This is a genomic window from Alteromonas antoniana (genome assembly GCF_019249295.1).
In the GTDB taxonomy this organism is placed as follows: Bacteria; Pseudomonadota; Gammaproteobacteria; order Enterobacterales; family Alteromonadaceae; genus Alteromonas; species Alteromonas antoniana.
Map to the genome: position 1 here is coordinate 1 of NZ_JAESDH010000030.1, position 51677 is coordinate 51677.

Sequence of the window (51677 nt, forward strand, 5' to 3'; positions counted from 1 at the left end):
AGAGTACCACCAACAGGCAGTTGATCTCTTCTCACCGTTTAACCATGAGTGGTGCACTTATTATCTGAATTCGGGGCCACGTCACGGTGACAGACAATGGATTTGTTCGTCGTTCCTTTGGGCTTAGCGGCTTTTACACTCAGCGTCTTTGACTGAAATGAACCTGCTAACTGAAGTAAGGCGTGTTGCTCTTGAATGCCGCAATATTGGAAATGGTGACGTCGGCTGGCGTATCTATGGCATCGAATTTACCACTGGCAAATAACACCATTTCTCCGAAAAGTGCGCGTTCAGCCAGTTTGGTAGCATACAGGCGAATATCATTAAAACTGATACCTGCGATACATTCAGCCAGTCGGGTGTTGCGGTTAAACTCAAGATCCTTGGTACCCAGACTCACCCACAATCGTTGAGACTTCATCGACAATGACAAGTCCCTTTCTTCCAGCTGTTTGAGCAGGTTTTGTTGAATGCTTGACCAGTAATACTGATAAAACTCTATTTCGTTAAGTTGCTGGAACAGAAACCCTGTCATGGCGTTTAAGAGCGCTTCGGGCCCGTGTGTAGGGCTTTGCACATAAAAAGAAATGCCCGGGTGCTGATTATGCGGCACATAGCCGGTGCCCACGACGTATCCGAGCTGTTGCTCTGTTCGCAGCGCATTGAAAAACGGTGCTGCGAGCATCTGTTCTAACACCATGCACATCGCAATATCATTAAGGCTGGCGCTGGGTGCCTGCAAGTATAATACGACAGCAGCATCATCATGCTCGCACTGCACCTGATGATACAGAGATCTTCCTATTGGTAACTGCGACACGGCACGGGACAGGGGGTTGCCAGACGTATTGGAACAGCGAGAAGACACGATATCAGCAAAAGCGCGGGCATCATCGGCGGACCAGTTGCCATGCATAAACCCTTCGACATAATAGCTGCTGAAAGACGCGTCGCGAATAGTATTCACATTGGCAAACTGGCAAGATTCCACGGCTTTCAGTAATTCGACCGGCGCTTGTGTGTTGCGCTGAACTAATACGCTTAAGCGGGAAAACAGCCGGTTAGTCGGCTTATTCAGAAGTGAGTTCTGTAGGGCCTGTTGCTGAGCGCGCTTACTGCGCTCAAACGCATCGGGCGTCATTGAAAACGCCATCACAGCGTCAAGAAGCTGTTCGGCCAGTAGCATCTGTTGATTCGTGAAGCCGCGGGTATGTAAAGTCAGACCGGCCTGATGCCCGTAAATGCGGTAGTTCAGACCGGCAATTTCTGCACGGTAATATTTTGCTTGCAGATACTCATCTAATGCTCCCAGCCATATTCGTTTTGCCGCAACGGCCTGCAAGTCATGTGAGAAAGAAGCCATGTCAAAAGAGAGATAAATGTCGCCTTTCGGACTGTGGAAATGATGGTCCTGGGCGAACCAAAAATTAAAACCCTGCGCAGACGCGATAACATGGGGGGTATCCTGGCCGTGCTCGGGTAATACAAGATGATATTCATCACCAAGATAAGGATTGGCGTCGGGGAGATAAACTTCTGCTGGCGGTTCATGCCTGCTTGCCAGTGTTTCAAGCAGTGCAGGCGACAACTTTTCTACTTTATATTCAGCGTCGTAAAACTGACAGCTGCGGTCGGTTTCAACGTCCTGAGAGATAATCTTTATCCGCATGTTATCAGGACGGAAGTATGACAGCGCCTCTTCCAGCAGGGGTTTGTCAAAACTGTCGATAGTGCTACGTAGTCTGACGATATCTTTAGGCGTAAACGAAAATAAATGTTGTGCATAATCGCAGGCAAGGTTTAGCGGTCGTACATTCTCTTCATACTGCAGGGCCAGTGTAGCGAGTCTGGCTTTCTCCTGATACCGCCAGGGTTCCTCCAGAGACTGGCGGACTAAAATAAGCGTATCGAACAGGGTTTTCAGCACCTCCTCATAATGCTGAATGCCTGACTCAGTTAACTGAAAGCTCACATTGAAGTCTTTAAAATGCTCCCCTTCAATACCTGAGCCTGCGATAAGGTTCGTTACCCAGTTTTTCGACTTTAAAAACGACAGCAGACTGCCTTCGCCCTCATCGCCCAGAAGGTGACTGATATAGTTTAGCGGTTTTGTTTTGTAATCGTTGTGAAGCCCGGGGAGCGCGAATGTCACAATCATTCGCCTTGCAGCTTGCAGCGGACGGATTCGGATTTCCACACCCAGTTGGTCTGCTTCGTACAGTACCGGCCAGTCCTGGTGCGCCTCTTCTCCAGAGGGAAACTGCCCGAATGCAGGTTGGATAAGATTCAAAGCGTCATCCGCCGGCAACGGCGAAATGACGCACAGCGTCATGTTACTGGCACAATAGTACTGACGGTGAAATTGCTGCAACATACTGTGCAGTTCATTAATATGCAGCTGGTTGAAAATTTCTGCATTGCCTACCGAAAACTGGCTAAACGGGTGATCGGGGTTGCAGGTTTCTTTGTGGATCTGATACAGCCGACGTAAATCATCTTTTCGCTTAAATTTAAATTCTGCATCGATAGAGCGAACTTCGTTTTTGATGACGTCTTTGTCTATCAGCGGGCGACGAAGCATATCCGCAAATGCGGGGATAATGCCTGGCAGTGATGCGGTATGGCAATGAAAGTGATAGTTGGCGTATTCTGTGCCGGTCCACGCATTGATATTACCGCCGTGCTTACTAACCAGATCGTTTATTTCGTTCGGGGCAGGAAGGTGCCGGCTCCCCATAAACAGAATATGCTCTAACAGATGTGCCAGCCCCTGACAGTGCTTCGGGTCATAAAAGTGACCGGCTTTGACGGCCATGGAAACGTAGCTGGTAGGAGAATCCTGCTGCTGGCAGAACATGACGCGCAATCCGTTTTGCAGGGTGACAAATTGCGCGTTTTCAAAATCGGGTGATGTCGTCAAAATGCTCTCAATATTTACGAAGTGTGCATTTCAGGAAAAATCGAACAACATATATCCCTGATACTTACGATAATCCGGCCTTATACTGAATATGCGTACGTTAAAACTAGGCGCAGGCATATCGGTCTGCTATCGTTACCGTGTCTGAATTTATAGTATGCGTAATGTTATGTCAGGTCAAAGTAGCAGTGACGACATTTTTGTTTTTATTATGCGCCATGGTGAGGCGGAGTCTCTGCGTCTGGACGATAAAAGCAGGCAGTTAACCGATGCTGGTCGAACGCAGGTTTCCCGTGCCGCGTCGTGGTTGCAGGAAAGCTGGTGTCGCGATGGCAAGGTGGATATTGCGCTTGTCAGTCCGTATCGGCGCGCGCGGCAAACCTACGATATGCTTTCGCTGGATATTCACGCGTCGAAAATGGAAATATTCGAAGATATTACGCCAGATGGCGATGCACAGAGCGTGCACGACTATCTTGACGCCAGACTTGCAATGTCAAAAGCCCGGGACCAGAATCTCAAGCGTATTTTGCTGGTTAGCCACATGCCGCTGGTCAGTTATCTGGTCGATGCGATGTGTGACTCCTATACTACCAGTCTCTTTGCAACCGCATCAGTCGCGGTAATTCGATATAACGTACATACTCATAAAGGCATTCTGGAAGCGCATTACCAGGGCCGCTAAGCTTTTCTCAGCCTCATTCCGACAATGGTGCCCTCCCATTACCACACTTGGCGTGAGGCAAAAAAACTTGCCGTTTTTTCAAATTTACTGCTATAGAAGTTGCGATACTGTCCGATACAAAGAGAGTAATTTCTGTTCTTGTGAACCGGGATTAGGCATTGAGAGGCCAGGCTGTTAATCGGATCATGTGAGTTATTCTGCACGCTTTTTGTGTGCTTTCACGTCGTCTGAGTTTCGTATTTCCTTTCACTATACTGTTGTGCATGCATCTGGCTTTGCCGGTTGCCATAGCAGCGCCGAACACGGTTTACAAAACGTTTAATTTAACGTGCTTCGGAGGCATCGCAGGGCGATGACGACTAAATCAATACCAGAACTGCTTAAACGTTCACTCGAGTCTCACCTCGAGGAAGCAGATCTGCGTGATGATGAGGAAATGCGGGCACTAATGGAAAAGCTGAACAACCTTTCCTCAAAAGTTGCCGCTGCCAAGGCGCAGGTTTTGGCCAGAAGGGCAGCTAAGAAATAGCTGTCGCCCATTAGTCCGACGACGGTTCTGGCGATTCCCGATAAAACTCCGGCAATATTCTTACCGTTTTTATCATGTTCTCTGAAATGTCCACAATTTCCACCGGATATCCTGCCAAACGCACACTAACCTTGTTCTCCGGGATTTCTTCTAAGTATTCCAGGATCAGGCCATTGAGTGTTTTAGGGCCCTCAGTCGGGAGCTTCCAATCCATTTCTTTGTTCAGGTCGCGCACGTTGGCACTGCCATCCACCAGTACACTGCCATCTTGCTGTACGTGAGCTTCTTTGCTGTGGTCAGGCACCATACTGGTAGTAAAATCACCGATGATCTCTTCCAGAATATCTTCCAGTGTCACCAGTCCCATGATATCGCCGTATTCATCCACGACCAGGGCAATCCTTTCTTTCTCTGCCTGGAACTTGTACATCAGGGTATGCAGCGGGGTAGACTCAGGAGTAAAGTAAATTTCACGTACCGCTCTGAGCAGACTGGATTTGGTGAACTGATCTTTGGATAACAAGCGTAAGGCATCACGCACATGCACAAAGCCGACGGCGTCATCAATGCTGTCGCGATAAAGCAGTACCCGGGTATGCTGCGCATGGGTCAGCTGCTTCTGAATTTTTTTCCAGTCATCATTAATATCAATCGCCACAATTTCAGCTCGCGGCACCATGATGTCCTCAGCCGTGACGCTTTCCAGGTCGAGAATACCTACCAGCATGTCCTGGTGCTTTTTCGGGATCATGGCGCCTGCTTCGTACACCACTGTACGCAACTCTTCGCGACTGAGAGAATCGTCGTTACCGTGCAGAGGACTTATCCGCAGCAGCGATAAGATACCGTTGGTGATTCCATTTATGAATGCTACCAGCGGGTACAGGATCGTCAGCAAGGGCAGCAAAATCACTGAGCTTGGAAACGCGACCTTTTCCGGATAAAGCGCAGCCAGAGTTTTGGGGGTGACCTCGGCAAAAATAAGCAGAATAAATGTCAGCCCGAAGGTGGTAGCGAAGAAGCCCCAGTATGCACCGAATAGCCGAAAGCAAATTACCGTAGCGATGGAGGATGCGGCGATGTTGACCAGGTTATTGCCAATCAGGATCAGGCCGATTAGACGGTCTGGGCGGTCCAGTAGCTTTTGTACGCGATTCGCGGCACGGTTGCCTTCGCCCTGCAGGTGTTTCAGGCGATATCGGTTTATCGACATCATGCCCGTTTCAGAACTGGAAAAATAAGCAGAAAGTAAGATGAGTACGCCTAATGCAATAAAGAGCGTACTGGTAGATATGTCGTCCAACTAAAAGGTCCCTGTACCGGTAAGATTCACAATGTAGTAATTCGAGCCCGGGGTTTCAAGGGAAATCTGGTTTTTAGTGTGTTATTCGAATTCGTAACTCGTTAGGGAGCCCTACCTGCTAAAGAAGAATTTCTCGTACGAAGCGACTACCAAAGTAAGCCAGCGACAGCAGCAGCACGCCCAGTATCGTCATTGCAATCACCTGCTTGCCTCGCCAGCCGCGGATCCTCTGACCAATTAACAACACGACGTAAACTGCAAGCGCAGCTAACGATAAAATGGTTTTATGGGCATACAGCGAGCTGAACATATTTTCCAGAAAAACGAAGCCACTGATTAGCGATACCACCAGAAATAATGTACCGGCCAGAAGCAGTTTGAAAAGAATACCTTCAACCAGCATCAGCGGGGGCAGCGATGAGTGCAGTAAAGACGCGCCTTTCTGTTTAAGTTTATGCGTGATGTATGACATCTGAATCGCATACAAGAATGCGATAACCAACAGTCCGTATGCCACCAGAGATAGCGTAATATGTATTACCAGTCCGGGTTCCAGTTCGATGTGCATAATATAGGAAACCGGAATAAACCTCGCAGCGAGCACGGTAAGCCCGGCAAAGCCGTAGACCACGGGCAGTAAAATGGTGTTGGGTAACACACTGGCTGACAGCAGCATGGAGACGGTAATTAACCACGATACCAGCGATAACACATTGGTAATGCTCATATTCTGACCGGGTGCGATCATAATCGCGCCGCTGAGAAACCCAACGTGGGCAAGCACAGCGATTATCGCCATGATAGTCGCCAGTCGCTGGTTCGGCCCCTCTTTATGGACGAACCTGCCCATCAATACGAATGCAGCCAGAAAATAAAGGCCAGCTGCTATCATGGCAAACATCGTGTTCATAGAATTCCTGTGGGTGTCGTGACAGGTGTGTCTGTCTTAAGCCGGTATTGATACTGTAAGTCCATGATAAATTCAACCCGCACGTTGTTTTTCGCGAAAACGTATCCATCTTTTCACTAGTGAATATGCGACTAAGTCTGCAGTCGCTCAAGCTCACTACCAAGTGACAAATCATGGCGGTCTTTTGCAGGTCTTACGGTTTAAGTCAAAAAAGACCCAGGATGCGTCGTTGCTTTATCGTTCTTTGGAGAGCATTTGCCACACTTACTTTCAGGTGATTTTTCTGCGCTGGCCTGCAACAGGTAGGGGTAAACAGGCGACAAGCAATCCTCGTTTGTACAAATGCCGTTTTGATTTACGTTCAATGGTACGTTAGCCAGCGAATTTACGATACAATAGCGCACAATACGTTCAAAAATTGACAGAAGCTTTTTCTATTATGTTTGAAAATTTATCTGAACGCCTCGGCCAGACGTTACGCAACGTCAGCGGAAAAGGGCGGTTAACAGAAGACAATATTAAAGACACCTTGCGTGAAGTGCGCATGGCGCTGCTGGAAGCGGATGTAGCGTTGCCAGTGGTAAAGTCGTTCGTAGCACAGGTCAAAGAGCGGGCCGTGGGAACCGAGGTAACCAAAAGCCTCAAGCCGGGTCAGGTCTTTATCAAAATTGTTCAGTCTGAGCTAGAGTCCGTAATGGGCGAGGCGAATGAAAAGCTGGACCTGTCAACGCAACCTCCGGCTGTCATTCTTATGGCGGGCCTGCAGGGTGCGGGTAAAACCACCAGTGTGGGTAAACTGGCAAAGTACCTGACCGAACGAGAAAAGAAAAAAGTTATGGTCGTGAGTGCGGATGTCTATCGTCCTGCGGCTATTAAGCAACTTGAAACCCTGGCCAGCGAAGTCAATGTTGGCTTCCATCCTTCCACGGAATTTCAGAAGCCGGTAGACATTGTAAACGGCGCTATCGATGCGGCGAAAAAGCAATTTTATGATGTGTTACTGGTAGATACCGCCGGCCGCCTGCATGTCGATAATGACATGATGGAAGAGATTCAGGCATTGCACGGTGCGGTTAAACCAATTGAAACACTGTTTGTGGTTGATGCGATGACCGGGCAGGATGCTGCAAACACAGCAAAAGCCTTCAATGACGCACTGCCTCTGACGGGTGTGATCCTGACGAAGGCCGACGGCGACGCTCGTGGTGGTGCCGCACTTTCTGTTCGCCATATTACCGGTAAGCCCATTAAGTTTATCGGGATGGGCGAAAAAGTGGATGCCCTTGAACCTTTCCACCCGGAAAGAATTGCATCACGCATTCTGGGCATGGGTGACGTACTCAGTCTGATTGAGGAAGTCGAGCGCAAAGTTGATAAAAACAAAGCCCAGCAACTGGCGAAAAAGGTTCAGAAAGGCAAAGGGTTCGACCTTCAGGACTTCAAAGACCAACTTGAGCAGATGAAAAACATGGGCGGCATGATGGGCATGCTGGACAAGCTGCCTGGTATGGGCGGCATGACCGATAAAATTAAAGATCAGGCCAACGACAAACAGTTCGTGCAGATGGAAGCGATAATCAATTCTATGACCCCGGGCGAGCGTGCGCGGCCGGACATTATTAAAGGGTCGAGAAAACGCAGAATAGCGGCAGGGTCTGGTACCCAGATTCAGGACGTAAACCGGCTGTTAAAGCAATTTACGCAAATGCAGAAAATGATGAAAAAGATGTCTGGCGGTGGCATGAAGAAGATGATGCGCCAGATGAAAGGGATGATGCCGCCAGGTGGCGGCGGTCCCGGTGGCCCGGGCGGTATGGGAGGGATGTTCCCTCCGCGCTGATCCGCAGGCAAGTGCTTTTGTTAAAGAAAAGGTCGCTATCAGGGCGGCCTTTTTTGCATTCACGGCGTTCGGCACCCTGTTTAACATTGCGTCCTTTCTCTGCGCTTGAAGCAAAGTTGCTATCCTCTTTGCTTTAGCTATAGTGATTAAAGGCAGTCCGTTTCCCATTTTTGAAAGGAACGACGGTTAAATGAAGTGTAGTTTTTTTTCGTTTTTCTTTTTTAGTCTGGCCTCCTTGCCGTCACTGGCACAGACTGATGAGCGCTTTACTATTCACTGGGCTATTAATCCTTCGCCTCCATTCCATATTGTTGATGGAGCTCTCAAAGGACAGGGAATTTGCGATGTGCTAATTGATGAACTCAAGCAGTACATGCCGGACGTTAATCATACCGTATCGCAGTTGCCCCACAGTCGTATACGCATGCACTCAGAGCAAAAAGAGAATTTGTGTTTTCCATGCATGATTAAGCGAGAGAGCAGTCCGGTCTGGATTTATTCAAATATTACAGTAGTGCATCCCCCTCTGGGGATCATCGGTGATCGTAAACGGCTTGCGCCTTTTGCTGATGAGCAGGCGCGTATTTCACTGGCAAAACTGGCGGCTGATAAGACGCTCCGTTTTGGTCGCCCTGCGGCCAGGGCTTACCCTCCCGTCTTACAGACAATCGTTGATGAAAACAGTGAAAATCCGTTGTTCTTTAAGCTAAGCGGACAAACCGCAACGGTGCGGATTTTAGAGCAGATAGTGATGAACCGTTTAGATTACACCCTCGAATACCCTACTATCCTGCGCTATTACCGCTTGTCTCAGTCTTCCAGAGATCTGCAGTATTATCCCACGACCGAGCTAGGCAATAACCCGGTACCGGGCGCTATTGGATGTACGAAAAGTGACTGGGGCGAGCGTGCAATAACGCTGATAAACAAGGGGCTGGAAAACGTGCTTGTCGATGAGGATTACGTTAACCAGCAGGCATTTTGGAAACGTCTCGATGAAAACCCTGGCACCTTGGTGAAGGATGGAGAACAGCCAAACAATACGCCTTGACATCATCATAATGATGGCATCATTATGAGTGCAATCTTCATCAGGGACTACGCCAAAAATGATTGATGTCACACGGGAAAGGGATGCGTTACCGCATGCTCAGCGAGAGCGTCTCGCATTTATCGATTTCAGTTTACAATATTTCGGACACGTCAGCAGACAGGAGCTGATAGACAGATTTGCTACAGGACTGGCTGCCAGCACCCGGGATTTTTCAGCTTATAAGTCCCTTGCGCCTGATAACCTGACACTCGACCATCACGCCAAACGCTACCGACGTAACCCTGCATTTAAAGCCGTATTCTCGCACAACCCGGAAGTCATATTAAACAGCCTGAGTATGGGGTTCGGTGACGGGATTGCCACCGCAGTAACACCATCATCTCATTGTGTAAATGCGGTAAACCTCATTCATCCCAAAGCGGAAATCATTGCGGGTCTGACCCGGGCCATTCACAACCGGTACCCGATCAACGTCCATTACGTAAGCGTGACATCAGGTGGCAAATACCGCCTCATTGTGCCACACGCCATTGTGAACAACGGGCACCGCTGGCACGTGCGTGCGTTTGATGTGGAAACTGGCACCTTCCGGGATTTTGTGTGCACCCGATTTACAGACATTGAACCGGTATCGCGGGAACTGGCACATAAAGAGCTGGCAGAGCAGGATAGCGCCTGGCAGCGAACTGTTTCACTTACCCTCATTCCACACCCATCACTCTCGCACAGTGAAGCCATTGAGCTGGACTATGGCATGGAAAAGGGGCGTAAGTCTTTGTCTGTGCGTGCTGCTCTGGCGGCGTATCTGTTACGGTACTGGCAGGTCGACTGCTCAAGGGGGGCGAAGATCACGGGGCAGGGATGTCAGTTGGCGTTGCAAAACCTTGATGCGCTTGAGCAAATCGAGAATGCCCATCTTGCGCCGGGAACCAGTCGCTAAAAGTCGGTGGCGAAATAATGCGCAGTCGACACGCCAATGCCTGCTTAAAGGCCCGCCATGACTGTGCAAAATCACCAATTCATAATACACTGGCCGGCTACGCAAACGCGGGCAGGCAAGCGATGCCGAGAATCAATAACTTACAATAAATGCCCCGTGGTGTCGCGTTCTCAGGCTCATGCAGAGGGCGACATTTAACCAGTATTAACCGACACAGGATTTATATGGCCGGCTTAAAACGCATTATTTTAATCGACACCCACTTGCCGGGCGTGGTCGAACTGAAGCTGGATGGACATACCAATATTTGCGGTACCAATGCATCAGGTAAAACGACCCTTCAGCGCCTAATTCCGGTTTTTTACGGTGAGTACCCAAGCCGGGTTGTACCCGCTACCCGCGACAGTTTCGAGCGCTGGTATCTGCCACGGCAATCCAGTTTTATCATTTACGAATATACCCGCGCCGAAGGCGATCTCTGTCAGGCGGTACTGACTTCCAACGGGACTGGTGTTAACTATCGTTTAGTTGGTAAGCCGTTCGACATTGACGATTACCTGTTCAAACAGAAAAGCGGTAAATTCAGCAGTACCAGTAGTGCAGAACTCGCCCGTGCGATGAAACGGAACAATGTGCTGGTAACCAGTTTGCTGACGACAAAAGATTTTCGTGCCGTGATGCAGAACGATCAGGGCGTGCTAAACCAGAGCAGTAATGCGCGGGAGTTGCTCGGCTACGCAAAAGTATTCAGCTTGTGTACGCCCAGCCAGCATATGCGTCATATCGAAAAGCTGGCGAAAGCGGTGCATTCGAAAGAAGGCAAGATGGAAACCATCAAGGCCATGATCGCTGCCATTCTGGAAGAAGATGGCGTGCAGCCGCCAACGTCGAGTCTTAGCCGCAATCGTGTGGACGACTGGATCCGTGAATGTCATCTCATCAAGCAGTTTGATCAGATTCGCCCTGAGTTTTCCAAGCTGGAACAGGCGGACATGGCGCTGACCACTTCAGAGCAAACCCTCGGCGGCCTGAAAAAGCAATTCGAACTGGATAAAACGCAACTCTCAGTCAAAACAGAGACGTTAGGTAATGAGCTGGAGGAGAACCAGTTTCAGCGCAAACAAAATGAACTGTTGTGGCACGACAGCCGTGATGAACTGAACCAGATCGTGTCATCTGCGCGCGCAGACGTTGACAAGTACACCAGTGAGCTGGATGCCGTTGAACGTGAATTCGACAACTGGCAGCAGCAGAATATTGAACAGCTTAAAGACGATGTCGCCAACCTGCCGCAGTGGCAAAACGAACTGGAAATGACGTCCAGTCGTTACCAATTGCTTACCGAAAAGCACCAGGACATCGAGTCGGCATTTAACCGCCGTATGGCTGAACTGGGCGAGAAGCTTAGCCTGACGCTGGAGCAATTGTCAGCCTCACGGCAGGAAGCGGCTGACAAACGCAGCGAACAGCAACAGAAAGAGCGTGATGCTCTGCAAACTATTCGTGATGATTTTTCACAGCAGATCCAAGAGCTTAATGCCACGCATCAATCGCAATTGAGTGATCTGAAAGTCACCGAAGCCGAACTGAAAGCGTCGCTGGCAAACGCCGGTTACAACGAATTTGAGCAATCGCAGCTTGATCTGCTGGATGCCACAATCAAAGAAGCGTCTGTGACAGAAGATGCCGCTCGCACGGAATATCGCCAGGCTCAGCAACGTCACAGCAAAGCGGTACAGGTAAGGCAGGAAGCCTCGACTGCGCTGGATAAAGCGCGTCAGGTGTATCAGCGCGAAGAAAAGGCGGTGGATAAGGTCAAAGCGTTACTTTATCCGGGGCAGGGCTCGTTACTGGAATTCTTGCGTGCCAATGTTGATGACTGGGAGTCCAGTCTGGGTAAGGTGCTGCGCCCGGAACTGCTGGAGCGCACAGACCTCACCCCCACCACGGGCGAGGGCGACAGCTTTTATGGCCTCAGCTTAGCACTTTCTGCTATCGATACACCGGATTATGCGCATACCGAACAGTCTCTGAAGCAGTCATTATCTGACGCTGAAGAGGCCCTGGCTCAGGCGCTGGCAGCACAGAATGAATGCGAGACAACGCTGGCAAAAGCCAATGAAGATGTGCGCAATGCTGAGTTGGCAATGACGCAAAAAGACAACGCCGTGAAAAGTGCCGAAGCCAGCCGCAAGCGTGCACAGCAGGACAGAGACAGCGTGCTCAGCGAATATCAGGCGGCCTTGTCTTCACGCAAGCAGAAAGCGAAATCTCGTCTGGAAGCAAACCAGCAGGCGCAAAAACAGTGTAAGGCGCAGTTTGAGCTTGACCGCGATGACATGAAAGACCAGCAACGTGAATCAGAAACTGAACACAGCTTCCACTGGCAACAGCTCATCGCCGATACCGATGCCCGGATATCTCAGCTTGATGCTGATATGAAAAAAGCCCGCGACGCTGCTGCAAAAGATCGCAAAGAGATGGAGCAGTGGCTGGAAGACGAGCTGAACAACCGTGGCGTAGATGTTGACGAAATTGGTCAGCTTAAAAAACGCATCAAGGTACTCAAAGACGATATTTATAAGACAGAATCGCAGCGTCACAAAGTCAGCGACTATGCGCGATGGTATGAAACCGTTTTCAACGGTCACAAAGTTACCTGGCAAAACGCCTTAGCGAAGGCGCGTAAAGCGCTTGGTGAAGCCGAACGTTCACTGGCGCAAAAGCAGTCGGCGTATAAAGAAGCCCGTGAAAAACTGAAAGACCAGCAGGTGGCACTGGAGTCTTCTCTGAAAACCGCAAGCGAACAGCTCGATCAGGTACAGTCTTTAAGTAAAGCCCTTGCGAAACTGAACCTGCGGGTGAAAGACGACAATGACGCTAAGTTCGAAGATGCGAGTATTTCTCAGCGATTGTCTGAAGCGCAGAGTCTGCTGCAGGAGCGCGAGAATCTGTTAAGCGATGTGCGCGCTTATGTGGAGCGCTTTGATCAGCTTATCGCCGCGCAGGCTGGTACCGGCTTATCAGATACCTGGGAGCGTGCCCGTGAAGAGTGTGCGGTTATTAATGCCCATGGTGTCAAAGGCATTGACCACCGTCGCATGGTATCGCACCTGTCACAGTTGCTGAATGTGATCGTGCCGCAGAAATTGCAGGGCTTGCGTGAGCAGGGCCGGATTTTTGGCGCGGACCTGAACCAGTATTACTTTGTACTGGCCGATATTGATAAGCGTATTGTGTCGCAAAGCCGTCGTATCACCAAAGAAGTCGATGGCGAGCTGTTTCTGGATGGGGTGTCTGATTCCGCAGTTAAAATTCGTTCACGCATAAGTGAGCTGGAGTTCTGGCCAGAGCTGGAGCAATTCCGCAAACATTACGAAGCCTGGATGGAAGGTGGTGCTAACGAACTGCCTGATGAAGATTATGGTCTGAGCATGCGTAAAGTACTGGATATTCTGGGGCGTGCGGCGTTAAGTGGCGGGATCAGCAAGCTGCTGGATATCGAACTTCACCTGCGTGAAGGCAACAGTGATCTGGTCATACGGACCGATCGTCAACTCAATGAGTCTTCCAGTCACGGTATGGCATACCTGATTTTGTGTAAATTCCTGCTGGCATTTACCCGCCTGCTGCGTGGTGAAACTGATGCCACAATTCACTGGCCAATTGACGAGTTGGGTACGCTACACCAGAGCAATGTGAAGAAGATTTTCGACGCCTGTCAAAACAACAATATCAGTGTGGTAGGGGCGTTCCCGAACCCAGAATCAGAAGTACTGACACTTTTCGAAAACCGTTATCTGATAGACAAGGTGACCCGCAAACTGCAGGTAGTGCAACCTAAAGCCAGTATTATTGCTGAGCGCTTAAAAGCACGTCGTGGACAAGAGGAGGCTTCAGCATGATGACGGAACAAGGCCGTGTGGTCAGCAAACTTTTGCAGGGTGACTTCATTTGTCAGGTCAGCGATGAAGACGCCTGGCGTTTTCTGAAAAGCCGGGATAATGCACAGCAGCTCGAGCCCCATTTAAACCTGTTAAACCGTACACTGGCAACTACGGCTGATGGCGATGTATTTTTTGCCGCGTATCTCACGTTAGGCGATAGCGAGCGCAAAATTCTGATGCAACAGTTTCAGGAGACGGCATCCAGCCTGGTGCCGCTGGTCGAGTGGTTATTGCTCGTGCAGCAGGCCAGCGAGTCAGATTTACCGGTAACGATGGGTAACGCTATCCGCCTCAATGAGTTGCAAAGCACCATAGAGGATACGCCTGCGTACGCTGAACAGCTGGAAAAAATTTCCCGCTACCGTTTGTTCGGCTCAACCAGTGTGAATCTTGATGGGCAGCTAAAACAAGTATTTAAACGCTTAACCGACTTAGGGTATCTGCTTAAGCCAAACCCGGAAAAGCAGATTTATCTGGCAACCGGCAAAGTTGAACATTTGTATGAGATGATTCGCTTTATTGATGAAACCGAGTCGTTGTCGTTGTCTGAGCAGGCAGAGGCGGCCATTCAGCAGGGTAGCCTGCTATGAGTCAGGTGCTTATTCAGGCTGGCACCAAGCTGCTAAACGCGCTTGGTCGTCATAGTGAACTGATAATGCAGGCTTATGTGAATGGTACGGTAAACGAGCGCGATCACAGCCCCAAGGTACTTGAGCAACTGGTGCAGCTGGGCGTGTTATGGCGACCGGATCCGCAAAGCGAACTGAGACTCAAAGGCGCAGTGCGTACTCTGCTGGAGGGCAGTTTACAGGATGAGCGGAACCGTACCATCAATGCCAATATAGGTGCTGCGCTTGCAAGTTTAAAAACCCTTGCCGAGCACTACAAAGAAGCGCTGCACTACGGACGCTACAGCGAATCTGCTGCACACATGTCGGATTTAACCGAACATGTATATCAACTGGCGGAATCGCTGAGCAACAGCGTACGGGTGATGTTTAGCCGTATCAACAATGAATTCGGCTACGTGTCATCGGTTGAAGCTAAAATCCGGGAAAATGAGCTTGCGCAGGGGCAGGTTACCGAGCTGCTGTATCAGCTTGAGTGCTTCCGATTTGATGAGCTCAGTGAGATTGCCGGCAGTAACCGCGAGCTGCGACATTTACTGGTGGTATCGCTACAACAAAGTTTCTCGCGGGCTGCGCAGGAACTGTCGGTAGCTCAGGCCCGTTTACTGGATCTGCTGGGGCGTTTCCGTGAGTTTCAGGGGCGTACACGTCTGCTCAAAGGGTATTTGCTTCACATGGAGCAGCAGCCTGATTTCGTGCCGGGAAATTATCCCAACCTGACAAATGTACCGGTTTTATTTAATCAGGCGGCAGGCATGCTCAGTCCTGCTGCAGTGGATGTGAACAACGTCAGCCAGGAAGCTGAACTGCAGGAAATTGTGGCGTCGTTAACCCACGTGCATCGCCGCAAGCAGCAGACAGAAGAATCATCGTCCTCGCAGGATATTGATGTGTCAGAACAGGATACTGTGTCGCTGGAAAGTGATCCGCTGCAGCAGGCAGTCGATGATTATTTCTGTGATGTTATTGACACTGGTCAGCCGCAGTCGGCGTTAACTTACTATGCTGCCCGTGCAATGGAATTTGATCCCGAGGTATGGATTTATCAGGTCATTGGTAATTATCAGTCTCTGGATGATGCAGACAAGCAGTTTTTCGCACTGGATCCACACGGACAGGAAGATGCGGTGTTTAACGGCAACTTCTACATTAACGACATCACCCTGGGGCTACGCTAGAGCCTGTTTATTTTTGTTCAGTATTTATGTTGGATGCTAAAACGCCCTACTACAAGGCAGAAGCTGCGTGGTTTGGCAATCCAAATAAGCGGCTGATTACGCAGTAGTAGGGCGTTTTAGCTCCAACCCTGTGGGCAGTGGCCAGTTTTGCGCCATACGGCCCACAAATTCACTTATTTAGGCCCACTAAACTTCGCTCATTTGCGATTGTCTGGCACAAAACTGGCCGTCTGCATAAGCACTGAACAAAGATAAACAGGCTCTAGGAACAAGATGGCAGCGCCGTAAGTGCCTGACGACAGTGGTCTTGCTGATAACCAGTTACAGTCACTGGGTGAGGTCTTCTGCTGCCTTTATTATTCGCACCGCCGGAAAATCCAGTCCTTTTTGCGTACAGAGCACTATCTGGATCTACGCCGCACTTTTGCCCAGCAAATTGCTGCGCTTGCCAATTTTAGCCAGCTTTCCCTTTTTATTTTTCATAACAACATCTTCATGAACGGCAATCTGTCGTCGTCTGAATCGTTGTGATTGACGTGAAAGTGCAACTGATTGTTTTCCCGATGACTTCTGAAAATACGGGAATCTATATAGCAAAATAGTCTGTAAAAAGGGCTTGGGAATCAAGGTAAGAGGGCTATAATTAACAATTAATTAACGCGGGTGAACTTATTTTTCGAACTTGCGTAATACGCTTGTCACCGATTGAGATTAAGGTGACAGAAATGTAGTTTCCTGGCCAGTCAGGAGAGCAGGTCAGTAGTAGTAGCGTTGACGCGTACAGCGCATAAGGAGAACCTCTCATGTTTAATACCCCGAAGCAGTCTTTCAATGAGGCACTAATCAGAATGGCGGTGTTACTTTATCAGGTCGATGGTATGGTGACATTGTCCGAACAGGATTATCTTGAAGACATCATGGAATCACTTGATTGGCAAAGTCCAATCAGCCGTGATGCCTATTTTAACGATGCGATATACCAGACCCGCAAAGCACTGGATACCGGTGATGCTCAGGCCTATCTTAAAGCGATGAAGCAGGACTTATTGTTTGATGCAGATAAGGCAATGGAAGTGGCCATGGCAATTACCGGTGTAGATGGTGAGCGCTGTGAGGAAGAAACCGAACTGCTGTCATTGCTAACGCATAAGCTACTGGCAAAAGCGCTGGTCAGTGGTATGCATAATACGAGTGGACCGGCGTCTGTAGGGGCATAGTCAACGCACAGACTTTCTTATTTTTCATCACGCATGGTAAATTCTCTACACGAATAGTGTAATGGGAATGCCATGCGTAGTTTGTGTGTCTTTGTGGTTTTGTTGTTGCTGAGTGCATGCCAGCAGGTACAGTCTCCGCGTTTCGAGCGGGCGACGTCAATGCCACCTTATCAACTCAATAGCTTTTCAGAATACCAGCAGGCCACTCATCAGTGGTTGTCCACACACAGAATGCCGGTAACAGAAAACGCCTCGTGGGAAGTGACGCTGAATACGCCGTTTTCATGTGGTGAAACCAGCACAGTCGGTGTGTTGTTGGTGCATGGTCTGGGTGACTCTCCGTACTTTTTTCACGATATCGCCCGAGATCTGTGTGCCAGCGGATATCAGGTGAGAACCATCCTGTTACCCGGTCATGGCTCTAAGCCCGGAGACATGCTGAACGCTGAGTTTTCGCTGTGGGAAAACGCCACTGCGCATCATGTATCATTGTTTGCTGAGGAGGTGGAGACGCTATTTCTCGGTGGGTTTTCTACCGGGGCCAATCTGGTCACGCTGGCAGCGCACTCCCGAAACGATATTGCAGGTCTGCTGTTGTTCTCTCCCGCCTATGAATCGAATATTTTCGCAACCCGTCTGGCCCCTTATATCACCGGCATTTACCCCTGGCCGAACCTCGAACCAGAAGACAACCCCACGCGTTATAACTCTGTCGCCATGACCGGTTTTGCGGCTTATCAGCGCAGTGTCGAAGCGCTGTCTGATGCGTTTGAAGAGCGTGCGCTTTCACTACCGGTATTTATGGTTGTGGCAGAGCAGGACAGTGTGGTCGATGTGCAACGTGTGGCAACCTATTTTCACGAGGGCTTTCATACCGCAACGAAAACGCTGATGTGGCTTGGTGAAGCGGTGCCCGATTATCCTCATGTTACCGGTTATACGATGCAGCTACCTGAGCAAAGAATAGGTGCATCTTCGCATATGGCGGTACTGTTTAGTCCAGGTAATGTACTGTATGGAACCAAGGGCCGGTTGCGAATTTGTGACAACGGCCAGTCAGATGAGAAAACCCGGGCCTGCGAAAATGGTGAGCCAGTTTGGTTTGGCCCCTGGGGGCTTACAGAAGAAGGGAAGGTGTATGCAAGGCTCACCTATAACCCTTACTATAACACCATGATGACAAAATTAACGGACTTTATGGCAGAGGCCCAACGCCACTAATAAAACATCGCGATTACTTTGCGTGAGAGCAGCGCTTACACTATTTTTGCCGCTCTTCTTCGCGCAGGGTGAGGACTTCATAGCCCTCCTTTGTCACCGCCACGGTATGTTCCCATTGCGAAGATAGCTTTTTATCGCGGGTGATCACAGTCCAGCCATCTTTTTTAAGTTTCGTCTTATGCGTTCCCTGATTTATCATCGGCTCGATGGTAAACACCATGCCCTCTTTCAGGATCAGGCCTTCCCCCTTGCTGCCGTAGTGAAGCACTTCGGGCGCCTCGTGCATATTCCTGCCAATCCCGTGGCCACAATAATCGCGCACTACACTGTATCCATGTTGCTTGGCAAGGCGGGAGATAGCATAACCAACATCACCCAGTGTGGCTCCAGGTTTAACAGCGCGGATCCCTGCCCACATGCAGTCATAGCTGGTGATGACTAACTGACTTGCAAGTGGAGATAGTTTACCAATCCGGTACATTTTACTGCTATCAGCAATGTATCCGTTTTTCTCCAGCGTGATATCAATATTGACAATATCGCCGGCTTTAAGTTTAGTGAACGCGCTGGGAACCCCGTGACAAACTACCTCGTTAACCGATGAATTAAGCACATACTGGTAACCGTATTGACCCTTGCTGGCAGGGCGGGCTGATAGACTGTTTACGATATAGTCCTCTACAAAACTGTCTATCTCAAGTGTGGTTATGCCTTCGCTGACAATGTTATCCAGTGCAGCAAATACAGACGCGAGTAACTGACCGGATTGGCGCATTAGCGCAATCTCATCCGCTGTTTTAATAATGACGTTACTCACTGACTAACCTTACGGAGGTAACGTTTTTATTTTGCATCTCCCTCTGAAGAATTTGCTCGTAAGTCAGCGTCGGGTTCTGTTCTGCGAGCCGCCCTATCTTCATCCAGAATTCAGCCTGAGAGTTAATCGAGCGCTCCATGACTGCACTGTTTTTTCTGACTTCCTCATGAAGTTCATTCGAAATTTTTACAATGCCCATACTATGTTTTGATATAAAGTGCTATGAAATGTAGCATAATGCATATTAAGTGGTAATGCCAGATATCTGAAGAAAAAGGGGGGCATCAGCGCAGGAAGTGCACTTTCAGAGAGTTTGATAGTAAAGAGCTGATAACAATGGCAAACGTGCTGTTAACGAACTAAAAGCAGTACTACGAGTGAGCGTCACTAACGACATGTTGGTGACAACAATAAGTTACATTGGCGGGGATTTCAGAAATGTAATTGTATTTGCCTTCTATATAGTGTCGCCGTTTTGGGCTCCGGGCTACAGAGAACGGCAGCGCCGGAGCATTACTTACAAGAAGGCTTGGCAGGCTAATTGTCGTTACTGAATTGCCGTACCGCGTCCGGCACTTTTTAGATCCGCCAGCCAGCGGGATGTGTCAGCATTCACGACATCTTTGTTAATGGTGTAGCCAATCAGTTTTGTGAGCTGTTTATTCATATTGTTACGCAATTTACCCAGAAAGCCGGATTCAGCAATGATGTCGATGTGATAAATTTTTTCTCCACACCGTTTGTTATCCAGCCAGTCGGCAATGGTGGAGGCAAAACGTTCGGCTTCGGTTTCCGATGCATCTTTTCTGCTCATGGTATCGACGCCCTGTACCGCCCCACTGGGAGAGGAAATTGCTCCGGGCCTGTCAGTGACCAGGCTGGCATCGGTAGCGCGACCATCATCATTCGACAAGGTGGTGACGGGTTCTAACTGAGACGCGCCGTCCTTCTCAAGAAAAATTTTCGCTTCAGCCTGATTGGCAACGACCAAATAAGATTTACCTAACATGTCGGCTCCTTTTTCTATTGGGTATGGTTTATAAGCATAGCCTGCAGAAAAAGTTTTGCGTCATTGAGAAGTTTAATATGCCGTGCCCGCTGAGCATGGTGCTGTCTTTACGAGTCGCGTACAGTGAATATGGTAAAGAGCAATAAAAAAGCCCGGCTAACCGGGCTTTTCAGTAGTATGCGTTTGTAATTTAACAGCAGTAGCTATCGGGTTCACCAGCATTAGCCGTGATGGTGTTCAGCCTGCTCCATTTCCCGCTCCAGACGCTGACTTTCGTCTGCACGAGGTTTGGTAAACCGTGCCAGCGCCAGATACAGCACTGGTGTCAGGTAAAGCGTAAATACGACCGCAATGCCAAGGCCTCCGAAAACGACCCAGCCAATTGCGTTTCGTGATTCTGCACCTGCGCCGGATGACAGGATAAGCGGTAATCCACCCAGGATGGTTGATACCAGCGTCATCATAATGGGGCGCAGACGAACTTTACCCGCTTCGACGATGGCGTCGTAAACGCTGTATCCTTTGTCCCGCAACTGGTCGGCAAACTCAATCAGTAAGATAGCGTTCTTCGCCAGCAACCCTATCAGCATGACCAGGCCGATTTGCGAATACACGTTAATGGTGGTGCCGGTTAAAAACAGAGCATAAACAGCAGCCGCGATCCCAAAGGGCACGGTCAGCATCACAACCACTGCACTGTTAACACTTTCAAACTGAGCGGCAAGTACCAGCAACACGATGATAAAAGCCAGCACATAGGTCATCATGACCTGGTTTGAGGTTTCCTCAAAGGTTTGCGCTTCACCCAGAAATACCAGGCCAATGCCATCCGGCAGGCTTTCACCGGCAAGACTTCTTATCGTTTCTACCGCATCGCTGAGCGCGACCTCTTCAGGTAGCTCCATTTCGAGTTTTATCGCGCGTCGTTGAGCCTGACGCTCCAGCTCAGCCGCTACACCTTCTTCACTGATGTAGGCCACACTCGACAGTGGTACCAGGTTGCCGTCCACAGATTTCACATAAAGATCGGTTAAATCTGAAGGCGCACTCTGACTGCGGTTATTGGTTTGCAGCATGATCGGGATGGCCTGATCACCCACGTTCAAATCGGCAACATCAAACCCGTTCACGGCGGCGCGCAACGTACTGGAGATATCATTTAGCGGCACGCCAAGTTCTTCCGCCCGGCGACGATCGATATTCACTCTTAGCTGTGGTTGCGTTGGCTCGTAGCTGATCCTTGGTCGACCAAGCTCTGGAAGGGCCTCTTCAATTTTCAGCGCAAAATCCTGTGACACGTCAAAAATACGTTCGTAGGTGTCACCGGTCAGCGCCAGCTCCAGTCCGCCCCCCTGGCCGCGCAGGTTAAGGCTGTTGCCACCGAAAGCGTTACCCGGCGCTCCGGGAATAGATTGTAATGGGGGACGAATTTCTTCTACGACTTCCTGCAGTGATTTGTCGCGTTCATCCCAGTGCTTTAAAGGCGCGGTAATGAAAACAATATTTGGATCCCACTGACCAACAACGGTATAAATCGAATCGATGGTGCCGTTATCGACATAGGGCATCAGTAATGCCTCCATTTTCTCTGCCTGACGGTCCATAAAGTTCAGACCAGCACCATCCGGGCCGCGGGCAAAAATACGTATGGTTCCCCGGTCCTCGCTGGGCAGCAACTCGTTGTCGATGTTCTGAGCGGTAAAGTATGCGCCAACCGCAGCCAGAATACTTCCCAGTACAATTAACCAGCTGTATTTTAATGCCCAGGCCAGCGAGCGCTGGTAAGCGCTAAGACATTTATAACCAGCCGCGCCAAGTGTTTTGCCAAAGAAATCACGTTTTCCTTCGCCCGGTTTTTTCAGCGGAAGTCTGGCGGTAAGTGCGGGGACCAGTGACAGCGCCACGAATGAAGAAATGATGACTGCGCCGGCAAGGACGCCACCAAATTCACGGAACAGCCTGCCTGCCGTGGAAGGTAAGAAAGCAATAGGAATAAAAACAGAGGCCAGGACCGCGGTAGTGGCAACCACAGCAAAAAACACTTCCCGGGTACCAATTACAGCGGCAGCTCGGGCGCCTAAACCCATCGCGCGACGGCGCTGGATATTTTCTGATACCACAATGGCATCATCCACAATCATGCCGGTTGCCAGTACCAGTGCCAGAAGTGTCAGGATATTGATAGAAAAACCCAGGGCCCAGATGATAGCCAGTGCACCGGCGAGTGACACCGGGATGGACAGGGCAGGGACAATGGTGGCGCGCCATGAGCCGATAAATACCAGCAGAGTAAACACTACCAGCAGTACGGTGAGGCTAAGCGATATCACCACTTCCTGAACGGAATCGCGGATAAACTCTGCATCATCGGACGTCACGACGATATCCATGTCAGTGAAACGTTTGTCGAGATCTCTGACCATCGACAACACTTCATCGGATATCTCAATCGTATTGGAGCTGGCCTGACGAATGACGCCAAGACCGATAACCGGTTTACCGTCTAACCTGACCACGCTGGTGGTATCGGCGGGGCCAAAATACACGCTGGCGACATCACCAATGCGAATATCGCCGGCAACCACAATTTGCTGCACGTCTTCAGCAGTGACTGACGTAGCATCAGCGCGCACAATCAGTGCCTGATCAGAAGACTGAATGCTGCCGGCAGGCACATCAAAGGGCGCAAGACGGAGCACCTCTGCAATGTCGGTCATAGAGAGTCCGAAACTGGTCAGTCGTAGCGGATCGACAGATACGCGCAACACCCGTTCTCTGTCGCCGCTCAGATTGACATCGGCCACGCCGGGAATACTCAGAAATAGCGGAGCCAAATCGGTATCGACCCGTTCAGTGAGCGTTTCCATATCCAGAGTCGAGCTGGACACAGCCAGACTAACGACTGCCTGAGCATCATTATCAGCGCGTATAATAGCAAGTTGTTCGACATCATCAGGGAGCTGGCGTTGAACACGGCTGACCGACTCTCGCGTTTCATTCGCAGCATCTTCTAGGTTTATGCCCGGTCTGAATTCCACACGCACACGTGCTGAATTCTCTTCGCTCTGCGCATAAATGTTTTTCACGCCACTTACCCTGGCCACAGCCCCTTCGAGGCGACTGGTAACTTCTGCATCCACAGTCTCGGGGGACGCGCCGGGATAATTCGCGGTAACCGTAACCGTCGGCGTATCTACATCGGGTAGTTCACGAACTTCAAGGCCGTAAAGGGCAGAGAGTCCGGCAATCGCAATCAGTAAGTTCAGAACAACGATCAGAACCGGGCGACGAATCGCCAGTGAAGGGAGATCGCTGGTAGCCGGTGTTTGATTACTCATCACCTACGCCTCTCGCCAGTTCCGTCGTGATTTCCTGTCCATTGCGCAAACGCTGGATCCCTTCGGCAATCAGCATATCACCGTCCTGCAGGTCGCCGGTTACTAAAATAGTGCCGCGAAGACGTTGATGCACGTTCACGTCGACACGCTTTGCCTTGCCGTTTTCAGCTTTCCACAAGTAAGCGCCGGTGGCTCCCCAGAGCAGTGACGCTTCCGGAATGGCGGCAAAACGGTCGCCATTAATTGAGAGGTTTACTCTGAAGCTCATGCCGGGACGGTAGCTGTCCTGGGTGTTGTCCAGAATGGCGCGGGCGCGTAAGGTTCTGTCATTTTCGTTAATACGCGAGTCAAGTTGTGCGATTTCAGCTTTAAGCGTGGTATCGCGGTTTGTCCAGGGTTCCAGTGTGACATCAGGCGCATTCATTAATACGGGGAGAGAGGCTTCCGGTGCGCGGAAATTCACATACAACTTACTGCGGTCGTCAAGGGTGGTTACCGCTGTAGTCGTGGTAATCCGGTCACCTACCTCTACGTCAGTCAGTCCAACCACACCATCAAAAGGTGCCACTATATAGCGGTCTTCCAGATCAGCTTGGGCATCTTCTACTGTTACCTTCGCAAGATCGCGCGTCGTTTGCGCAATATCCAGTTCGCTTTGCGGAACGGCGCCACGATCAAGACTTTCCAGCAGACGTTTGTAAGTACGCTCGGCGTCTTTTAACTGCAGCTTTGCTCGCTCCAGCGCCACTTTTTGTTTGCGATCATCAAGACGAACCAGCACTTTCCCTGCCTCGACCTGTTGGCCGGGTACAAAATTCACTTCCAGAACTTCATCAGAAACCGCCGAATACAACACAACAGAACGGACCGCTTCAGCGGTTCCAACGGCTTCTACTTTTTTAATTTCATTTTGAAAACGTACAGGCTCAGTGACCACCAGTTTCGCTTGGTTGTCGCCAAAAAACTGGGCGTGAGAGAGTGAACTAAAGCCGGACAGGGCGGCAACAAATACTACTGCCGCCAAATGGCGGCACGTCTTTAATTTCATTGTGATATCCGTAAAAATGGTTAGTACGTCAGAATGGAAGACCGCTTAATTCTTGTTCTCGGCGGTACTGACCATGAGTGACACAATTTGTCATACTTTTTATTATACGCATGGCACCACAGACAGGTCAGCTTAACAACTGCAGCTCGGCGTATTCCCGATACAGTGCATCGTGTTTCAGTAGCTCGTCGTGGTTACCGGTACCGGTTATCGCACCCTCTTTCATGACGATGATGCGGTCAGCATGCTGAACGGTGGCCAGGCGATGCGCGATAACTATCGTTGTGCGCCCGCGCATCAACTTATCCAGAGCTTCCTGAACCCGTCTTTCACTGGCTGCGTCCAAAGCCGATGTCGCTTCGTCCAGCAGTAACACAGGGCGATCCGCCAGTATCGCTCTGGCTATCGCAATGCGTTGACGCTGTCCCCCGGATAATCGCACGCCGCGTTCGCCCAGCTCGGTTAAGTAGCGGTCAGGAAGCTGGTCGATAAACTCATGGGCGAACGCGGCTTTTGCAGCACGCTTCACATCCTCTTCAGAGGCCAGGGGGGAGCCATAGCGGATATTTTCCAGCACTGTGGTGGCGAAAACCACTGGCTCCTGAGTCACGATGGCGATCTGTTGTCGCAGCGATGCCAGGGTACAATCGGCAATTGATTTATCGTCTATCAGGATCTGCCCGCGTTGAGGGTGATAAAAACGCATCAGCAGGTGGAATAGGGTAGACTTGCCGGCGCCGCTGGGGCCTACCAGTGCAACCGTTTCACCGGGAGCAATGGTAAATGATAAATCGTGAAACAGAGCCGGCGAGTCCGCGTAAGCAAAATGAATGTGCTCAAAGCACAGTGACGGCGGCTTATCGCTGTGTGATGGCAACACGTGAGACCCTTCCTGGATATCAGAGCGACTGTTAAGCAGCTGAATTAGCCGTTCACTGGCGCCTACGCCACGCTGCACCTCCCCAATGACTTCAGAAATGGTCGCGACACTGCCGCCTGCCATAACCGCGTAAAACAGAAACGCCGACAACTCGCCCATTGTCATCACGCCGTCGAAAACCTGTCTGGCGCCAATCCAGGCGATAACAATGATTGCACTGAGGCTTAGTGCCATGATGGTGCCAATCAGCAATGAACGATAGTGAATGCGACGCTTTGCGGTATCCATTGCCGCCTCGACACGCGAGGAGAACGCATTCGATTCAAAGGTTTCAGCTGTGTAAGCCTGCACGGTGCGGATCTCATGCAAACTCTGGTCAACATTGGCACCAATATCAGCCACTTTGTCCTGCGAAAGCCTGGCATAATGACGCACCTGTGGGGCAAGCAGGCGGATGGGTAACAGCACTGCCGGTACTGCCAGCAATACGCAAAGTGTTAGCAACGGACTGGTGATTGCCATTAACACCAGCGCACCAATAAATGTGATTACAGAACGGATAGCCATAGACAAACTCATACCAATCACGGTCTGTAATACTGTGGTGTCGCTGGTAAATCGGGATATGACTTCGCCAGTACGGGTTCTGGAGTAAAAGTCCGGCGCCAGCGTAAGTAAATGCCCAAATACATGCTGACGAATATCAGCACTGACACGTTCACCCAGCCACGTCATCAGATAAAAGCGGCAGTAGGTAGCCGCACTGGCCAGCAAACAGATAGCCAGTACACCGGCCACGGCGGTATTCAACGTATCCGGGTTGTTCGCCATAAAGCCGCTGTCGACCGCAAAGCGCACCCCCTGACCCAGCAACAACCATGCGCCGGCGGCAATCAGCAGTGCCACAACGGCGCCGAACACCCGCATTCGGTAAGGCGATAAATAACTGGTCAGCCAGCGTATTACCGCGGGAGTGGAAACCTGTGGTTGTTTGAGTGCCAAAACAGCATGTCCTTCTGATTGTTGCGTTATAAGGTTCGTCGAAGAGTTTACGGTAAGGCGTACAGGAAAGATTGCTATTTGCGATTATAGCGCGGCCTTACACGTTTAATTATCTGGCGTAGCTCCGAAGCAACCTTGAGAAAAAAAGCATAAGTAAAAGGTTATCAGCACATTGCCGTACCAAGACGTTGAAAAGGGCTGTCGTCTGCTAACGCCATGGTGTTCGCTGCGTGAGCACATTAATGACACACCAAATAAGGTTTTGCTGGCCCGAAAAGCGTAACCTCTATTTCTGTCACCACAGATTGTTTCGTGAACAATGACGTGTACAGCAAATCGTATCCTGCATACAGGCTTTGTTGTTGATTCTGCTTGCAATCACCTGTCATTTCCGTATAATTCCGCGGCCTTTCTCCTCGCGCTCATTTTTTGTTCGCAAGCAGAAAGGTAAGTTAACGGTAACGCTACAACGAGTTTGAGGCATTTATGGTTACTATTCGTTTACAGCGTGGTGGCGCGAAAAAGCGTCCTTTTTATCAACTAGTGGTGGCTGATAGCCGTCGTGCAAGAAACGGTCGTTTCATTGAAAACGTTGGTTTCTTCAACCCTACAGCACAAGGTCAGGCAGAACGTCTGCGTGTAGACCTTGAGCGCATTGAGCACTGGGTTGGCCATGGCGCGACGCTTTCTGAGCGCGTATCTAGCTTGGTAAAAGAAGCTAAAAAAGCAGCTGCATAAGCAGCGTGCAACTGGTGGGTATAGATGAGTCAAGCGTCTGACAAAGTAGTAATTGGCAAAATTGGCGCGCCGTATGGCGTAAAAGGTTGGGTCAAGATCAACAGCTATACCGAAACACCGGAAGGTATTTTCGACTATCAGCCCTGGAATCTCAGTGATGATAACGAGTACCAGATTGATCAATGGCGACCAAATGGTAAGAACCTGGTAGCAAAAATCACAGGTGTTGAGTCCAGAGATGATGCAGAGCGTATCAAAAATCTGGATATCTGTATTGATGCAGACCAGTTACCTGATTTAGGTGATGAAGGGTTTTACTGGCGGGAGCTCACCGGCATGCAAGTGGTAACTACGCAAGGTTACGACTTGGGTGTGGTGAAAGAGGTATTTAATACAGGCGCCAATGACGTACTTCAGGTACGGGCAAATGTGAAAGATGCTTTTGGTCAGAAAGAAAGATTAATACCGTTTGTGTTCGACGATGTTGTGCAATCGGTAGATAAAGAAGGCAAGGTCATTACAGTTGACTGGGATCCGGGGTTCTAAGTGACCGCGGAAAAATGGTTTGGCATTGTCAGCCTGTTTCCGGAAATGTTTGCACCGTTTACCCAGCAGGGCGTAACGGGGCGGGCAGTGAAAGCAGGTTTGCTCGGTGTAGATACATTTAACCCACGCGACTTTACCCATGACCGCCATCGCACGGTTGACGATCGTCCTTACGGGGGCGGCCCCGGCATGCTGATGATGGTTAAGCCTTTAACAGACGCCATATCCGCAGCCAAACAGGTTGGCGGTGAAAATAGTAAGGTGATTTATCTGTCACCACAGGGTAAGCCCCTGGACCAGGCAGGCGTTAAGCGTTTGTCAGAGATTGACCGCACAATTTTAATTTGCGGACGTTATGAAGGAATCGATGAACGCGTAATCGATGCCCATGTAGATGAAGAAGTCTCCATTGGTGATTATGTGTTAAGCGGCGGTGAGCTACCGGCAATGGTCCTTATGGACGCAGTTGCCAGATTGGTACCCGGTGTACTGGGTCACAAAGCTTCTGCAGTTGAAGATTCTTTTACTGACGGACTTCTGGATTGTCCGCATTATACGCGGCCGGAGGTTCTCGAGGGTCAGGCGGTTCCTGAGGTGTTATTAAGCGGTGATCACGAGAAAATCAGGCAGTGGCGACACATGCAATCGCTGGGAAGAACCTGGCAGCGTCGCCCTGAGTTATTAAACCACCTAGCTCTGACTGAGGAGCAACAGCGGTTACTTGAATTATTCAAGTCACAGTTGCGGCAAGATGACAGTTAACTAGATGAGAGGAAATGATGAGCAAAGTCAGTCAAGATATCATCAAAAAAATTGAACAAGCACAGTTAAAAACTGATGTTCCTGCGTTCGGCCCAGGTGACACAGTGAGTGTTAAAGTTCGCGTTACCGAAGGTGACAAAGAGCGTCTTCAGGCATATGAAGGTGTTGTTATCGCTAAGCGTAACCGTGGTCTTCACTCGTCTTTTACAGTTCGTAAGATCTCTAGCGGCGAAGGCGTTGAGCGTGTTTTCCAAACACACAGCCCGGCCATCTCTTCTATTGAAGTGAAACGTCGTGGTGCGGTTCGTCGTGCTAAGCTTTACTATCTTCGTGAGCGTTCAGGTAAATCTGCACGTATCAAAGAAAAGCTTAACTAAGATTACTAATACTTGCGTTACCGTTAACTTCGAAAGCCCGCTTCCAGCGGGCTTTTTTGTGTCTTCTGATACTTATTCTTGCACATCTGCATCTTAAGGAATACAAGAACTCTGCAAGCAGACTGGCAACTGCTAGTTACCCAATCCGCACTGCCGCGTCTATTCGTTGTCAATCTGAAGCGGACAAGAAAAAGGCGAATGGCACAAATCACTATGCAATACCGATCTTACCAACGACATTAACCGAATAAAGAGAGTAACTACCCCACTTAGGAAGTACGCAGGGATGTCGTCTGAATATTTTCATTTTCTGAATATAATGGGTGCTGCATTTTTTGCAGTCTCGGGCACGCTGATGGGCCATGAAAAAAATATCAATGGCTTTGGCATTGTTGTGGTTGCCTCAATGACAGCATTGGGCGGTGGTACCGTACGTGACTTGTTGCTGAATACAACGATTTTCTGGGTCGCAAGTCCTGATTACCTCTACGCGACATACGGGGCGATAATCACTACCGTACTATTTATTCGCTACCTGCCTTCGATTTCTAACTATTATTTTTTACTGGTAGATGCCATAGGGCTTGCCATATTCAATATTGTTGGCATAGAAAAGGCGTTAATAGAAGGAACAAGTATGCTGGTTGCCATTACCATGGGAATGACAACCGGGATTTTTGGTGGCCTGATGCGAGATGTGATTTGTCGGGAAGTGCCGCTGGTGATGCGAGGCGATCTCTACGCTACTGCATGCTTATCCGGAGGGCTGGTTTATGCGGTGCTGTTTGCTGTTGATGTGTCCTATGTCTGGTGCGTGGTAGGCGCTATCGCCACAACGGTGCTGTTACGCTTTGGTGCGTTGCACTGGGGCTGGCGACCCAACCTGTTTAAAAAAGGGCGCATTCTCTGACACCCTGCAACCACCATTCATAATGACCAGCTTGATACTATGACCTTCAGTTGCACTGGCAGCCGACCGTAGCGCTGTAAGCCGATCATATGGCCGTCACTAGCAAAACCCTTACCTCTGCTTAAAAGATGTACGTTTCCGTCTATGCTTTAGTCATTGTCATCATGAAAACCTTGGGGAATAGGTTATATCAAGGTAATATGCACTAAAGCTTGCTCCTTCATTCCATTGTTGGTAAAAAGTCAATCAAGTTATAAAATTTAATTGCTTTAGCGGTGTAAATAAATAATTACACTTCGTTGCCCTGTTACTTTCACCGCATTAAAGCCAGCCAAAGATAAGAGATATCATGATCAAGGACACCGTAAACAATGTTCATATCAGCGCTGAAGATGTGCTGGTTACGCCTGAAAGTTTGAGCCAGGAACTCCCAGTATCAGATAAGGCGCTGGAAGCCATTTCACAAGCCAGAAAAACCATTTCCGATATTATCCACCGCCGTGATCACCGCATGCTGGTAGTGTGTGGCCCATGTTCGATTCACGACATCGATGCAGCGAAAGAATATGCGTTGCGTCTCAAAGAGCTGCATGAGTCCTGTAAAGATACCTTATTTATCGTTATGCGGGTGTACTTTGAAAAGCCGCGCACAACAACCGGCTGGAAGGGATTAATTAACGATCCGCATATTGACGGCACGTTCGATATTGAAACCGGCTTGCGAAAAGCCCGCGAGTTGCTGATTTGGCTGGCTGAGCTGGAGTTGCCGGTTGCGACTGAAGCGCTGGACCCTATTAGTCCGCAATATCTTGCCGAGCTGTTCAGTTGGAGTGCCATCGGTGCGCGTACTTCAGAGTCGCAAACTCACCGCGAAATGGCCAGCGGACTGTCTATGCCGGTAGGGTTCAAAAACGGCACTGACGGCAGTCTTGGCATTGCTATCAATGCGCTTAAATCAGCCGCATCAGGTCACCGGTTTATGGGCATCAATAAGCAGGGGCAAGTAAGTATTATTGCAACCAGTGGTAACCCTGACGGTCATATTATTTTGCGCGGCGGTAAACAGCCAAATTACGATTCGGTGTGTGTGTCTGAGTGCGAACTGGAACTGCAGGACGCGAACCTTACCGCAGGCCTGGTTGTAGACTGCAGTCATGCCAACTCAAGCAAAGACTATCGCCGCCAGCCATTGGTCGCGCAGAATGTTGTGAATCAAATCCTTGAGGGGAACCAGTCCATTATCGGCATCATGCTTGAAAGCCACCTGAATTCAGGTAACCAGAATGCGGATGGCAAATCGCCTGCCGAGCTGGAATACGGTATTTCCATCACCGATGGCTGTATTGACTGGCAAACCACCGAAAATCTGATTACCCAGACCAGAGACAAATTGATTACTGTGTTACCCTTACGTCAAAATAAACGTTTTGATGTTGCCTGATATCAACACGACTACAGGGAAACATTGCGATCATGACGGACTCGTCGCAGCGCCTGGCTGAATTACGGTCAGACATTGATGAGCTGGATGCCCAGCTCATTGACATTCTGGCTAAACGTTCCACTCTCACCAGTCAGGTGGGGGAAATTAAAGCCGAAACCGGAATGCCGGTTTACGTACCCGAGCGTGAAGTTGCATTAATCGATAAACTTCGCGCTTTAGCTGTAGAGGCTGATATTTCGCCGGATTTGGCTGAAGATTTAATGCGCAGGATCATGCGCGATTCCTACCACACCCAGAACAATCGTTATCAGGGAGTCAACCCGAAAACGGGGAGCGTGGTTGTCATCGGCGGCCGGGGGGCATTGGGGCGTGTATTTGTTAGTCTGTTCGAAAGAAGCGATTATGACGTTGCTGTCATAGAAAAAGATGACTGGCAGTCAGGCCACGCAGAAGAGACGCTTTCGAAAGCCGCCCTGGTGATTGTAGCCGTACCTATAACCCTTACTGAAACCGTTATCTCTCAGTTAACCGCATTACCAGAAAACTGTGTGTTGGCTGATATTACCAGTATTAAATCTAAGCCTTTGCAGGCAATGCTTGATGCGCACCCTGGCCCGGTTGTCGGACTTCACCCGATGTTTGGACCGGATGCCCCAGGCATGATTAAGCAGGTGGTCGTGGTGTGCCACGGCAGAGCACCTGATGCCTATCAATGGCTTATTGATCAGATGCGTATCTGGGGCGCGACAATCCATGAGAGTAGCGCTCAAGAACATGACCAGGCGATGGCTTATATTCAGGTAATGCGCCACTTTAATACTTTCGTTTACGGTGCGCATTTAAAAGGGGAAAACCCGGATTTAGATACATTAACCGTATTTAGCTCGCCCATTTATCGTCTTGAGCTGGCGATGGTAGGCAGACTTTTTGCGCAGGCGCCTGAACTTTACGCAGATATCATCTTCAATAATCCAGATAACGTGGCACTGCTCAGGCGCTTTCACGAGCGCTTTGGTCTGGCGCTCGATGTACTGGAGCGCGGTGACAAAAAAGCGTTTATCAAACAGTTTCTGGAAATTGGTGGCTGGTTCGGGGACTACGCAAAAATGTGTCTGGTCGACAGTAAACAGCTGTTGCTTAAAGCGGATGACGGTCAAATGCTGCGAAAATAAACCCTCGTATGTATGTTTATCTCCGAATTAGACTAAAGTGTGCTTTTATCTCTGAAGAAATCCCGTAATCTGCAGATAATAATGTTCCCCGGGGGACTTTCAGGACAATCAGGACATGACACTTAAAAGCCGCCTTCTACTCGCTATTATTCCGTTAGTAGCACTTTCCGTTATCATTGTTGCTGCGGTGTCATATCGCGTAGGCGTGGGTGAGTCTACAGCAGCGCTGGAAGCCGCGAGCCTGGATAAGCTGACAATCGAAAATGTGCAGACACGGGAAGCAATAACTGAATATGTAGACTTTATTTCCGCACAGGTCAGTAACTTTTCATCCTCTTCGGTAATAAAAAATGCGACGGAAGCGTTTATCCCCGCTTTTCGTGCTTATGATTTGCAACGTGATCCTCTCACATCCAGACAGCAGCAGTCGCTTAGCAGCTATTACACGCAGGATTTTGCATCACTGTATAAAAAGCGAAATGCGCAGCCATACCGTGATCCCGGTTCTTTGCTATCACCGCTCTCAAAGGGTAGCCAACGATTGCAGTACGATTTTATCATAGGTTCTGATTTTCCTATCGGCGAAAAAGATAAGTTAACCGATTTACCAAATCAGACCGACTATGCTGTGGCGCACCGTCGTTACCATAAAGAGATAAGAGACTTTCTTAATCAGTTTGGTTATTACGACATTTTCATCGCCGACATCAACACAGGCAACATTGTTTACAGTGTCTTTAAAGAGCTGGATTTTGCGACCAGTCTGAAGACCGGACCTTATGCTGATATCGGAATTGGACAGGCTTTCAAAGAGGCCGCTGCGCTGACTGACCCTGGCGCTGTGGTGGTTAGTGAACTGGATACTTACGTGCCGTCTTATAATGCGATGGCTGGGTTTCTGGCCTCGCCGATTGAAATTAATGGGAAGCGGGAAGCCATACTGATATTTCAAATGCCGCTGGACAAAGTCAGTCAGATCCTTACGCACAATTATGAGTGGAAGGACCGCGGCTTTGGTGACTCCGGAGAAACGTATCTGGTTTCTCCGGAAGGGGTTTTGGTTAACGAAAGTCGCTTTTTTGTTGAGGACAAAAATGGTTATTTTGCTGCGTTGTCCGAAAAGTATCCTGAAGTGGTCGATACCATTCGCGATGCCGGCACATCGGTAGGTATTCAGCCGGTACAAACCGAAGCCGCACGTAAAGCGCTGTCTGGTGAGTCCGGCTTTATGCGGTTAAATGATTACCGTGATGTATCGGTTTACTCTTACTTTGCGCCTGTGGAAATTGGTGGGGCTACGTATGCGCTGCTTGCTGAAATCGATGTAGATGAAGCACTCGCGCCAGCACAACAGTTAGGTGAGAAGCTGTTAGTTTCGACGCTTGTTGAGACCTCGGTAGTCTTAGTTGTCGCAGCACTGATCGCGTTATGGCTGGCTCGTCGTCTGGTTCGTCCTCTGGACAGAGTGGGAGAGGCATGCAGCGATCTTGCACAGGGGGATGGTGACTTGACGATACAGCTGGAGCCTTCCCGCATTCCTGAGATAAACCGGATCATCCTGCCGCTAAATCAGTTTCTGTCTCAGGTGCGCGACATCGTGGCCACGGTTAAAGACAATGCAGATTCACTGGCTTCAGCTTCGGAAGAACTGAGTGCCATCACAGAGCAAAGTACTAAAACCACATCGCAGCAGCGTGATGAGACACACATTGCGGCAAGTGCGGTTGAGGAGTTGTCTACGTCTATTGAAGATGTGGCGCGGTCCACGGTGGATACCCGCGATAGCGGTTTAAAGGCGCTGGCCAGCCTGAAGGAAAATATGGAGAGGGCGGACCTCGCTGCTAAGAACATCAAGCTACTGGTTCAGTTGATCCGCGATTCCAGCGAGGTCATAGTGTCGCTTAAAGACGAAGTCAGTCAAATTACCGCCGTACTCAATGTCATCACCAGTATCGCTGATCAGACTAACCTGCTGGCACTGAATGCGGCTATCGAGGCAGCCCGTGCCGGTGAGGCTGGCAGAGGTTTCTCGGTGGTTGCTGATGAAGTCCGGGCACTGGCCACCCGCTCACAGGAAAATACGGTGGAAATCGAAAACATCGTGGGAAATATGACGGCATCTTCAGAAAAGTCTGTGGTTGCAATGGAGAAAGCCGCGACTGCAGCGGATGGAGGTATTCATCTGGTAGACCTTGTTACCACTGCCATGAACGAGCTCTCTGAAACCATTGTACGGGTGCAGGAGCTTGCAGATACTGTTGCAGCGGCGGCAGAGGAACAGCACGTAACCTCCAAAAGTGTCAGCCAGAATGTCAGTCGTATTTCAGAAATGTCATCGGATATCGATTTCGGCGCCCGCCATAGCAGCGAGTCTGCCGCCGAACTGGCCAGGATTGCGGTGGAAACCAAAGATATGGTGGCGCGATTTAAAGTGTAGTGAAACTGCTAGCCTGATGGCATTATTGATAAGTCAATAAAGCAGAGCAATGCCATCAATGAAGTCAATTCGTATTCCGCTGACGAATCTATATGCAAAGGGCGGATTCTCAGCCAGGATGTCGGTAGGTGGAAGTAAAACGCCGGTAAATGTCATTCTGGATACCGGCAGTAGCGTACTGGCGGTCAGAGAGTCCTGCTACCAGAGAACTGAGGATCCACACTTCACAGCCACTTCTTATGTGCAGTGTGTTGAGTATGGCAGTGGTGGCTGGTATGGACCTGTCGTGAAAACCCGTGTCACGGTGGGCATGCCGGGACACCGTGCAATACTGAATGACGTCGAGATTGCGATTGCCTCTGAAGCTGGCGCAACAAGCTTTCTGGATGCAGACGGTATATTGGGGCTGGCATTTTCGCCTCTAGACACAGCATTTGATGTGTCCCAGTTGCTCCTGAGTGAGGGCGTACAGCCCCCGGACAGCTACCCCTACGTTCTGCAGCAGCCAGACCAGACAGTCTCATCATATTCACAGACGCTGCGTGCCTTACCCAAGGCCGCTATCACACCCTATTTCACGCAACTGGAAGAATCAGGGGCGGTCATGGATCAGTTTGCACTGCTCACACATCGCTCCAGTATATTCCACACCGAAAAGCACCAGACTGTCGAGGCGTTGACATGCCATCACCTGAATCATGGCTTGTGTGTATTGGGAAAGCCATTTGAACATACAGAACTCTACTGCAACCCAGTGTATACCGTGCCGGTGCTGCACGATAAATATTACAACGTAAATGTATATGGCGTTCGGGTAGGTGAGTTACCGGAAATTGCAGTGCCAGCGCTGGATGAGGCACACAAAGCCAGTTATGTCAGCAATGGCATTGTCGATAGTGGCGCTTCAATGGTGGTCATGCCTGCACCGGTAATGCACGCCGTTAAGAAGGCGCTTTATTCCTACAATCCCGCTTTTCAGTCTTTGCTGGACGTATTTGGTAATTATTCCGGTAAAGAAGTCGGCGTACCGCTTGATAAACTTGACCTCGCGACCTGGCCAGACATTCATCTCATTCTGACAGGGCAGGGTGGGGAGCCGGTTACTGTTACGCTAAAACCGGATACGTACTGGCAAATTCATGCGCCAGCCCCAAACCAGGCAACCTTCAAGCTATGCAGCCTTGCCGGCTGGCCAAATCAAGTGATAATTGGGCTTCCATTGCTGAATAACTATTACACCATTTTCGACAGGCAAGACGGTAAAAATGGGAGCGTACATTTTGCACGAAAAGTGGATATTCCAGGTCATATCATCAAGGCAATAAGACTGGCTTTGCACGAGTGATGCTGTTTTATTCTCAAAAATCGTTATTGGTACTCAGATAATATAACCTGAACTAACCGTTTCAGTGATAAGAGGCGGTGATTAAACACTACCGTTATTACTTGAAAAACGAGTTACGTTATGGAAAAGAAAGGAAGTTTTGTTGCTGTTGGAGTAGGAATGACGCTCGGAGCGCATATTTGCCCGTTATCCAGAAGTTATATTGAACACGCTGACATCGTGTTCTGCAGTCTCTCAGACAGCTATGTTGAAGAGTGGGTAATGACAATGAACAGTGAGGTCCGAAGCCTTCAGTCATTTTACGCCGTAGGCAAAGATCGCCGGGATACCTACAAAGAAATGGTTGCGGCGATGATGACAGAAGTTCGGGCAGGTAAAAACGTGGTGGGGGCGTTTTACGGCCATCCCGGTGTGTTTGCCCTGGCCCCTCATAAGGTGATAGCAATTGCCCGGGATGAAGGCTTCCAGGCACATATGGAGCCTGGCATATCTGCAGAAGATTGCCTGTACGCTGACATGGGGCTGGATCCGGGTACAAATGGATGCATTCATTACGAAGCCAATCAGTTTCTGATGAATAAAAAGTGTCTGGACACCAGCGCACTGCTGATACTCTGGCAAGTAGGTATGGTCGGCGATCGCAGGCATCAGGAGTTTGAATCGCATAAAAAGTATCGACATTTGCTGATGCAATCGTTGATGGCGTTTTATCCAGCAGATCACAGGGTAGCGCTTTACGAGGCCGCCGTGCTGCCCATCGACGAGGTGCGAATTGAGTGGCTTCCATTGAAAAATGTAGGCGATGCGAAAATTCACCAACACACTACCATGGTGATCCCGCCTGGATCTGAAAAACAAACAGACACAGCTTTTTTGACTAAATTAAATGAATTAGACAGTCTCTGACAAAAGAGCAGTGCACCTCACTTTTGACATGGTGAAGTGTAAGGTGCCCTTAGGAAATGGCTGAAATGAGGTGTTGCGTGCTGAATAAATGTTACCTGAGTCAGAGGCTCAGGTTCAGATTGCTCGATGAGGGTGACAAAGGACAATATATTGCTTTGTATCAGTCGCCAAAAGTGATGCGTAATATTGCTCCACCGTTAAGCGACGAGGATGTTGAAACCGCTTTTACAACAACGCTGAAACTGAATAAAGCAAAAGGAATCAAACAGAAAGTCTGGGCGGTCCACGAACGGCAAGACAACGGGTTTTGTGGTATCGGTATGGCCAAGTGGAAAAATCAAAGCGATGATGTTGAACTCGGATTGATGCTGGTACCTGAATGTAACGGAAAAGATTTTGGTACCGAAGCCGTGGGTAAAATCATTGACATCGTACAAGCCGACTACCACATCACTGATTTTCAGGCCAATTTTCAGAGCCATCACCGACCAGTAAGAAAAATACTTACCAACCTTGGCTTTGCTTTTGAAGAGCCAGAAATCATCGGTGGTCAAAAAATGGTAAAAGCCATCTTAAGAGACACTGAAAGCCAGAGCCACAAGCGACGTATTCTCAATATCTCTGCTCCGATAGGCTGATTTTTGTTAACTTAGCCCTGGTTAAATGGTAATCTTTTTTTTCGCTTCGAAAGTGTATTTCCCACAATATCGATAAAATAAGAAGGTAAAAATGACAGCGATACAGCTTTTAGAGAAATTGGGTGCGGATGCCGCTTTTCAGGGACATAAGCAACTTGTTGCCAATGTCATTGGTGATGCGCTTGAAGAAAACCACAAACAGTGGTGCATTATGTTCCCGGAAAAAGAAGGTGACGACACCGACGAAGGTGAACAGAAAGACAAGGAAGATAAGCCTGAGATTGCGCGCCACTAAATATGTTAGCAAAATCGGTCATAGTCTATTTGATTGGCGCTGTTCTTAGCGCCAGTGTTTTCGCAAAATCTGACATTGACGATAAACTGAAATACGCAGACAGTATAAAAACCAAGTCACCCCAGGAATTCTCTGTAATACTCAGCGAAATTAGTGCGCAACGACAGCAACTGGATACGTCCGATTACTATTACCTCATGCTACTTGAGGGGTTTCACTTAGGATTCAATCGAAAGCCTGCTGAAGCACTTGAAAAATACCGGGCAATTATTCAGCAAAGTTCTGACTCTGATTTAAAAGCGCGCGCCCTTTCTGCTTCTATCAATATCCACGCTATTACAAGAAACATCGCTCAGGGCTACAAAGACGTTCAATCGTTATACGAGATAACGCCTGAAGTGTCAGAGGCGGTCCAACTCGAATCGCTGATGATATTATCGATATTTTTTAATCAGGTTGATGACTATGAAGCAGCCTTGAAAAATGCTTCAGCGGTTCTGGAAAAAAGCCAGCAAAAACGCTTCCAGTGTTTCGGCATGGTAATGAAAATGGAGGCAATGCTTAATCTCGGACAATTAGATCTGCAATCGCCGTTTGACCAGACACTGGAAAATTGCAGAGAAGTAGGCGAGATGATTCCTGCCTCCAGAGTCATTCTGCATAAGGCAACAGCACTTTCCGATAACGATGAGCTTTCCGCTGCTCTGCGATTATTAGAAAGTAATGAAACGATGTTTATCAATACCGGTTACGCGGTTGGTTTGTCTGATTACTATGCAAACATTTCCGGAATGTATCTCACATATGGTCGTCTGAGCGACGCGTTGGAGGCAGCGCAACAAGCGGTATCATTAACTGAGAATACGGGGCTGACAAAACCCAGAGCCGTTGCTCTTGATGTGATTTCCAAAGTTTATGAACAACAAGGTGAGTTTGATCAGGCTTTAGCATTTTTTAAACGAGCTTCTGAAACAGAGAAAGCGTTGCTTGATGAAACCAAAGCCCGACAGCTTGCTATTCAGCAGGCAAAAAACGAGGCGCTGGAAAGAGAAATACATATAAAACTGTTGGATAAAGAAAACTCTCTGCTAAAGACAGAAGCTGCACTTAGCACTAAAGAGCTAGAAAACAGCCGTCTGGTAATCGTTGTGCTGCTGATGTTGGGCGCGCTGGTTATCGTGTGGTTGTTAGTTAACCGTAAAATGCACAAAGAACTTCGCCGCCAGGCAAGAACTGACAAGCTGACGGGGATCTTAAATCGTCATTACTTTACCGAGCTGGCAGAATCCAATCTGCGCTATCATCAGAAAACCAGTCAGACGCTGGCACTGGTGATATTTGACCTGGATTTGTTTAAACGAATTAATGATACCTATGGGCATGTAACAGGCGACTGGGCATTGGTAGAGGTGACCCGTGTTATCAAAAGCGCCTGCCGTAAGCAGGACATTTTAGGGCGAATGGGGGGAGAAGAGTTTGCGATATTGCTTCCCGGCTGCACGGTAGAGAAGGCCGAATCGCTGACAGAGAGTTTTCGCCGCGCGGTTGAGGCAATAGACACATCACACACCGGTTCTGACTTTACCATTACTGCCAGCTTTGGACTGACCGATACCAATCAGTGTGGCTATAAATTTGATCAACTTTATGCCTGTGCCGATGAGGCGTTGTATCGCAGTAAGCATGAGGGCCGCAACCAGGTATATCGTTACGACCCGTCATTTAAAGAGAGTCCGGCATTTCTTAGCACAGATCCTATCGGGACTTAATTGGTTAGAGCACTCGCCGCTGCCACCTTGGTCGGGCTGATTTCTTCACTTGGATAGCAGCCCAGCACCTTGACGTAGCGGGTGATGCTTCTGAGTGAATCCAGTGCATTCTGCACCGGTCCATCCTGCACGTTGCCTTCCACATCAATGTAAAACATTTCTTCCCAGGGGTTGCCCGGAATGGGCCGTGATTCCAGTTTTGTCATGTTAATGCTGTTCTCACGCAGCACTAACAGCGCCTCAACCAGCGCGCCTGGTTTTTGCACCGTTGACATAACCAGCGTGGTTTTGGCCGGAACCTGAAGTGGCACCACAACCGGGTCGCGCGCGACAACAATAAAGCGGGAATGGTTTTCTTTCTGGTTTGCCAGGTTGGACTTGATGGCCAGCAATCCATAAAGGTTGCCGCCCGCTTCGCTGCCGATGGCTGCCACATCATCACGTTGTAATTCACTCACTTTCAGCATGGCTGATGATGTGCTGTCCATGGTTTTTACTTCAATGCTGCCCAGCTCGGCTAAGAAATGGCTGCACTGAGTAAACACCTGAGGATGGGCGTATACCGTTTTGATTTTGCTGATACTGGTTTCTTTTGATACCAGAAGAGTGTGACGAATGGGGTGGGTAAGCTCTCCGATTATGCTTAATTGCGTATGTTGGAGCTGGTCGTATACTTCGTTGATACTGCCTGACGTGGTGTTCTCTATGGGCAATACGGCGTAATCGGCTTCAGTATGCTCGACTTTTTGAATGATTTCACTGAAGCTCTGGCAGCCGATTTCGAGCAGTTCGCCCGGGCGGCGCGAGAAATACTTTTGTGTTGCCAGGTACGAGTATGAGCCTTTATCACCTAAAAATGCCACGCGGTTCAGCGGCAAGGCGCTGCCTGGGTTCGCACGTTCTGCCAGCATCGCCTGCTGGTTAAGTACCGAGTCTTCAATGATCACATGAAAGAGCTGCGTGACATAGTGCGCATCCAGTCCGGCTTTCTGCCCTTCCTTAATAAGCCGGATAAGCAGTTGTTCTTCACGCTTAATATCGCGTACCGGAATATGATGCTTGATCTTGGTTTCAGCAACCTCGTTAGTCAGTTTTCTTCTCTCTGCCAGCAGTGACAGTAGCTCGCTGTCCAGTTCGGTTATACGCTCTCGGATCGGCGCTAGGGCATTGTCAGACATAATGTTTCGGCTCTCCTTCATGGCAAAAAAAAACCTCCCGGTGGGAGGTTTTTTGCACACGACACAGCCTCCCTTACGTTAAGGACATAAACGCAAAAAAGAAAATGACTGTGTGTGTAATATACGTTTTCATAAGCCCGACTTTATGCCCGATAATGGCCTCTGTCAACTGATTTTTACACGCCTTCGTAGTTAGTTGCGGGCTCTGGTATTTTCAAAGTGCATGCATTGTGCTAGCTGGTCATATGCAGTTGAGGAAAGAGATAAAAAAGGGCAGAAGTGAGTTGTCACTTTCTGCCGCAAATGAATCCTGAACGGAAATAAAGCCAGTGATCTGACTGGCTGCTTCGGGCAACCGCCCCGATAATTACTCTCCTAACAACGCGGCCAGCATCGTGCGCACTTCATTGGGTTCAAACGGTTTGTCACACAGTGCATTAACGCCGGTTTGCTGGATGTTTGCCATATGCGCACTGTCTGCAGATTCTGACGTCACCATGATAATAGGAATATGCGTGGTTTCCGGGTTGAACCGGATAAACTCTGACAACTCGCGACCGTCCATCTCCGGCATGTTGTAGTCAGTGACAACCAGATCAAAGGCTTCATCTTTGATAAATGTAAGCGCCATGGCACCATTTTCAGCCTCTTTGATGCGCTTGAGACCCATTCCTTCCAGCACGCGTCTGATATGATTTCGCGCCAGCTTGCTGTCATCCACCAGCAATACGCGCACGTCCTGTACATCGAATAAATCCAGGTCGAGCTCGTCGTGGTTGATCAAGTCCAGACTGGCATTCAGCGCCCGTGATAAATGGAGAGGCTCAAATGGCTTCGGCAGGATTGCTGCGACACCAGCTTGTTTGAACTCTTCCAGCTTTGCCAGCCTGTTTTCGCTGGATACCAGCATAAAGGGAATGCTGGCAAAATCCGGTGATTCCTTAACGTATTTTAACAAATCCAGAGCGGTACCGTCTTCAAAGTACATCGCGCTGACAATCAGGTCAGCACTGTGCGAGCGCAGTGCGGCTTTGGCTTCAGCTACTGTGCTGACAGGATCTATCTCTTTTACTTTTTCTTTCAGCAGCAGCGTGGTGATTATTTTTCGTTGCGTATCGGAGGGTTCGATAAGCACAATATGTAGATCGGAAATCGACAGCTTTTCCATTTCAGGACTCTTCTTTTTTCAACATGATTAGGGGCAGGGCTTAACCACCTGCGATTTTAACGGTAAAGCCGGCATCTTGCAGCAGGGTACGCAGTTTTTCACGATCGTCAGTTTGTACTTCAATCGTGCCATTTTTTACCGCACCACCGCAGCCACACTTTTGCTTGAGGGTTTTACACAGTGTTTTTAATTCAGCGGGCTCTTTGTCCAGCCCTTCGACGATTGAAACGCCTTTTCCTTTTCGGCCTTTGGTTTCACGATGGATGCGCACAATCCCGTCTTTATTCACCGAGCGTGTTGACTGTGCTTTCGCCTGTTCAATTTTGCCGCCGTCAGTACTGTAAACCAGATTTGAGTTTTGCATAAGGTTGAATTGTTTCCTAAGGTCTCCGGAACCACTTCCGCTATTAAAAATCTAGACTAATATACTAGAAGAAAGACATTGAAATTGACACTGCTCTGAGCACACACTACGCCTGATAGTCAAAACAGCCTGATTTTATAATAAATTTTCATCAGCCACAGTGAAAGCGTCAGGGCACACAGCAGTTATCGGAGAAAGCGGATGAGTATTGGGACTAAGGTAACCGATGAGGGTAAGCGACTGATAATCAAACTTGATGAGAAGTTTGATTTTGGAAAAGTGCAGGATTTCCGTCTGGCCTATCTGGATTTATCGGAAGACATAAACCATATCGAAGTCGATTTGAGCGACACAGAATACATGGACAGTTCTGCCCTGGGCATGTTGTTGAATATGCAAAAATCACTGAATGAACGTCAATTCAGCTATAGCATCACGCACTGTCGTCCCCAGGTAGCCAGGATCCTGAAAATATCCCGTTTTGATAAAAAGTTTGAAATCAGCTGAGACACGCAATAATGCGTATTCTGATTGTTGATGACGAACCCCTGAATCGCTTTATGCTCAAACACATGCTTGAGCAACAGGGCTATACCGATTGCTATGAAGCTGAAAACGGCGAGCAGGCCCTCGACATTGCCAGAGAGATTGACCCCGATCTTGTTCTGTTAGATGTCATGATGCCGGGGCTAAGCGGTTACGAGGTTGCGCCGCGTTTAAAAGAAATGGCCGGTGAAGCCTACCTACCAATCATTTTTATCACGTCTCTGGAGGATCAGGAAAGCCTGGTTCGTTGCCTGGAAGTGGGTGGGGATGACTTTGCTTCCAAGCCTTTCGATAAGGTCATTCTGGCTGCAAAAATTCGTGCACATGGCCGTATTCGCACGCTAAGTAAACACGTAGAGCAGCAAAACCAGGAACTGCGTTTTCACCAGGCCAATGTTGAGCACCAGCACGACATCGTCGAACACATTTTCAGTAATGCCGTGGTCAATCGCAAAGATGTCGAGCAGTATTTCGACTTTAAGGTATCTCCTGCGGAAGACTTCAATGGTGACGTCTTTCTGTGCGAGAGCAGCCCGAAAGGGGGAATGTATTTTCTGGTTGGCGACTTCACCGGACACGGACTGGCCTCGGCAATAGGGGCATTGCCGGTTACCCGGGCTTTTCAGGCGATGGCGAGAAAGGGGCTGTCGGTGGCGGAAATGGCGATCACGCTGAATAATGCATTACTGAATCTTCTCCCCACAGACATGTTTTTTGCTGCCGCTATCGTTGAAGTTTCTACCGAGGGTAACCGATTTACTATCTGGAACGGCGGCCTACCGCCGATGCTGTTGAAAAGTGCGGATGGCAGACTGGTGCGGCGTTTTGCTCCGCGACATATGGCTTTGGGGATCCTCGAAGAGAACGAGTTTGAAAGCCACTGCGATATTTACGAGGCCGCTGAAGGCGAACAATTGATGGCCTATTCTGACGGTATTATGGAAATCACCGACAGCCAGGGCCGGATGCTTGATGAGGAAGGCGTGACGGAATGGTTTCTCGCCGCTAAGGATGTTACCGCTGCATCACTCTATGACAGAGCCTTGCAATATCTTAAAGGTGAGAAGCCGGCTGATGATATCACGGTGGTTATTTTCACCTGCCAGTCTTTGCTAAGCCTTCGTGATGAATCACTTATTAGTCAGTTTCCGTTTACTGTCACCAGCACACTTCAGCCACACGCGCTCAGGCAGGAGACCGTGCTTGAGCCGTTACTGGAGATGCTTAACAGCCAGTCGGGCCTGGGCTGGATCCGCTCAGACCTGTTTACCGTTCTGACGGAACTGATGAATAACGCCATCGAGCATGGGCTACTGAAAATTGACTCTTCTCTTAAATCCTCCCCTGAAGGGTTTGTTGAGTATTATATGAAACGCGAGTCGGGCCTTGCTGAGCTTGAAACAGGGCACATTACCGTCTCTGTAGAGTACAAGCCGCATCAGCGGGAACTCTATGTCAGCGTGGAAGACTCTGGTGACGGGTTTGAGTACGAAAACATACCGGACGATGATATTAACAACGCCTTTGGCAGAGGGATCATGCTGTTGCGCGAACTTTGCCAGACTGTGTGGCATGAAAACGGCGGGCGCAAAACCTGTGTTACGATGACGCTTTAATGCTCTGGCAATCGTTGAATGGTTTTGCTTTGTTTTCAACTTCCAATGAAAGACTATCTGACTCACTTATACATCATCGGCTAACCTGACCTGCCAACTGTCGCAGAGGACAACGCTAACGAAACCAGTCAGAACCTCTGATGTCTGCTGTCATCTCGGGGCAGAACGTATGATTTAGTGCATTTGTCGCACAACGAACGATAAGGGCTAATCCAAAAACCTAAGAACAGGCTATCAATCGGTAACAACGGATAACGGACAGTAATACTATGCTGAGAAAAGTACTCGATTTACTCAAGGCGCCAGAGCAGGACGCGCAACCCGCATTAACTACCGAACTGGCTACCGCCGCATTATTAAGTGAAATTATTCGTGCAGACCGGCATGCCGATGAACGCGAGCTCAACGCGTATCGCGCTATGCTGGACGCGCGTTTCAGCTTAACCGACGAACAGATTGACGCCTTAATGGAGGACGGTCGTGAGACGGCAGAAGAAGCAGTAGATATGGTGCAGTTTACTCAGGTATTAAATGAACGGTGTGATAACGAGGAAAAGCGCGCTATCCTAAAGAGCCTTTGGGAAGTCGCATATGCGGACAAAGAAATTGCCCCGATTGAGGAGCATACGATTCGTCGAATAGCAGATTTGCTGCATATGCCTCACAGTCAGTTTATTAAAACCAAGCTGGACGTCACGAGTACCTGATAACAGGGGCGTGCACAGGGCCAGCCATAATTACAACAATAATAGGTTCGTAGCCTGTGTTTCGATCAATAAAAAGTCCGCTGGGCATCATCGTTTCCAGCGCAGTGTTTTTTGCCACAGCTATGGTGCTGTGGCTCGCTATTTCTGAGCATGAAGATTTATATCACAAAGCCGTTCGCGGTAATGTCAACGCACTGGCAACCAATTTGACGGATGATCTGGCCGTTGTGCTGGAAGGCGAAAATATAAATTACACAGAGCTTAGTGTTGTGCTTGCGCAGCTTGAAGCGTATGACAACATCATCAGCGCCGGTGTGTATGACGATGACGGCGCATTACTGTCTCAGGTAGACGGCAAGGCGGTAGATAGAGCAACGTCGCCCGTCACTGAAAAAGCCCTGGATGCCCAGACACCCGCCGGTTTCTTTACCGAAAATAATGATCTGGTAAGTATTCATTATATTGGTGAGCCGGCAATGCTGAAAGGCTATTTAAAGGTGGTCACCGATGTCTCTAGGCCAGTAACACGGAGCAAACGCGCGTTGCTGTTCCAGGCGATGCCACTGGTATTTGTTATTTTGCTGGTCACAATCGGGATCAGTTTGTATTTTCTCAGCCGCCTTCTCAGGCCCTTGTATTCGCTGTCTCGCTTCACCCAACAGGTCAATGAGACCAAAGATTATGCCCTGCGCTATGAAACCGGCCATAAAAATGAAATCAGTAAGCTGGGAAACAGTATCAATAACCTGCTGGAAATGATTGAAGTCGAGCTTACCATCAATTACGAGCAGAACCAGACGCTCATCGAACAGCAACAAACCATGACCCGACTGGCAAACTACGACAGTTTAACCGGGTTACCAAACCGTCAGTTTGTCATGGATAACCTGCGCCTTGAACTGGCAAGGGCCCGTCGCGCGGATGAAGATTTAGTCCTGATGTTTTTCGACCTTGACGGTTTCAAGGGAATTAATGACTCGCTGGGCCATGAAACCGGCGACTTAATTCTGATAGAGGTAGCCGATCGGGTTACCACGATGTTGCGGGAAGGCGACCTGGTAGCCAGGCTGGGGGGCGATGAATTTATCATTTTACCCGACCGTGATACCTCCAGAGCCAGCATTGAGAATATGGCCAACAGGGTGATTACCGCATTCTCCGAACCTTTTCAGTTGCGCGGCCTGGCACTCACCGTCGGGGTCAGTCTGGGAATTGCAAAAGCAACAGATGCAGATTTTGATTTAAGCCAGTTAATGAGCAATGCTGACCTGGCAATGTATCGCTCTAAAGCAAAGGGGCGCGGCACCTATACTATCTTCACGCCGGATATGGTGGAGTCGCACAAACGTAAGTTGTCTATAGCCAACAGTATCGATCAGGCTATCAGTAATCACGAGTTCCAGATTTATTATCAGCCGAAGATTGATGGCAAAGGTGTCATCATAGGTTTCGAGGCATTAATCCGTTGGGTGCACCCGGATTTTGGCATGATCATGCCGGCAGAGTTTATTCCTATTGCCGAGCAGGGTGGTAAAATTTCTGCGATTACACGCTGGGTAATTGAACAGGTGTGCGTGGAAATGTCGGCACTGCGACAACATCTGCAGCGTCGTTTTCGTGTGTCGATTAACCTGTCTGGTCACGATCTTCGCCACTCTGGACTGTTCGATTCCATCCATGCGTTGTTCATCAAGCACAATATCAATCCGGAATACATTGAATTTGAGGTGACAGAATCGGCTTACCTGGAGAACTTTGCGCTCTCGAATAAGTTTTTCCGCCGTGTCAGTAATATGGGCTGTGCAATTGCGCTGGATGACTTTGGAACGGGTTACAGCTCGCTAAGTTACCTTACGCAAATCAGTATCGATACCCTGAAAATCGATCGACAGTTTATCCGCGAGCTTGAAACGTCAGAGCGAAGCAGGCTGGTAACCGGTACCATTATCGATCTGGCAAAGCGCCTGTCACTGACTATCTGTGCAGAGGGAATCGAAAATCACGAGCAATGGGAGTATTTGCTGGAGCACGGATGTGATCATGTGCAGGGTTTCCTGTTTAGCAAACCCATTCCTCTACACCAGTTCGATACATTGCCGGCCCGTTTTGAGCGACGCGCACTGATACAGTCAAACCTGTAACTTTGGCGTTATGGCGTTGCTAATTCGAGACACTATTTCACGGAAAATTAACATGGTTTTAGCTAAGTGACTGAATTATAAAGTTTCCTTTCTTTTGGCATGATTTGAGCAACAAGGAATCATCGACAGTTTTTGGGTCGACGGTTTCGAGGCAAAGCGCCTCATTGTTACCCTGTTTATGACCAGACGCGCGGAGGCTACCATGAAGCGTATCGAAAAAATTTTTCTTATCTTACTCAGTGTTGCGGCGTTACAGGCGATATCAGTCGCTAATGCCAACGCACAAGCAGATCTAATGATGCAATTAGACGCCGACCAGGACGGACTCATCTCACTGAAAGAGGCGGTGAGTAATACAGAACTGCTTCGCAACTTCGGACTGATTGACCAGAATGAAGACGGCTTACTGTCAGTAGAAGAACTGTTGGCGAGTGAACTTACGCCTGGAAATGATAATGAACTTGCAGCAGAGCGTACTGCTGAAGTTTCACCCGATGATCAGTAAATCAGGCAGATAATTGTAGGTTAACGCGGGGACGGTGAGTTTCATGCCGTCCTCTCTTGCTAGCATTTTTGGGGTGTGCCATTCTGATTGACCGGATTTCTTTCAGTGAAAAGCTAGTGCAACTAGGATCTCTTCGACAACTCACTTTAGGCAGCTTTTTGGTTGCCCTTATTCCGCTTATTGCTCTGCTGTGGCAGAGTCAGAGTGATCTCGCCAAAGTCGGACAAATGACACGAATCGAAACCCGATACGTGGTCAATGTCGTGGGGCTGATGCAGAAACTCGATGGGGCTGTTGTCGACCTTGAGCGTAGTATTCGCCAGTTCGCCGTGCTTAAAAGCGAGGCAGTGGCGGAACTTTCTGATAATGCCATCAGCCAGTTTATCGCGGCGAAAGAAAGTTTATGCCTGGTGCTTGAGACCAGTGCCACGTGTGAGCGATTGGACAAGCAAATTCGACAGGTTAAGGGCTACCGGCAAATTAACGACCAGTTGTTATTGAATGCTTATCTCGCGTCAATTAATAACAGCGTGTCTGACATGCGCTCAGATGTGGACGTTGCTATTCAGAAGCGTTTGGATATTCAGCGCGACGATCTCAATGCGATGCAGGCTAAGCAGGCATGGTCTACGGCCATGTTGGTCAGTGTTTCCTTGCTATTGATCCTGTTGGGCAGTCAGCTGATTGTAAATCCGGTTAAAAAGTTAAAGCAGATTATCCGTATTCTTGCGCATCAGAAAGGGGAGTTACCGCCAATTTCTACTCAGGCCCCCAAAGAGCTGATTGGCGTAGAAAGAGATCTTCACTGGCTTAATGACCGCCTGCAGCAACTCGAACATATCAGGACGGCGTTGCTACGCCATGCGGCCCATGAACTCAAAACGCCGCTGGCCAGCATTAAAGAGGGGTGTAGCCTGCTATCAGAAAATGTTGTGGGTGAGCTCAATGCGCAGCAAAAAGAGGTATTATCACTGCTGGCATCCAGTACTCAGCGTCTCAATACGCTGGTGGAAAAGCTGCTGGACTATAATCTTCTGCTGCAACAGGCACAACCAAAGTTCTCGCTGGCCAGCCCTGAAAAATTAGTTAATGATTGTCTGGAGGACTACGCCCTGGCATTGCAGGAGCGGGATGTCACAGTAGATATTCAGACCGAGCAGGTTTGGGTAGATGAAGAGCTTTATCGGCGTATACTGGATAATCTGATATCCAACGCCGTAGCACACGGTGCCGTGGGAAGGCCAATTAATGTCAGTATTTATATCAGTGATAATGATGCAGTACTGGATGTAGCCAACCGTGGTAAACGCATTCCGCAAGAAAAAGTCGCAACCTTGTTTGAACCCTTCACGCGAGGCGATGAACCCAGAAACGACAACGTCGTCGGAACCGGTCTCGGTCTGTCGATTGTGTCTGACTGTGCGCGGCTTATGCACGGCGATGTCGCTGTCGTTGACGTGGATTATGCGGATGTATGTTTTAGGGTCACCATTCCACAACAGGAAAAATGAGAATGAAATCGATGTGGTTGATGGTCGCACTGACAGGTTTGTCGGGGTGTGCCGCATTAACAACAACACATGAAAAAAATGAGGCGGAAACTAACCAGCCCGCCACTCCCATCCTCTCCGTACTGGATGACGATGTTTGCGTCTTTAACAACAGTATTGAAGCAGTGAAGGAAAATTGTGAATTAACCTACTGGGTTGGACTTTGGGTGCAGGCAGACAATACCGCCTGGCCGTTACGCAAAAGTCAGATTGCCGCTTTAGGAGAAACGCCGGCTGATAAGTTGCACAAAATTCTCTTATCTATGCCGGTAGATACGCCCTATCAGGACAGATTGCGCGCGAAGCACTGGCTGGATGAAATTACTCCGGTTTTTACGCCACAAATTCAGCAAGCCGTTGCTACGCTGGTGGCATCGCCGAACAACCAAATGCTGGAGTATGAGTCGGCAATAAGCATGCTCAGTAAGGTGAATACCCAACGGGCACTGAATATTGAGAGCCTGAAATCCGAACTGGAAGCACAACGTAAAAAGCTGGAAGAGCTACTTCAGATTGAAGCAACATTGATGGATAAAAACAGGAGTACTCAGCAATGAGCGAGAAAAAACAATCAAAGCCACAGCTTCTATTGGTTGACGATGATCAGAGTTTATTGCGGTTACTCACTATTCGACTGGAAGGTGAGGGGTTTGATGTCACCGCGGTAGAAGACGGTCAGGCGGCGCTGAAAAAAATAAACAGTGATGCCTTCGATGTCGTGTTGAGTGACTTGAGAATGCCGGGACTTGACGGCTTAAGTCTGTTTGAAGAGATAATGGGCGTCAGAAAAGACATTCCGGTTATCCTGATGACAGCGCATGGCACGATTTCTGACGCCGTTGCGGCGACCCAACGTGGGGTGTTCGGATTTCTGACTAAACCCGTCGATCATGAGGAACTACGCACTCTGTTACAGAAAGCGCTCAGTCAGTCACTGGCCGCGCAGCCGGGAGACTGGGCAAAAGATATTGTTACCCGTTCTCCGGATATGCTGAATGTACTGGACCAGGCGTATCGCATAGCGCAGCGGGAAGTGAGTGTACTTATTAGTGGTGCCAGTGGAACAGGTAAAGAGTTGCTGGCGAATGCCATTCATCAGGCCAGTAATCGGTGTAACAAACCCTTCGTCGCCATTAACTGCGGCGCATTGCCGGAAAATTTGCTGGAGTCCGAACTTTTCGGCCACGCAAAAGGGGCGTTCACGGGGGCGGTCACTGCCAATTCAGGGCTGTTCCGGGAAGCCGATGGCGGCACGCTGTTTCTGGATGAAATTGGCGATATGCCAATGACCCTGCAGGTTAAATTACTGCGCGCACTACAGGAGCGTCAAATTCGTCCGGTCGGCAGCAGTAAGCATGTCGATATTGATGTCCGTATCATCTCTGCGACGCACAAAGATTTACACAAAGAGATGGAAGAGGGAACGTTCCGGGAAGATTTGTATTATCGTCTGAACGTGGTCAATCTGAAACTGCCGTCATTGAAAGAGCGTAGTGAAGATATTCCCTTGCTTGCGCGTTCACTGTTGCAACAAAGTGCGCAGCGCCATCAGGTGAATGTGAGTCAGTTTTCTGATGATGCGATGCAGTTGCTGGTAAAATCGGAATGGCCCGGCAACGTGCGCCAGCTGGTGAATGTGGTAGAACAATGTGTCGCACTCACGCAAACGCCGGTTGTGCCACTGCATTTGGTTGAGCAGGCGCTGTCAGCCACCAAGCAAAGCTGGCCGACGTTGACTGAGGCGCGTGACGCGTTTGAACAAAAGTATCTTCATAAGTTGCTTAAGATGACCGACGGCAACGTAACACGTGCTGCTGAGCTGGCTGGGCGTAACCGTACGGACATGCATAAGCTGATGAAAAAGCACGAACTGGATGCCGGTGACTTCCGGTAGTATCACGCCATAGCGCTGGTGTTTTTAAAAGCGTTACCGATGGCAATACGTTATAGAAATATAAGAAAAATCGTTGTGACAGAAACATAAAAGGGCCGGATAACATCCGGCCCTTTTTGTGCTGTTTGTCCCGTCCTGAAATACGTAGACATAAAGAGGACTTCTTTATGACAACTTCAAGTAATCAAAGACCTAAGCGCAC

At 49.1% G+C, this 51677-nt stretch carries 43 protein-coding genes; 31 read left to right on the plus strand and 12 right to left on the minus strand.

The genetic code is table 11. The annotated features are described in order from the left end of the window. Positions 1–166 precede the first annotated feature (166 nt). Entirely contained in the window at positions 167–2920 is a 2754-nt protein-coding gene (locus tag JKP77_RS19035; RefSeq protein WP_218312756.1) for an insulinase family protein, read from the minus strand. A 169-nt stretch (positions 2921–3089) separates the two neighbouring features. On the opposite strand from JKP77_RS19035, the gene sixA reads away from it, so the two are divergent. Further along, on the plus strand, positions 3090–3605 hold the full coding sequence (sixA, locus tag JKP77_RS19040) for a phosphohistidine phosphatase SixA (protein WP_246601294.1): 516 nt from the start codon (positions 3090–3092) through the stop codon (positions 3603–3605). A gap of 352 nt (positions 3606–3957) precedes the next feature. After that, on the plus strand, positions 3958–4134 hold the full coding sequence (locus JKP77_RS19045) for a hypothetical protein (RefSeq protein WP_218312758.1): 177 nt from the start codon (positions 3958–3960) through the stop codon (positions 4132–4134). Positions 4135–4144: 10 nt separating this feature from the next. Here the strand turns inward: JKP77_RS19045 and JKP77_RS19050 are convergent, their stop codons facing one another. Both JKP77_RS19050 and JKP77_RS19055 read right to left on the minus strand, forming a co-directional pair. After that, positions 4145–5437 (minus strand): HlyC/CorC family transporter, encoded by a 1293-nt coding sequence (locus tag JKP77_RS19050; RefSeq protein WP_218312759.1) that lies wholly within the window; start codon positions 5435–5437, stop codon positions 4145–4147. A gap of 118 nt (positions 5438–5555) precedes the next feature. Next, positions 5556–6347 carry a cytochrome C assembly family protein gene (locus tag JKP77_RS19055; RefSeq protein WP_218312760.1) on the minus strand — a complete coding sequence of 264 codons (792 nt, stop codon included), beginning with the start codon at positions 6345–6347 and terminating at the stop codon, positions 5556–5558. Between the two features lie 439 nt (positions 6348–6786). Between JKP77_RS19055 and ffh the strand changes: the two genes are divergently transcribed. From ffh to JKP77_RS19095, 8 genes are all read left to right on the plus strand, one after another. Beyond that, on the plus strand, positions 6787–8187 hold the full coding sequence (ffh, locus tag JKP77_RS19060) for a signal recognition particle protein (protein WP_218312761.1): 1401 nt from the start codon (positions 6787–6789) through the stop codon (positions 8185–8187). 190 nt (positions 8188–8377) lie between these two features. Further along, complete coding sequence (locus tag JKP77_RS19065) at positions 8378–9238, plus strand: hypothetical protein (protein ID WP_218312762.1); 861 nt, start codon at positions 8378–8380, stop codon at positions 9236–9238. 58 nt (positions 9239–9296) lie between these two features. Next, positions 9297–10181, plus strand: a complete 885-nt coding sequence (locus tag JKP77_RS19070; RefSeq protein WP_218312763.1) for a WYL domain-containing protein — start codon at positions 9297–9299, stop codon at positions 10179–10181. 224 nt (positions 10182–10405) lie between these two features. Then, on the plus strand, positions 10406–14086 hold the full coding sequence (locus tag JKP77_RS19075) for an ATP-binding protein (RefSeq protein ID WP_218312764.1): 3681 nt from the start codon (positions 10406–10408) through the stop codon (positions 14084–14086). Then, a complete protein-coding gene (locus tag JKP77_RS19080; protein ID WP_218312765.1) occupies positions 14083–14718 on the plus strand; it encodes a condensin complex protein MksE in 636 nt (211 codons plus the stop codon). The genes JKP77_RS19075 and JKP77_RS19080 overlap by 4 nt, the downstream gene beginning before the upstream one ends. Further along, positions 14715–15935 carry a phosphoenolpyruvate carboxylase gene (locus JKP77_RS19085; protein ID WP_218312766.1) on the plus strand — a complete coding sequence of 407 codons (1221 nt, stop codon included), beginning with the start codon at positions 14715–14717 and terminating at the stop codon, positions 15933–15935. The genes JKP77_RS19080 and JKP77_RS19085 overlap by 4 nt, the downstream gene beginning before the upstream one ends. Before the next feature lie 803 nt (positions 15936–16738). Continuing rightward, positions 16739–17152: a tellurite resistance TerB family protein gene (locus tag JKP77_RS19090; RefSeq protein WP_218312767.1), complete on the plus strand. Its 414-nt coding sequence runs from the start codon at positions 16739–16741 to the stop codon at positions 17150–17152. Positions 17153–17224: 72 nt separating this feature from the next. Beyond that, positions 17225–18373: an alpha/beta hydrolase gene (locus JKP77_RS19095; RefSeq protein ID WP_218312768.1), complete on the plus strand. Its 1149-nt coding sequence runs from the start codon at positions 17225–17227 to the stop codon at positions 18371–18373. Positions 18374–18413: 40 nt separating this feature from the next. Here the strand turns inward: JKP77_RS19095 and map are convergent, their stop codons facing one another. The 6 genes from map to JKP77_RS19125 form a co-directional block, all read right to left on the minus strand. Next, a complete protein-coding gene (map, locus tag JKP77_RS19100; protein ID WP_218312769.1) occupies positions 18414–19190 on the minus strand; it encodes a type I methionyl aminopeptidase in 777 nt (258 codons plus the stop codon). Continuing rightward, positions 19183–19389: a ParD-like family protein gene (locus JKP77_RS19105; RefSeq protein ID WP_218312770.1), complete on the minus strand. Its 207-nt coding sequence runs from the start codon at positions 19387–19389 to the stop codon at positions 19183–19185. The genes map and JKP77_RS19105 overlap by 8 nt, the downstream gene beginning before the upstream one ends. Before the next feature lie 348 nt (positions 19390–19737). Further along, the gene (locus JKP77_RS19110; protein WP_218312771.1) at positions 19738–20199 is read right to left on the minus strand and encodes a host attachment protein; all 462 of its coding nucleotides are present in this window, start codon (positions 20197–20199) and stop codon (positions 19738–19740) included. 221 nt (positions 20200–20420) lie between these two features. Then, a complete protein-coding gene (locus JKP77_RS19115; protein WP_218312772.1) occupies positions 20421–23537 on the minus strand; it encodes an efflux RND transporter permease subunit in 3117 nt (1038 codons plus the stop codon). Then, positions 23530–24585: an efflux RND transporter periplasmic adaptor subunit gene (locus JKP77_RS19120; RefSeq protein WP_218312773.1), complete on the minus strand. Its 1056-nt coding sequence runs from the start codon at positions 24583–24585 to the stop codon at positions 23530–23532. The genes JKP77_RS19115 and JKP77_RS19120 overlap by 8 nt, the downstream gene beginning before the upstream one ends. Before the next feature lie 127 nt (positions 24586–24712). Continuing rightward, complete coding sequence (locus tag JKP77_RS19125; RefSeq protein ID WP_246601295.1) at positions 24713–26467, minus strand: ABC transporter transmembrane domain-containing protein; 1755 nt, start codon at positions 26465–26467, stop codon at positions 24713–24715. Positions 26468–26953: 486 nt separating this feature from the next. Here JKP77_RS19125 and rpsP point away from each other — a divergent pair, with 486 nt between their 5' ends. From rpsP to JKP77_RS19190, 13 genes are all read left to right on the plus strand, one after another. Further along, positions 26954–27205 (plus strand): 30S ribosomal protein S16, encoded by a 252-nt coding sequence (rpsP, locus tag JKP77_RS19130; protein ID WP_218312774.1) that lies wholly within the window; start codon positions 26954–26956, stop codon positions 27203–27205. Positions 27206–27229: 24 nt separating this feature from the next. Further along, positions 27230–27751: a ribosome maturation factor RimM gene (gene rimM, locus JKP77_RS19135; protein WP_218312775.1), complete on the plus strand. Its 522-nt coding sequence runs from the start codon at positions 27230–27232 to the stop codon at positions 27749–27751. Continuing rightward, the gene (trmD, locus tag JKP77_RS19140) at positions 27752–28513 is read left to right on the plus strand and encodes a tRNA (guanosine(37)-N1)-methyltransferase TrmD (protein WP_218312776.1); all 762 of its coding nucleotides are present in this window, start codon (positions 27752–27754) and stop codon (positions 28511–28513) included. A 17-nt stretch (positions 28514–28530) separates the two neighbouring features. Continuing rightward, the gene (rplS, locus tag JKP77_RS19145; RefSeq protein ID WP_218312797.1) at positions 28531–28890 is read left to right on the plus strand and encodes a 50S ribosomal protein L19; all 360 of its coding nucleotides are present in this window, start codon (positions 28531–28533) and stop codon (positions 28888–28890) included. A gap of 286 nt (positions 28891–29176) precedes the next feature. After that, on the plus strand, positions 29177–29800 hold the full coding sequence (locus JKP77_RS19150; protein WP_218312777.1) for a trimeric intracellular cation channel family protein: 624 nt from the start codon (positions 29177–29179) through the stop codon (positions 29798–29800). Positions 29801–30149: 349 nt separating this feature from the next. Further along, a complete protein-coding gene (locus tag JKP77_RS19155; RefSeq protein WP_218312778.1) occupies positions 30150–31241 on the plus strand; it encodes a 3-deoxy-7-phosphoheptulonate synthase in 1092 nt (363 codons plus the stop codon). A 32-nt stretch (positions 31242–31273) separates the two neighbouring features. Continuing rightward, positions 31274–32416, plus strand: coding sequence for a bifunctional chorismate mutase/prephenate dehydrogenase (tyrA, locus tag JKP77_RS19160; protein WP_218312779.1), 1143 nt, complete (start codon positions 31274–31276; stop codon positions 32414–32416). Between the two features lie 115 nt (positions 32417–32531). Further along, entirely contained in the window at positions 32532–34853 is a 2322-nt protein-coding gene (locus JKP77_RS19165) for a methyl-accepting chemotaxis protein (protein WP_218312780.1), read from the plus strand. A 58-nt stretch (positions 34854–34911) separates the two neighbouring features. Continuing rightward, entirely contained in the window at positions 34912–36198 is a 1287-nt protein-coding gene (locus JKP77_RS19170) for a pepsin-like aspartic protease (protein WP_218312781.1), read from the plus strand. A gap of 120 nt (positions 36199–36318) precedes the next feature. After that, positions 36319–37104 (plus strand): SAM-dependent methyltransferase, encoded by a 786-nt coding sequence (locus JKP77_RS19175; protein WP_218312782.1) that lies wholly within the window; start codon positions 36319–36321, stop codon positions 37102–37104. A 77-nt stretch (positions 37105–37181) separates the two neighbouring features. Further along, on the plus strand, positions 37182–37742 hold the full coding sequence (locus tag JKP77_RS19180; RefSeq protein ID WP_218312783.1) for a GNAT family N-acetyltransferase: 561 nt from the start codon (positions 37182–37184) through the stop codon (positions 37740–37742). Between the two features lie 91 nt (positions 37743–37833). Beyond that, the gene (locus JKP77_RS19185; protein WP_218312784.1) at positions 37834–38037 is read left to right on the plus strand and encodes a hypothetical protein; all 204 of its coding nucleotides are present in this window, start codon (positions 37834–37836) and stop codon (positions 38035–38037) included. 2 nt (positions 38038–38039) lie between these two features. Continuing rightward, positions 38040–39806, plus strand: coding sequence for a tetratricopeptide repeat-containing diguanylate cyclase (locus JKP77_RS19190; RefSeq protein WP_218312785.1), 1767 nt, complete (start codon positions 38040–38042; stop codon positions 39804–39806). Here the strand turns inward: JKP77_RS19190 and pheA are convergent. The 3 genes from pheA to yciH all read right to left on the minus strand — a co-directional run bounded on the left by pheA (position 39803) and on the right by yciH (position 42516). Next, positions 39803–40984 (minus strand): prephenate dehydratase, encoded by a 1182-nt coding sequence (gene pheA, locus JKP77_RS19195; RefSeq protein ID WP_246601296.1) that lies wholly within the window; start codon positions 40982–40984, stop codon positions 39803–39805. The genes JKP77_RS19190 and pheA overlap by 4 nt on opposite strands. A 367-nt stretch (positions 40985–41351) precedes the next feature. After that, positions 41352–42152: a response regulator gene (locus JKP77_RS19200; protein ID WP_218312787.1), complete on the minus strand. Its 801-nt coding sequence runs from the start codon at positions 42150–42152 to the stop codon at positions 41352–41354. A gap of 40 nt (positions 42153–42192) precedes the next feature. Then, the gene (yciH, locus tag JKP77_RS19205; protein ID WP_218312788.1) at positions 42193–42516 is read right to left on the minus strand and encodes a stress response translation initiation inhibitor YciH; all 324 of its coding nucleotides are present in this window, start codon (positions 42514–42516) and stop codon (positions 42193–42195) included. 201 nt (positions 42517–42717) lie between these two features. Here yciH and JKP77_RS19210 point away from each other — a divergent pair, with 201 nt between their 5' ends. From JKP77_RS19210 to JKP77_RS19245, 8 genes are all read left to right on the plus strand, one after another. Continuing rightward, the gene (locus tag JKP77_RS19210; RefSeq protein ID WP_218312789.1) at positions 42718–43023 is read left to right on the plus strand and encodes an STAS domain-containing protein; all 306 of its coding nucleotides are present in this window, start codon (positions 42718–42720) and stop codon (positions 43021–43023) included. Between the two features lie 11 nt (positions 43024–43034). Then, positions 43035–44678: a fused response regulator/phosphatase gene (locus tag JKP77_RS19215; RefSeq protein ID WP_218312790.1), complete on the plus strand. Its 1644-nt coding sequence runs from the start codon at positions 43035–43037 to the stop codon at positions 44676–44678. A gap of 269 nt (positions 44679–44947) precedes the next feature. Further along, positions 44948–45385, plus strand: coding sequence for a tellurite resistance TerB family protein (locus JKP77_RS19220; protein ID WP_218312791.1), 438 nt, complete (start codon positions 44948–44950; stop codon positions 45383–45385). A gap of 56 nt (positions 45386–45441) precedes the next feature. Next, positions 45442–47526, plus strand: a complete 2085-nt coding sequence (locus JKP77_RS19225) for an EAL domain-containing protein (RefSeq protein ID WP_338024901.1) — start codon at positions 45442–45444, stop codon at positions 47524–47526. A 202-nt stretch (positions 47527–47728) separates the two neighbouring features. Continuing rightward, positions 47729–48031: an EF-hand domain-containing protein gene (locus JKP77_RS19230; RefSeq protein WP_218312792.1), complete on the plus strand. Its 303-nt coding sequence runs from the start codon at positions 47729–47731 to the stop codon at positions 48029–48031. A gap of 116 nt (positions 48032–48147) precedes the next feature. Next, positions 48148–49542: a sensor histidine kinase gene (locus tag JKP77_RS19235; protein ID WP_218312793.1), complete on the plus strand. Its 1395-nt coding sequence runs from the start codon at positions 48148–48150 to the stop codon at positions 49540–49542. A 2-nt stretch (positions 49543–49544) separates the two neighbouring features. After that, positions 49545–50138 (plus strand): hypothetical protein, encoded by a 594-nt coding sequence (locus JKP77_RS19240; RefSeq protein ID WP_218312794.1) that lies wholly within the window; start codon positions 49545–49547, stop codon positions 50136–50138. Next, positions 50135–51475 carry a sigma 54-interacting transcriptional regulator gene (locus tag JKP77_RS19245; RefSeq protein ID WP_218312795.1) on the plus strand — a complete coding sequence of 447 codons (1341 nt, stop codon included), beginning with the start codon at positions 50135–50137 and terminating at the stop codon, positions 51473–51475. The genes JKP77_RS19240 and JKP77_RS19245 overlap by 4 nt, the downstream gene beginning before the upstream one ends. Positions 51476–51677 lie beyond the last annotated feature (202 nt).

Coding starts and splice junctions, on each gene's coding strand:
- JKP77_RS19170 (WP_218312781.1), top strand. CDS start 34,912: ATGAAGTCAATTCGTATTCCGCTGACGAATCTATATGCAAAGGGCGGA.
- JKP77_RS19190 (WP_218312785.1), top strand. CDS start 38,040: ATGTTAGCAAAATCGGTCATAGTCTATTTGATTGGCGCTGTTCTTAGC.
- JKP77_RS19070 (WP_218312763.1), top strand. CDS start 9,297: ATGATTGATGTCACACGGGAAAGGGATGCGTTACCGCATGCTCAGCGA.
- pheA (WP_246601296.1), bottom strand. CDS start 40,984: ATGTCTGACAATGCCCTAGCGCCGATCCGAGAGCGTATAACCGAACTG.
- JKP77_RS19185 (WP_218312784.1), top strand. CDS start 37,834: ATGACAGCGATACAGCTTTTAGAGAAATTGGGTGCGGATGCCGCTTTT.
- JKP77_RS19175 (WP_218312782.1), top strand. CDS start 36,319: ATGGAAAAGAAAGGAAGTTTTGTTGCTGTTGGAGTAGGAATGACGCTC.
- JKP77_RS19075 (WP_218312764.1), top strand. CDS start 10,406: ATGGCCGGCTTAAAACGCATTATTTTAATCGACACCCACTTGCCGGGC.
- JKP77_RS19245 (WP_218312795.1), top strand. CDS start 50,135: ATGAGCGAGAAAAAACAATCAAAGCCACAGCTTCTATTGGTTGACGAT.
- JKP77_RS19110 (WP_218312771.1), bottom strand. CDS start 20,199: ATGTTAGGTAAATCTTATTTGGTCGTTGCCAATCAGGCTGAAGCGAAA.
- tyrA (WP_218312779.1), top strand. CDS start 31,274: ATGACGGACTCGTCGCAGCGCCTGGCTGAATTACGGTCAGACATTGAT.
- JKP77_RS19090 (WP_218312767.1), top strand. CDS start 16,739: ATGTTTAATACCCCGAAGCAGTCTTTCAATGAGGCACTAATCAGAATG.
- JKP77_RS19215 (WP_218312790.1), top strand. CDS start 43,035: ATGCGTATTCTGATTGTTGATGACGAACCCCTGAATCGCTTTATGCTC.
- rpsP (WP_218312774.1), top strand. CDS start 26,954: ATGGTTACTATTCGTTTACAGCGTGGTGGCGCGAAAAAGCGTCCTTTT.
- JKP77_RS19200 (WP_218312787.1), bottom strand. CDS start 42,152: ATGGAAAAGCTGTCGATTTCCGATCTACATATTGTGCTTATCGAACCC.
- JKP77_RS19095 (WP_218312768.1), top strand. CDS start 17,225: ATGCGTAGTTTGTGTGTCTTTGTGGTTTTGTTGTTGCTGAGTGCATGC.
- JKP77_RS19065 (WP_218312762.1), top strand. CDS start 8,378: ATGAAGTGTAGTTTTTTTTCGTTTTTCTTTTTTAGTCTGGCCTCCTTG.
- JKP77_RS19220 (WP_218312791.1), top strand. CDS start 44,948: ATGCTGAGAAAAGTACTCGATTTACTCAAGGCGCCAGAGCAGGACGCG.
- rplS (WP_218312797.1), top strand. CDS start 28,531: ATGAGCAAAGTCAGTCAAGATATCATCAAAAAAATTGAACAAGCACAG.
- JKP77_RS19115 (WP_218312772.1), bottom strand. CDS start 23,537: ATGAGTAATCAAACACCGGCTACCAGCGATCTCCCTTCACTGGCGATT.
- JKP77_RS19210 (WP_218312789.1), top strand. CDS start 42,718: ATGAGTATTGGGACTAAGGTAACCGATGAGGGTAAGCGACTGATAATC.
- JKP77_RS19150 (WP_218312777.1), top strand. CDS start 29,177: ATGTCGTCTGAATATTTTCATTTTCTGAATATAATGGGTGCTGCATTT.
- JKP77_RS19055 (WP_218312760.1), bottom strand. CDS start 6,347: ATGAACACGATGTTTGCCATGATAGCAGCTGGCCTTTATTTTCTGGCT.
- JKP77_RS19080 (WP_218312765.1), top strand. CDS start 14,083: ATGATGACGGAACAAGGCCGTGTGGTCAGCAAACTTTTGCAGGGTGAC.
- JKP77_RS19085 (WP_218312766.1), top strand. CDS start 14,715: ATGAGTCAGGTGCTTATTCAGGCTGGCACCAAGCTGCTAAACGCGCTT.
- JKP77_RS19240 (WP_218312794.1), top strand. CDS start 49,545: ATGAAATCGATGTGGTTGATGGTCGCACTGACAGGTTTGTCGGGGTGT.
- yciH (WP_218312788.1), bottom strand. CDS start 42,516: ATGCAAAACTCAAATCTGGTTTACAGTACTGACGGCGGCAAAATTGAA.
- rimM (WP_218312775.1), top strand. CDS start 27,230: ATGAGTCAAGCGTCTGACAAAGTAGTAATTGGCAAAATTGGCGCGCCG.
- JKP77_RS19105 (WP_218312770.1), bottom strand. CDS start 19,389: ATGGGCATTGTAAAAATTTCGAATGAACTTCATGAGGAAGTCAGAAAA.
- JKP77_RS19165 (WP_218312780.1), top strand. CDS start 32,532: ATGACACTTAAAAGCCGCCTTCTACTCGCTATTATTCCGTTAGTAGCA.
- sixA (WP_246601294.1), top strand. CDS start 3,090: ATGTCAGGTCAAAGTAGCAGTGACGACATTTTTGTTTTTATTATGCGC.
- ffh (WP_218312761.1), top strand. CDS start 6,787: ATGTTTGAAAATTTATCTGAACGCCTCGGCCAGACGTTACGCAACGTC.
- JKP77_RS19045 (WP_218312758.1), top strand. CDS start 3,958: ATGACGACTAAATCAATACCAGAACTGCTTAAACGTTCACTCGAGTCT.
- JKP77_RS19120 (WP_218312773.1), bottom strand. CDS start 24,585: ATGAAATTAAAGACGTGCCGCCATTTGGCGGCAGTAGTATTTGTTGCC.
- JKP77_RS19230 (WP_218312792.1), top strand. CDS start 47,729: ATGAAGCGTATCGAAAAAATTTTTCTTATCTTACTCAGTGTTGCGGCG.
- JKP77_RS19155 (WP_218312778.1), top strand. CDS start 30,150: ATGATCAAGGACACCGTAAACAATGTTCATATCAGCGCTGAAGATGTG.